The sequence below is a fragment of the Carboxydocella sporoproducens DSM 16521 genome, from assembly GCF_900167165.1.
GTDB lineage: Bacteria > Bacillota.
The window spans coordinates 1-56,915 of record NZ_FUXM01000011.1; the positions used below are offsets into that span (position 1 = coordinate 1).

The 56,915-nt window shown below is 48.0% G+C and carries 63 protein-coding genes (1 of these 63 running past the window's edge); 4 read left to right on the forward strand and 59 right to left on the reverse strand.

Annotated elements, in window-relative coordinates; translation table 11 throughout:
- Positions 1–158 precede the first annotated feature (158 nt).
- From B5D20_RS05885 to B5D20_RS05905, 5 genes are read right to left on the reverse strand one after another with little or no spacing between them, the layout of a single operon-like run.
- Entirely contained in the window at positions 159–776 is a 618-nt protein-coding gene (locus B5D20_RS05885) for a DUF3786 domain-containing protein (RefSeq protein WP_078665304.1), read from the reverse strand.
- A gap of 23 nt (positions 777–799) precedes the next feature.
- Positions 800–1,975, reverse strand: a complete 1,176-nt coding sequence (locus B5D20_RS05890) for an MFS transporter (RefSeq protein WP_078665305.1) — start codon at positions 1,973–1,975, stop codon at positions 800–802.
- A 27-nt stretch (positions 1,976–2,002) separates the two neighbouring features.
- Positions 2,003–3,133 (reverse strand): amidohydrolase, encoded by a 1,131-nt coding sequence (locus B5D20_RS05895; protein ID WP_375804186.1) that lies wholly within the window; start codon positions 3,131–3,133, stop codon positions 2,003–2,005.
- Complete coding sequence (locus B5D20_RS05900) at positions 3,133–3,960, reverse strand: hypothetical protein (protein ID WP_242946599.1); 828 nt, start codon at positions 3,958–3,960, stop codon at positions 3,133–3,135. The genes B5D20_RS05895 and B5D20_RS05900 overlap by 1 nt, the downstream gene beginning before the upstream one ends.
- A gap of 13 nt (positions 3,961–3,973) precedes the next feature.
- Positions 3,974–6,133 (reverse strand): Tex family protein, encoded by a 2,160-nt coding sequence (locus tag B5D20_RS05905; RefSeq protein ID WP_078665306.1) that lies wholly within the window; start codon positions 6,131–6,133, stop codon positions 3,974–3,976.
- A gap of 114 nt (positions 6,134–6,247) precedes the next feature.
- Here B5D20_RS05905 and B5D20_RS05910 point away from each other — a divergent pair, with 114 nt between their 5' ends.
- The gene (locus tag B5D20_RS05910; protein ID WP_107754028.1) at positions 6,248–7,954 is read left to right on the forward strand and encodes a sigma-54 interaction domain-containing protein; all 1,707 of its coding nucleotides are present in this window, start codon (positions 6,248–6,250) and stop codon (positions 7,952–7,954) included.
- Positions 7,955–7,976: 22 nt separating this feature from the next.
- Here the strand turns inward: B5D20_RS05910 and B5D20_RS05915 are convergent, their stop codons facing one another.
- From B5D20_RS05915 to lpdA, 8 genes are all read right to left on the reverse strand, one after another.
- Entirely contained in the window at positions 7,977–8,678 is a 702-nt protein-coding gene (locus B5D20_RS05915) for a gamma-glutamyl-gamma-aminobutyrate hydrolase family protein (protein ID WP_078665308.1), read from the reverse strand.
- Between the two features lie 13 nt (positions 8,679–8,691).
- Positions 8,692–9,627, reverse strand: a complete 936-nt coding sequence (locus tag B5D20_RS05920; protein ID WP_078665309.1) for a hypothetical protein — start codon at positions 9,625–9,627, stop codon at positions 8,692–8,694.
- A 122-nt stretch (positions 9,628–9,749) separates the two neighbouring features.
- Positions 9,750–11,078 carry a type I glutamate--ammonia ligase gene (glnA, locus tag B5D20_RS05925; protein ID WP_078665310.1) on the reverse strand — a complete coding sequence of 443 codons (1,329 nt, stop codon included), beginning with the start codon at positions 11,076–11,078 and terminating at the stop codon, positions 9,750–9,752.
- Between the two features lie 205 nt (positions 11,079–11,283).
- Complete coding sequence (locus B5D20_RS05930; protein ID WP_078665311.1) at positions 11,284–11,859, reverse strand: ANTAR domain-containing response regulator; 576 nt, start codon at positions 11,857–11,859, stop codon at positions 11,284–11,286.
- A 74-nt stretch (positions 11,860–11,933) separates the two neighbouring features.
- Positions 11,934–12,284: a type II toxin-antitoxin system PemK/MazF family toxin gene (locus tag B5D20_RS05935; protein WP_078665312.1), complete on the reverse strand. Its 351-nt coding sequence runs from the start codon at positions 12,282–12,284 to the stop codon at positions 11,934–11,936.
- Between the two features lie 2 nt (positions 12,285–12,286).
- Complete coding sequence (locus tag B5D20_RS05940) at positions 12,287–12,559, reverse strand: CopG family ribbon-helix-helix protein (protein ID WP_278307548.1); 273 nt, start codon at positions 12,557–12,559, stop codon at positions 12,287–12,289.
- A 133-nt stretch (positions 12,560–12,692) separates the two neighbouring features.
- Positions 12,693–13,925: an RNA-guided endonuclease InsQ/TnpB family protein gene (locus B5D20_RS05945; protein WP_078665314.1), complete on the reverse strand. Its 1,233-nt coding sequence runs from the start codon at positions 13,923–13,925 to the stop codon at positions 12,693–12,695.
- A 139-nt stretch (positions 13,926–14,064) separates the two neighbouring features.
- Positions 14,065–15,444 carry a dihydrolipoyl dehydrogenase gene (gene lpdA, locus B5D20_RS05950; protein ID WP_078665315.1) on the reverse strand — a complete coding sequence of 460 codons (1,380 nt, stop codon included), beginning with the start codon at positions 15,442–15,444 and terminating at the stop codon, positions 14,065–14,067.
- Positions 15,445–15,653: 209 nt separating this feature from the next.
- On the opposite strand from lpdA, the gene B5D20_RS05955 reads away from it, so the two are divergent.
- A complete protein-coding gene (locus B5D20_RS05955) occupies positions 15,654–16,028 on the forward strand; it encodes a hypothetical protein (RefSeq protein ID WP_078665316.1) in 375 nt (124 codons plus the stop codon).
- A 44-nt stretch (positions 16,029–16,072) separates the two neighbouring features.
- Here the strand turns inward: B5D20_RS05955 and B5D20_RS05960 are convergent, their stop codons facing one another.
- The 30 genes from B5D20_RS05960 to B5D20_RS06105 all read right to left on the reverse strand — a co-directional run bounded on the left by B5D20_RS05960 (position 16,073) and on the right by B5D20_RS06105 (position 39,842).
- The gene (locus tag B5D20_RS05960; RefSeq protein WP_078665317.1) at positions 16,073–16,810 is read right to left on the reverse strand and encodes a GltB/FmdC/FwdC-like GXGXG domain-containing protein; all 738 of its coding nucleotides are present in this window, start codon (positions 16,808–16,810) and stop codon (positions 16,073–16,075) included.
- A 13-nt stretch (positions 16,811–16,823) separates the two neighbouring features.
- The gene (locus tag B5D20_RS05965) at positions 16,824–18,323 is read right to left on the reverse strand and encodes a glutamate synthase-related protein (RefSeq protein WP_078665318.1); all 1,500 of its coding nucleotides are present in this window, start codon (positions 18,321–18,323) and stop codon (positions 16,824–16,826) included.
- Positions 18,323–19,420 carry a class II glutamine amidotransferase gene (locus tag B5D20_RS05970; RefSeq protein ID WP_078665319.1) on the reverse strand — a complete coding sequence of 366 codons (1,098 nt, stop codon included), beginning with the start codon at positions 19,418–19,420 and terminating at the stop codon, positions 18,323–18,325. The genes B5D20_RS05965 and B5D20_RS05970 overlap by 1 nt, the downstream gene beginning before the upstream one ends.
- A gap of 106 nt (positions 19,421–19,526) precedes the next feature.
- On the reverse strand, positions 19,527–20,342 hold the full coding sequence (locus tag B5D20_RS05975; protein WP_078665320.1) for a beta/alpha barrel domain-containing protein: 816 nt from the start codon (positions 20,340–20,342) through the stop codon (positions 19,527–19,529).
- The gene (locus B5D20_RS05980) at positions 20,339–20,983 is read right to left on the reverse strand and encodes an ATP-binding cassette domain-containing protein (RefSeq protein WP_078665321.1); all 645 of its coding nucleotides are present in this window, start codon (positions 20,981–20,983) and stop codon (positions 20,339–20,341) included. Before B5D20_RS05980 ends, B5D20_RS05975 begins: the two co-directional genes overlap by 4 nt.
- On the reverse strand, positions 20,931–21,650 hold the full coding sequence (gene modB / locus B5D20_RS05985) for a molybdate ABC transporter permease subunit (RefSeq protein ID WP_078665322.1): 720 nt from the start codon (positions 21,648–21,650) through the stop codon (positions 20,931–20,933). The genes B5D20_RS05980 and modB overlap by 53 nt, the downstream gene beginning before the upstream one ends.
- A gap of 1 nt (position 21,651) precedes the next feature.
- Positions 21,652–22,425: a molybdate ABC transporter substrate-binding protein gene (gene modA / locus B5D20_RS05990; RefSeq protein WP_159071946.1), complete on the reverse strand. Its 774-nt coding sequence runs from the start codon at positions 22,423–22,425 to the stop codon at positions 21,652–21,654.
- A 2-nt stretch (positions 22,426–22,427) separates the two neighbouring features.
- Complete coding sequence (locus B5D20_RS05995; protein ID WP_159071947.1) at positions 22,428–22,769, reverse strand: NifB/NifX family molybdenum-iron cluster-binding protein; 342 nt, start codon at positions 22,767–22,769, stop codon at positions 22,428–22,430.
- Positions 22,738–23,589 carry a radical SAM protein gene (locus B5D20_RS06000; protein WP_078665325.1) on the reverse strand — a complete coding sequence of 284 codons (852 nt, stop codon included), beginning with the start codon at positions 23,587–23,589 and terminating at the stop codon, positions 22,738–22,740. Before B5D20_RS06000 ends, B5D20_RS05995 begins: the two co-directional genes overlap by 32 nt.
- Positions 23,590–23,663: 74 nt before the next feature.
- Positions 23,664–24,038: a P-II family nitrogen regulator gene (locus B5D20_RS06005; protein ID WP_078665326.1), complete on the reverse strand. Its 375-nt coding sequence runs from the start codon at positions 24,036–24,038 to the stop codon at positions 23,664–23,666.
- 16 nt (positions 24,039–24,054) lie between these two features.
- Positions 24,055–24,372: a P-II family nitrogen regulator gene (locus B5D20_RS06010; RefSeq protein WP_078665327.1), complete on the reverse strand. Its 318-nt coding sequence runs from the start codon at positions 24,370–24,372 to the stop codon at positions 24,055–24,057.
- The gene (locus B5D20_RS06015; RefSeq protein ID WP_159071948.1) at positions 24,366–25,721 is read right to left on the reverse strand and encodes a nitrogenase component 1; all 1,356 of its coding nucleotides are present in this window, start codon (positions 25,719–25,721) and stop codon (positions 24,366–24,368) included. Before B5D20_RS06015 ends, B5D20_RS06010 begins: the two co-directional genes overlap by 7 nt.
- Positions 25,714–27,105 (reverse strand): nitrogenase iron-molybdenum cofactor biosynthesis protein NifE, encoded by a 1,392-nt coding sequence (gene nifE / locus B5D20_RS06020; protein WP_078665329.1) that lies wholly within the window; start codon positions 27,103–27,105, stop codon positions 25,714–25,716. Before nifE ends, B5D20_RS06015 begins: the two co-directional genes overlap by 8 nt.
- 30 nt (positions 27,106–27,135) lie before the next feature.
- Positions 27,136–28,488, reverse strand: a complete 1,353-nt coding sequence (gene nifK / locus B5D20_RS06025; RefSeq protein ID WP_078665330.1) for a nitrogenase molybdenum-iron protein subunit beta — start codon at positions 28,486–28,488, stop codon at positions 27,136–27,138.
- A gap of 17 nt (positions 28,489–28,505) precedes the next feature.
- Positions 28,506–30,092 carry a nitrogenase molybdenum-iron protein alpha chain gene (nifD, locus tag B5D20_RS06030; RefSeq protein ID WP_078665331.1) on the reverse strand — a complete coding sequence of 529 codons (1,587 nt, stop codon included), beginning with the start codon at positions 30,090–30,092 and terminating at the stop codon, positions 28,506–28,508.
- Between the two features lie 22 nt (positions 30,093–30,114).
- Complete coding sequence (gene nifH / locus B5D20_RS06035; RefSeq protein ID WP_078665332.1) at positions 30,115–30,936, reverse strand: nitrogenase iron protein; 822 nt, start codon at positions 30,934–30,936, stop codon at positions 30,115–30,117.
- A 261-nt stretch (positions 30,937–31,197) separates the two neighbouring features.
- Positions 31,198–32,220: a uroporphyrinogen decarboxylase/cobalamine-independent methonine synthase family protein gene (locus tag B5D20_RS06040; protein ID WP_242952047.1), complete on the reverse strand. Its 1,023-nt coding sequence runs from the start codon at positions 32,218–32,220 to the stop codon at positions 31,198–31,200.
- A gap of 62 nt (positions 32,221–32,282) precedes the next feature.
- Positions 32,283–32,393: an RCKP-type rubredoxin-like domain-containing protein gene (locus B5D20_RS14250; RefSeq protein ID WP_078665333.1), complete on the reverse strand. Its 111-nt coding sequence runs from the start codon at positions 32,391–32,393 to the stop codon at positions 32,283–32,285.
- A 17-nt stretch (positions 32,394–32,410) separates the two neighbouring features.
- Positions 32,411–33,028: an MBL fold metallo-hydrolase gene (locus B5D20_RS06050; RefSeq protein ID WP_078665334.1), complete on the reverse strand. Its 618-nt coding sequence runs from the start codon at positions 33,026–33,028 to the stop codon at positions 32,411–32,413.
- A gap of 77 nt (positions 33,029–33,105) precedes the next feature.
- Positions 33,106–33,723, reverse strand: coding sequence for a zinc ribbon domain-containing protein (locus B5D20_RS06055; protein WP_078665335.1), 618 nt, complete (start codon positions 33,721–33,723; stop codon positions 33,106–33,108).
- A 34-nt stretch (positions 33,724–33,757) separates the two neighbouring features.
- Positions 33,758–34,153, reverse strand: coding sequence for a hypothetical protein (locus tag B5D20_RS06060; RefSeq protein WP_078665336.1), 396 nt, complete (start codon positions 34,151–34,153; stop codon positions 33,758–33,760).
- 175 nt (positions 34,154–34,328) lie between these two features.
- Positions 34,329–34,838, reverse strand: a complete 510-nt coding sequence (locus B5D20_RS06065; RefSeq protein ID WP_078665337.1) for a zinc ribbon domain-containing protein — start codon at positions 34,836–34,838, stop codon at positions 34,329–34,331.
- Between the two features lie 200 nt (positions 34,839–35,038).
- Positions 35,039–35,452, reverse strand: coding sequence for a hypothetical protein (locus B5D20_RS06070; RefSeq protein ID WP_078665338.1), 414 nt, complete (start codon positions 35,450–35,452; stop codon positions 35,039–35,041).
- A 13-nt stretch (positions 35,453–35,465) separates the two neighbouring features.
- Positions 35,466–35,798, reverse strand: coding sequence for a hypothetical protein (locus tag B5D20_RS06075; protein WP_078665339.1), 333 nt, complete (start codon positions 35,796–35,798; stop codon positions 35,466–35,468).
- On the reverse strand, positions 35,791–36,090 hold the full coding sequence (locus B5D20_RS06080) for a hypothetical protein (RefSeq protein ID WP_078665340.1): 300 nt from the start codon (positions 36,088–36,090) through the stop codon (positions 35,791–35,793). Before B5D20_RS06080 ends, B5D20_RS06075 begins: the two co-directional genes overlap by 8 nt.
- Before the next feature lies 1 nt (position 36,091).
- Positions 36,092–36,553 (reverse strand): hypothetical protein, encoded by a 462-nt coding sequence (locus B5D20_RS06085; RefSeq protein WP_078665341.1) that lies wholly within the window; start codon positions 36,551–36,553, stop codon positions 36,092–36,094.
- Entirely contained in the window at positions 36,540–36,887 is a 348-nt protein-coding gene (locus tag B5D20_RS06090; protein ID WP_078665342.1) for a hypothetical protein, read from the reverse strand. The genes B5D20_RS06085 and B5D20_RS06090 overlap by 14 nt, the downstream gene beginning before the upstream one ends.
- The gene (locus B5D20_RS06095) at positions 36,887–37,729 is read right to left on the reverse strand and encodes a hypothetical protein (protein WP_078665343.1); all 843 of its coding nucleotides are present in this window, start codon (positions 37,727–37,729) and stop codon (positions 36,887–36,889) included. The genes B5D20_RS06090 and B5D20_RS06095 overlap by 1 nt, the downstream gene beginning before the upstream one ends.
- A 20-nt stretch (positions 37,730–37,749) precedes the next feature.
- Complete coding sequence (locus B5D20_RS06100; protein WP_143311826.1) at positions 37,750–39,129, reverse strand: sensor histidine kinase; 1,380 nt, start codon at positions 39,127–39,129, stop codon at positions 37,750–37,752.
- 11 nt (positions 39,130–39,140) lie between these two features.
- Positions 39,141–39,842 carry a response regulator transcription factor gene (locus B5D20_RS06105; RefSeq protein WP_174183001.1) on the reverse strand — a complete coding sequence of 234 codons (702 nt, stop codon included), beginning with the start codon at positions 39,840–39,842 and terminating at the stop codon, positions 39,141–39,143.
- A gap of 185 nt (positions 39,843–40,027) precedes the next feature.
- On the opposite strand from B5D20_RS06105, the gene B5D20_RS06110 reads away from it, so the two are divergent.
- Positions 40,028–41,620 carry a multicopper oxidase family protein gene (locus B5D20_RS06110; RefSeq protein ID WP_159071949.1) on the forward strand — a complete coding sequence of 531 codons (1,593 nt, stop codon included), beginning with the start codon at positions 40,028–40,030 and terminating at the stop codon, positions 41,618–41,620.
- 58 nt (positions 41,621–41,678) lie between these two features.
- Here B5D20_RS06110 and B5D20_RS06115 read toward each other — a convergent pair whose 3' ends face one another.
- On the reverse strand, positions 41,679–42,830 hold the full coding sequence (locus B5D20_RS06115; RefSeq protein ID WP_078665346.1) for a ParM/StbA family protein: 1,152 nt from the start codon (positions 42,828–42,830) through the stop codon (positions 41,679–41,681).
- Between the two features lie 189 nt (positions 42,831–43,019).
- On the opposite strand from B5D20_RS06115, the gene B5D20_RS14285 reads away from it, so the two are divergent.
- Positions 43,020–43,271 (forward strand): double zinc ribbon domain-containing protein, encoded by a 252-nt coding sequence (locus B5D20_RS14285; protein ID WP_159071950.1) that lies wholly within the window; start codon positions 43,020–43,022, stop codon positions 43,269–43,271.
- Between the two features lie 39 nt (positions 43,272–43,310).
- Here the strand turns inward: B5D20_RS14285 and dtd are convergent, their stop codons facing one another.
- The 15 genes from dtd to queA all read right to left on the reverse strand — a co-directional run.
- A complete protein-coding gene (dtd, locus tag B5D20_RS06125; protein WP_078665348.1) occupies positions 43,311–43,760 on the reverse strand; it encodes a D-aminoacyl-tRNA deacylase in 450 nt (149 codons plus the stop codon).
- Between the two features lie 11 nt (positions 43,761–43,771).
- Complete coding sequence (locus B5D20_RS06130; RefSeq protein WP_078665349.1) at positions 43,772–45,970, reverse strand: RelA/SpoT family protein; 2,199 nt, start codon at positions 45,968–45,970, stop codon at positions 43,772–43,774.
- A 36-nt stretch (positions 45,971–46,006) separates the two neighbouring features.
- Positions 46,007–46,519 carry an adenine phosphoribosyltransferase gene (locus B5D20_RS06135; RefSeq protein WP_078665350.1) on the reverse strand — a complete coding sequence of 171 codons (513 nt, stop codon included), beginning with the start codon at positions 46,517–46,519 and terminating at the stop codon, positions 46,007–46,009.
- Positions 46,516–48,927: a single-stranded-DNA-specific exonuclease RecJ gene (recJ, locus tag B5D20_RS06140; RefSeq protein WP_078665351.1), complete on the reverse strand. Its 2,412-nt coding sequence runs from the start codon at positions 48,925–48,927 to the stop codon at positions 46,516–46,518. The genes B5D20_RS06135 and recJ overlap by 4 nt, the downstream gene beginning before the upstream one ends.
- 18 nt (positions 48,928–48,945) lie before the next feature.
- Positions 48,946–49,875, reverse strand: a complete 930-nt coding sequence (locus B5D20_RS06145) for a cation diffusion facilitator family transporter (protein ID WP_078665352.1) — start codon at positions 49,873–49,875, stop codon at positions 48,946–48,948.
- 109 nt (positions 49,876–49,984) lie between these two features.
- Positions 49,985–50,839: a protein translocase subunit SecF gene (secF, locus tag B5D20_RS06150; RefSeq protein WP_242946679.1), complete on the reverse strand. Its 855-nt coding sequence runs from the start codon at positions 50,837–50,839 to the stop codon at positions 49,985–49,987.
- Positions 50,840–50,858: 19 nt separating this feature from the next.
- Complete coding sequence (gene secD / locus B5D20_RS06155; protein ID WP_078665354.1) at positions 50,859–52,064, reverse strand: protein translocase subunit SecD; 1,206 nt, start codon at positions 52,062–52,064, stop codon at positions 50,859–50,861.
- Between the two features lie 73 nt (positions 52,065–52,137).
- Positions 52,138–52,800, reverse strand: a complete 663-nt coding sequence (locus B5D20_RS06160) for an HD domain-containing protein (protein ID WP_078665355.1) — start codon at positions 52,798–52,800, stop codon at positions 52,138–52,140.
- Positions 52,790–53,152, reverse strand: a complete 363-nt coding sequence (locus B5D20_RS06165; protein WP_078665356.1) for a hypothetical protein — start codon at positions 53,150–53,152, stop codon at positions 52,790–52,792. Before B5D20_RS06165 ends, B5D20_RS06160 begins: the two co-directional genes overlap by 11 nt.
- 22 nt (positions 53,153–53,174) lie before the next feature.
- Positions 53,175–53,882 (reverse strand): PP2C family protein-serine/threonine phosphatase, encoded by a 708-nt coding sequence (locus B5D20_RS06170; protein ID WP_200803475.1) that lies wholly within the window; start codon positions 53,880–53,882, stop codon positions 53,175–53,177.
- A gap of 112 nt (positions 53,883–53,994) precedes the next feature.
- The gene (locus B5D20_RS06175; RefSeq protein WP_078665357.1) at positions 53,995–54,423 is read right to left on the reverse strand and encodes a type II toxin-antitoxin system PemK/MazF family toxin; all 429 of its coding nucleotides are present in this window, start codon (positions 54,421–54,423) and stop codon (positions 53,995–53,997) included.
- Positions 54,383–54,715, reverse strand: coding sequence for a hypothetical protein (locus B5D20_RS06180; RefSeq protein WP_078665358.1), 333 nt, complete (start codon positions 54,713–54,715; stop codon positions 54,383–54,385). Before B5D20_RS06180 ends, B5D20_RS06175 begins: the two co-directional genes overlap by 41 nt.
- 182 nt (positions 54,716–54,897) lie before the next feature.
- The gene (gene yajC / locus B5D20_RS06185) at positions 54,898–55,173 is read right to left on the reverse strand and encodes a preprotein translocase subunit YajC (protein ID WP_242946678.1); all 276 of its coding nucleotides are present in this window, start codon (positions 55,171–55,173) and stop codon (positions 54,898–54,900) included.
- Between the two features lie 53 nt (positions 55,174–55,226).
- Positions 55,227–56,348 carry a tRNA guanosine(34) transglycosylase Tgt gene (tgt, locus tag B5D20_RS06190; protein WP_078665359.1) on the reverse strand — a complete coding sequence of 374 codons (1,122 nt, stop codon included), beginning with the start codon at positions 56,346–56,348 and terminating at the stop codon, positions 55,227–55,229.
- A 13-nt stretch (positions 56,349–56,361) separates the two neighbouring features.
- On the reverse strand, positions 56,362–56,915 hold the 3' portion of the coding sequence (gene queA, locus B5D20_RS06195) for a tRNA preQ1(34) S-adenosylmethionine ribosyltransferase-isomerase QueA (protein ID WP_078665360.1). Its footprint extends 472 nt past the window's final position; only the last 554 of its 1,026 coding nucleotides appear in the window; its start codon lies off the right edge, out of view; the stop codon is at positions 56,362–56,364.

A 56,915-nucleotide genomic window follows, 5' to 3' on the forward strand; every position in this document is an offset into this window, starting at 1 on the left:
CTGTTCGTCGGGCCGGAGGTTTGCCGCCGACTTCCTTCAGATTCCACCTCACGGTGGACACCCTTGTCTTAAGCTACGGCTACTGCTACCTTCGCCGTTCGGGACTTTCACCCTATAGACAACGCCCATGCCGGGCGCACGAAAAAAGGAGTCTGCCATCAGACTCCTTTTATTATTAAGTCTTTAATTACATAACACAAAGCAGCCAGATCCTCAATATGCATCTGTGCTCCGGCAGACCGGTCAAAGAGAATCTGACAGGCTGGCGCAATCTCTTCATCACCTTCCCAGAACAGAACCCGCACCGGTACCCGCGGGGCAAACCAGCCCTCCAGGGTCAAATCGGCCCGGCCAGGGATAACGGCAAAGCCGGTACAATTCCCGGCCTCACGCCAAATTGTCCAGTTCACCTGTAAAAAGGCAGCCAGCTTATCCAGCACATCGCGTTTCAAAGCAGGGAAAAAAACATTCCCTTGAGGAAGATCCCGGTAGGACGCCCATTCTCCGCTTAAGGGCAAGGGCCGGGCAGAAGAAAGATAGTTAAGCAGAATCAATGACCACCACAGGGGGGGAGTCCCGGTGTCATCTGCAAAAACCATTTCCCCGCCCGGATAGGATACACGAAAACCGACCCCGAAACTGACCAGCTCAAAATAACCCTGATCCGTATTATACCGGTAACCGCTATTGGCCGCAATCGTATCTGGAGCTAACGCCTTTAATTTGGCCCGACTCCGGGCAAAAGCCGGACTATAGGCTCCTTCTCTGGACTTCATCCCCCTTACCCCCTACCTTTCGTTTAACCTATTTCCGCTACCCGCTCCAGTGCTGTAATCCTGTCGCTGCTAAAGATAATTACAGCAAAAATCAAAAGCGCCCCACTCCAGTAAGGCAGGTGCCGATGGATTCCATAAAGGGCACCGCCACTTAAAGGACCCAGTATCCGGCCCAGACTGGCAAAGGACTGCAATAAACCCATAGCTGCTCCCTGACTGCCCCGATTAGCTTTACTGGCCAGACTGGATGTGGTCGGACCCTGCAAAGATCCACCCACCATATTAACTGCCGTTCCCAAATACATCAGATATTTGCTGGCTGAAGCGATAATCAGCAATAAACCAGCACCCGATAGCCAGGTGCCAGCTTTAATCAGCCGGGCATCCCCCAGGCGCCGGGACAATCGCCCCAGCAGGCCTCCCTGGATTACTACCCCTATTAACCCGAGAAAGGTAAACATGGTCCCCATCTGTTTCGGCCCAAAACCGATTTTTTCCGCTGCCAGCAAAGCAAAGGTGGCTTCAAACATGGCCATGGTGAAATTCATAACAAATGCCAGTAGAAAGAGAACGAATAAGGGATGGCGTACCACCGCCCAGGACAGGCGGGTTTTGTCTTTTTCCACCTGCTTGGCTCCCGCTGGTAAGGATTCCGGCAAAAAAGTCCAGGCAAAGGGTATAAGCAATGTAGCCAATCCCCCTGCCACAAAAAAGGGCATACTGTAACTGTAATGGCCCAGCCAGCCTCCCAGGGCTGGTCCGAAAACCATCCCCAGCCCCATGGCTGCTCCTACAATTCCCATGCTTTTCGAACGTTCACTGCCTTCCGTTACATCCGCCAGATAGGCCATGGCTGTAGGCAATGTGGCGGAAGAAATCATTCCTGAAAGGGCCCGCACTGCGATCATCAACCAGAGGCTGTTGAGCAAACCGAAAAGAATAAAGGTCAGGGCATAACCACTTAAACCTATTAACAGAACAGGGCGCCGGCCAATCCGGTCGGATAAACGCCCCCAGAAGGGGGCAAAAAAGAATTGCATCACCGAATAGACAGACATAAACAGCCCAATGGCCGTAGAGCCACCACCAAGTTTTTTGATATAAAAAGGCATAATGGGAATAATTATCCCAAACCCTACCATCACCAGAAAAAGGATAGTGAACAAGATGGCTATTGAGTATACTGCCTTTTTTTGCATTACATATCTACTGCCTTTCTATACAATTTAAGTAACTCGTCCCTCGATAAATATCTTTAATGGCCTGGCCTCCAGCTCCAGCGGGAAGCGGTCCCAGATCACCATATCCGCATCCTTGCCTGCTTCCAGCGTCCCTACTCGATCGGCAATTCCCACTATCTCCGCCGCCCGACTGGTAATAGCCGCCAGAGCCTGCATGGGTTCCAGCCCCTCGCGGGCCACCAGAGCCGCTGAAAGATTGAGGTAATTGGCAGGAATTACCGGAGCATCAGTCATTAGCGCCACTGGTACTCCAGCATTATGAAGGATTTTGGCGGTTTCCGGCGTCTTATCCTTCAGTTCTACCTTGGCCCGGCTGGTAATAACTGGTCCTACAATAGCTGCTACCTGTTGCCGGGCCAACCAATCCGCAATTTTATGTCCTTCCGTGCAATGCTCAATTACAATCTTAACCCCGAACTCCCGGGCAATCCGAATGGCCGTTGCAATATCATCAGCCCGGTGAGCATGGGCCCGTAAAGGCATTTCTCCCTTGAGCACCCGGGCCAGGGCCTCCAGTTTTAAGTCCCGTTCCTTATCCTCCTTAGCCAGGTAGTTGGCTGCCTTTACCAGATTTTCCCGCAAGATTGCTGCTGTTCCCATCCGGGTAGACGGGGTGCGCTTTTGGGCCCCATAAACCTTTTTCGGGTTTTCCCCAAAAGCCACTTTTAGGCCAACCGGGCGAATAAGCATCTCATCCACCACCTGACCCCAGGTCTTTAAGGCTACCATTTCCCCGCCGATAACATTCCCGCTGCCCGGCCCTACCACTACAGTGGTTACACCGCCAGCCAGACAATCCTTGAATCCTACATCCTCGGGATTGATGGCATCAAGAGCGCGCAAATGAGGGGTCGCCGGGTCGGTCATTTCATTGACATCATCCCCCTCCACCTGGTAAATCTCCTCATAGATGCCAACATGACAATGAGCATCAATAAACCCGGGGAAAACATAGGCCCCAGCAGCATCGATAATCTCAGCTGATGGAGGAATGGCCACAGCTTCAGCTGCCCCTACTGCTGCTATTTTATCTCCCTCGATGAGAACTACTCCTGGTTTATATACCGGTCCGGCCATGGTAAAGACCTGACCGTTGACTATCGCTTTTATAGACATTAGTAAATCACTCCTGCCAAACGCACAATTTCCAGGCCCCTGGCTTCCAGTGCCGCACAGAGGCGGTTAATCCCGATGGAGTCACTGGCCATATGGCCGGCAACAATAACATTGCCGATATTTTGCTCCCTTACTGCTTTCAGGGCATCCTCCGGGCAATGCATGACTATCAGGGTGCCTACTCCTGCTTCAAAATAGGCCTTGAAAACATCGGGTCCTCCGGAAGTGCCTCCGGCCATTGCTACCCAGACCTTGCCGGCATAGGTTTGTTCTGAACCCACTCGAATCTGGGGCCGGGTAGCAGCCTTCTGGTATTCCGGCAATTCCAGCAAAGCGTCCACTACATCCTTGCAAGTAGCTTTAGGGTTACCGTTCAACTGCTCATCCAGATGCTTCTGTACCACCCGCTCTGTTACCAGATCGGCCGGCCAGTGAATATTGAGAAAGGGCATATTCAAAGCCTTTGCTGCTGAAGTTACCCGGTCATAATTGGTAACATGAGTACCGCGCTCTACTTCCTCTTTGCGTTTTTGCAAGGCCTTTTGTGCTTTATTGATAGGCACTCCTGCTGCTACCATGCGGTCGATCTGGCTATTCATCACCTGATGGAGCTCCAGCTTGGGGCTACCCGCCACGGGGTGGTGGCTTAATACTCCATCACACTTGAGCTCCCGGGCCAGCAGCAGCTCCGCCGTCTCCATATCAATCCCGACGGCCAGTTTGGTGATTTTTTCTCCAGGTACAATCACGCCCGAATCAGGCGGGACTTCCGTTAATCCAGCCAGTTCCAGTGCAACCTGCATAATCTCCTGGGTAGACAAAGCCATAGTTTTTTCCTCCTTACTGTTCCACATCTCGCAAACTGAGACCGATACGGCCTCTTTCCCGGTCAATGCTGATCACTTTAACTTTTAGAATATCTCCCACTTTGACCACTTCCAGCGGGTGTTTGATATAGCGGCTGGTGAGCCGGGAAATATGAATCAGGCCATCCTGCTTCACACCGATATCTACAAAAACGCCAAAATCAACGATATTGCGTACAGTTCCGGTGAGAATCATACCTTCTTGCAGATTGTCCAGGCTGGTCACATCCTGGCGGAAAATGGGCTTAGGTAAATCCTCCCGCGGGTCGCGCCCGGGTTTTTGCAAGGCCTCAAAAATATCCCGCACTGTCGGCACCCCCGCTCCCAGTTCCGCTGCTACCTGCTGCGGGTCCAGCTGAGCCAGAGCCTGGCTTAACGCCTTTAACCTTTCGGGTTGCCTCAAATCAGCAGGTTGAAAGCCGATTCGGGCCAGAATTTGCTCCGCCAGCCCGTAGGACTCCGGATGGACAGGAGTATTTTCCAGAGGGTTGTCCCCATCAGGAAGCCGTAAAAAACCGGCACATTGCACGAAAGTCGCTTGACCCAAACGGGGCACCTTCAACAGCTCGGCCCGGGTACGAAATTTGCCGTGCTGTTCCCGGTAGGCTACAATGTTTTTGGCTACATTGGTCTTGATGCCGGCTACATATTGCAGTAAAGCAAAAGAGGCTGTATTCAAATCTACCCCTACACTGTTTACAGCCGATTCCACTACCTGGCCCAGTACTTCCTCCAGCCGTTTGGGATTGACATCATGCTGGTATTGCCCGACGCCAATGGATTTGGGCTCGATTTTCACCAGCTCGGCCAGGGGATCCTGCAACCGGCGGGCAATAGAAACGGCGCTTCTCTGGGTCAGGTCAAAATCCGGGAACTCCTCCGCCGCCAGTTTGGAAGCAGAATAGACAGAAGCCCCGGCCTCTGAAACAATGCAGTATTGTACTGGCAGGGAATATTCCCGAATGGCTGCTGCTACCACCTGTTCAGTTTCCCGGGAAGCAGTGCCATTGCCAATGGCAATCAGGTCTACCCCGTGGTCCTGTACCAGCCTGGCCAGTTCAGCCCGGGCTTCGGCCTCCTGGCTCTGGGGCGGATGGGGATAGATCACTCCTATGGCCACTACTTTTCCCGTTTCATCCACCACCGCCAGTTTGCAGCCAGTGCGATAACCCGGGTCAATCCCCAGCACTTTTACATTGCGGACTGGTGGTTGTAAAAGGAGTTGTTTCAGGTTAGCACCAAAGACCTTGATCGCCTGTTCCTCCGCTTTTTCCGTCAGTTCCTGGCGCAGCTCCCGTTCAATAGATGGTGCCAGCAGGCGTTTATAGCTATCATTTAACATCTCGGTCAGCACTTCGGCAAAGGGTGAAGCTGAATCTTTGATAATTTGGCCCCTTAACCAGGCCAGAATAGGTCCTTCTTCCACCGCAATGCCCACCTTCAGCACTTCCTCCTTTTCTCCCCGGTTGATGGCCAGCACCCGGTGGGGCGGAATGGATTTCAGGGGTTCCTGATAATCAGCATACATATCAAAGGGGGTGATCCCTTCTTTTACTTTTTTGGCCTTAATATAGCCGTGGCGCCGGGTATATTCCCTTAAATACTGCCGGTATTCCGCCTGGTCGGAAACTTCTTCCGCCAGGATATCCAGGGCTCCGGCCAGGGCTGCTTCAGCGCTCTCCACTCCCAGGTCCGGGTTGACAAAAGCCTGAGCTGCTACTATTGGCGACCCCGCTGCCGGATCCTGGGCCCAGAGAATACGGGCCAGAGGCTCCAGCCCTTTCTCCCTGGCTACCGTCGCCCGCGTCCGCCGTTTGGGCCGGTAGGGGCGGTAAAGGTCCTCCACCTCCGACAGGCGGGTCGCCTGGCGAATGGCCGCTTCCAGCTCAGGAGTCAGTTGTTCCAGTTCCGCAATGTGGCGGATAACATCCTCTTTGCGTTTTTCCAGATTGCGCAGGTAATTAACCCGTTCCGCAATCATGCGGATCTGGTTTTCATCCAGTTCTCCTGTGGCTTCCTTGCGATAACGGGCAATAAAGGGCACTGTATTTTCCTCATCCAGTAATTTGATGGTATTCTCCACCTGCCAGGGTTTTAGCCCTAATTCAGCAGCAATTAGATTGGCAAACACCAACCAGCCCTCCTTTTTTCTTTCTGCCTCAGGTTAATTATAACAGAAAAGGCCGGCAGGGAAAAACCGGCCAGCAGCGAATATTAACACTAATGGGAGCAGATGGAGGGAGAAAAAATGAGCAAAATCGCCGAAAACATCATCCTTAACTCCATTCACAATCAAGTGCTGGGTATAGACCGGGAAGGCCGGGTGATTGTCTATAATAAATCCTGTGAACGGGTTTTTGGCTGGCCGATGGAAGAAGCCCTTGGCCGCCACATTTCCGAGGTAGTACCTAAAAGCGGTTTAATTAAGTGCATGGAAACCGGCAAACCCCATATCGGCCGTAAATTTTACTCTAATGGCGCTTTGTTTGTGGCCAATCGCACCCCCATTATTGACCAGAATGGGGAAATTGTCGGCGCCATCGGGGTGGCCCAGGAAATCACGGAATTACAGACCATCGCCGATGAACTGGAAAGCGTCAAGGAATTGAAAGGCATCCTGGAGACAATCCTGGAAGCCGGATACGAGGGGTTTATTGTTATCAATGAAAAAGGCCAGGTCATCATGATCAATAACGCCTTTGCTGAACTGGTCGGTATCAACCCTAATGAAGCCATTGGGTTGCACATTTCCCAGGTGGTAGAGAATACTAAGATGGATACCGTCCTGGAAACTGGCACCCCTCAGATAGGGGAAGTAATCAAGCTAAAAGGTCGGGAAATGGTGGTCACCCGCCACCCTATTATCCGCGATGGCAAAATTATCGGTGCGGTGGGTAAGGTAATTTTTAAAGATGTCAATCAATTAATTGCCCTGGCCGATAAAGTTCAATCTCTGCGGCGGGAGCTGGATTTTTACAAGGAGGAATTAAAGCGTTACCGAAGCATTCGTTACAGCCTGGATGACATCTGTGCCCAGAGTCCAAAAATGCACCAACTTAAAGAAACTATCCGCCGAGTAGCTCGCGGTCCTTCCACTGTCCTTATCCGTGGGGAAAGCGGGACAGGCAAGGAATTGATCGCCCATGCCATCCACCAGGAATCCCCTCGCCGCTCTGGACCTTTTATCAAAGTTAACTGTGCTGCTGTACCGGAAACCTTACTGGAATCAGAACTGTTTGGCTATGTAGATGGAGCCTTTACTGGCGCCCGCAAAGGCGGTCAGGCTGGTAAATTCGAATTAGCCAACGGGGGTACTATTTTCCTGGATGAAATCGGGGATATGCCTTTTGCCATGCAGGCCAAGCTGTTACGGGTATTACAGGAAAAGGAAATTGAGCGCCTGGGTGACAGCCGCCCCCGTAAAGTGGATATCCGCATCATTGCCGCCACTAACCGTAACCTGGAAGAGCTGATCGAACAGGGACAATTTCGTCAGGACCTCTACTATCGCCTGAATGTGGTTACCCTGAACGTACCGCCTTTACGGGAACGGAAAGAGGATATTCGCCTGCTGGTAGAACGATTTATTGAGAAATATAATAAACAGTTCGGCTTAAAAGTTACCCGCCTCTCTCCCCAGGTCTGGGATTTGTTCTTGACCTATCACTGGCCTGGAAATGTCAGGGAACTGGAAAATGTAATGGAACGAGCCTTCAATGTGGTAGAAGGACAGCAAATCGAGCTCAACCACCTGCCCCCCTATCTGCACCAGGGATCAGAAAAATCCGGCCTGGTAGATGGCACCCCATTACCGGAGTTACTGGCAAAAATCGAGGAAAAAGCCATCCGGGAAGCTCTGGAAATGTCAGGCGGCAATCGGGCCCAGGCTGCCAAACTGCTGGGAATCACCAGGGCCTGGCTCTATAACCGCCTGAAATACTATGGCATAGAATAAGGGGGTCCGGCAGGACACCCCCTTACTTTTTCGCCGCTTCCACCAGCGCGGTAAACAACTTTAATTGCAGGGGGTCTTTGGCCCACATGGCTTCCGGATGCCACTGGACCCCCAGCACAAACTTGTGGTTTTCACTTTCTACCCCTTCGATAACCCCATCAGCGGCCTGGGCAGTCACTTTCAAGCCATAGCCCACCTTATTCACCGCCTGATGGTGCATGCTGTTAACCCGCACTTCCCGGCTTTGTAAAATCCGACTCAATAAACTACCATTCTTGATACTAACTTTATGACTGGCATACCAGCGCGGTGCTTCCTGGCGGTGTTTCAACACCCTGTCCAGCTGGCTATTGATATCCTGATACAGGGTCCCGCCCATGGCTACATTTAATACTTGCATACCCCTGCAGATAGCCAGAATGGCCAGATCTGCCTTCAAGGCCTGTTTGGTCAGTTCCAGTTCAAACAAATCCCGCTCTGGAGTAATCTCCCCCAGCCCCGGTACGGGTTCCTCATCAAAGAAAGCCGGATCCAGGTCACCTCCGCCACTTAAAATCAGGCCGTCCAGCATGTGTAAAATCTGTCCCGCGCATTCAGTACAGGCTGCCGGCAAAATTACCGGCATGCCGCCAGCCGCTTCCACCGCCCGAGCATAATCCACGTTCAGGGAATGGACTGTGCCATTATTAATCAAGTTACAGGTAATGCCAATAATCGGGCGCATCGCGGCCCCCTCCTTAAAATTCCAGTTTCTCATTCACTTCCAGACCGCCTTTGTTGATTACCAGTTCCAGTTTAATACTGCGGGCATTATCAGTAAAAACAGTACGGCCTAAGGGCAATATGAGCTGCCCTTCCTCCAGCTTCGGGGTCAGGGTCATAGTCTCACCCCGATCATTGGTGGCCGTTGCCGCAACTACCTCCAGCTCTGCTCCTTCTGTTTTCGCCGCCAGAATCACCGTGCCAGTGGCATAGTCAATGGTTTTCAGTTGCCAGACCTGGCCATCGATGGTCTGGGGCTGAGCCTGCTGGTCACTCAATTCGATATTGCCATTATCATCCTTGCTGTTAGTCATCCAGCCCAGCCATTCCACCTGCCAGGAAAATTTCTGCTGTTCAGTAGGTACTTCCATTCGCTTTAACATTAGAGCCGTGGGCAAGGTCTTCCCATCAGCAGCTACTGCCCAGAGAAACTGGTACTGACCTGGCCCGGTCTTATTCAGCTGGCTCACCTGGGAATGGCCGGTTACCTCTTCTTGCCCTTTCAAGAAGACAAACTCCATACCCTTTAATTCAGTATATTCCGGCTTTAATGTGATTGTTCCCTTGACTACATGCCCGAATTTTTCACCATAGATGGGATTGTCAGTGCTATTAAGGGAAACTTCAGAGATAGTAATATTTCCCACAGGGGTCGTGATAGTTTTCTCTAATTTCAGTACTTTGCTATCCATTTTTTCCTTATCTTCTTTTACTACCGGCTGTGTCTGAACCACCTGGGCCGGTTTGGTCCAAACGGGAGTCTTCACACCCTCCACTTTAGGAACTGGACTGGTACTATAAAAAATTGCGTGTCCGGCCAGACTTAATAAGGCCAGCAAAACTAACCCCGGAACCAGCCCTCCCTCTGCTTTTTGTTTTAATTGCAGTTCCTCCCCTTGACACTGGGCCATAGGCTCCATCCCCCCTAAAACCTTTACTATTTACTAAATATTCGCTCTTCTTCAATTAATTCCTGCCGTAACAATCAAAAAAGCCTTTGCCGGACTGGCAAAGGCCTTTCTGTTTTTAGTTTTTAGTAACGAGCCAGATAGTTGTCCAGTTCCCACTGGGTAACCTTGGTGCGGTAGTCATCCCATTCAGCAGTTTTGGCTTCCACATACTTGCTGAAAATGTGTTCACCCAGAGCTTCCCGGACCAGCTCGCTCTTTTTCATTTCTTCCAGCGCTTCTTGCAAGGAGCCGGGCAGGCTGGCAATACCTTCAGCAATTCTTTCTTCCTCGGTCATATCGTAGATATTGCGATTAGTAGGAGCCGGAGGCTCAATCTTGTTGAGAATACCATCCAGACCAGCAGCCAGAATCACAGTCAGAGCCAGGTAGGGGTTGCAGGCCGGGTCTGGGTTTCTCAGCTCAATCCGGGTGGACATGCCCCGTTTGGCCGGAATCCGAATGAGCGGACTGCGGTTTTTGGGAGACCAGGCTACATAGACAGGGGCCTCATAGCCCGGCACCAGCCGCTTGTAGGAGTTGACCAGCGGGTTGGTGATGGCCGCAATGGAACGGGCATGCTTAACAATACCACCGATAAAGTACATAGCATCCTTGCTCAGCTGGTACTCCCCATTGGGATCGAAGAAAGCATTCTGCCCGTTTTTGAACAGGGAGACATTGGTATGCATACCGGAACCGTTAATGCCAAAAACAGGTTTCGGCATAAAGGTGGCATGCAGATTGTGCATTTGAGCGATTGTGCGCACTACAGTCTTGAAAGTTACAATATTGTCTGCAGTCCGCAAAGCATCAGCGTATTTGAAGTCAATTTCATGCTGGCCTTCAGCCACTTCGTGGTGAGAAGCTTCGATTTCAAAGCCCATTTTTTCCAGGGTCAGAACCATATCCCGGCGGGCATTTTCACCCATGTCAACAGGAGCCAGGTCAAAATAACCGCCTTCATCATGAGTAATAGTAGTAGGTTTGCCCTTTTCATCCTTATGGAAAAGGAAAAATTCACATTCGGGACCCACATTCATGGTATAACCCAGTTCAGCGGCTTTAGCCAGCATCCGCTTCAGGGTACCGCGAGGACAACCGTCAAAGGGCTTGCCTTCAGGAGTATATACATCGCAGATCAAGCGGGCCACTGCACCATCCTGAGGCCGCCAGGGCAGAACCAGGAAAGTATCATAGTCAGGCTTTAAATACATGTCGGATTCTTCAATCCGCACAAACCCTTCGATGGAAGAGCCATCAAACATCATTTCCCCATCCAGGGCCTTTTCCAGCTGTTCAACAGTGATAGCCACATTTTTGACAGTGCCCAGAATGTCCACAAATTGCAGGCGGACAAACTTCACATTGTTTTCCTGGGCCAAACGCAGTACATCTTCTTTGGTTAATGCCATTTTTCCACACACCTTCCTTTACTATAATAAATATACAAAAAATACAAAACGCCTTCAGGACACACCAACATAATATTGCCGGTGAACCCAAAGGCGCCATTGCCCTAACCAAGATACCCCTTTGTATCTTGCCCAGTATTTAATTACATTATCAGTATAACATGCAGGGTAAATGTTGACAAGAGGTTTAAAAATGTATACAGGATTATTCAGCAAAAGCCAGAATTATAGCTCTGGCTACTTCTGCCTTGGTTTGACGTTTGTCCATAGCCAGTTTTTGAATATAGCGATAAGCCTGTTCCTCTGTCATCTGACGGTACTTAATCAGCATGGCCTTAGCCTGATCCAGCAATTTACGGGTTTCCAGGTCGTCTTTTAAAGACTGAATCTCCCGGATCAGCTCCTGACTCTGACGAAAGCGGGCCAGAGCCAGGTCCACTGCCGGCAGCAAATTCAGTTCATTTACCGGCTTCAATAAATAGGAGACAGCCCAGCTGGTCTGTACTATTGTTCGCAGCTCCTCTGCTTGAGAATAATTGGCCAGTACCAGTACAGGGGCCAGCCGTTCCTGGTCCAGAATGCGCACCAGTTCCAAATAAGGCAAGCCAGGCAAATTGGTAGCCAGTACCACCAGATCTGGCTGAGTAGCCCGGGCCAGGGTCAAAGCCGTGGCACTGTCACTGGCCTCCCCAATAACAATAAAGCCAGCCCGGCTTAAAATTTCCTTGATTTTATTTCTGGTTCTGCCATCTTTTTCAGCTACCACTGTGCGCAACTGCACCGTTCTTTCCTCCTCTCCACTCCTTTATTTTAGCAGAAAAGCCTGCCCCTGAACAGGGCAGGCTTTCTCTCCTGCTATATTTCTTCCAACCCCAGGCTGATAGCAATAGCCCGGTTAACTTTTTCCATGATCTCCTCATCCAGAGTACTAACTTTCTCCCTCAGCCGGCTTTTATCGATGGTGCGAATCTGTTCCAGCAATATCACAGAATCCTTTTCCAGACCGCTGATTTTAGCTTTAATCTCCACATGGGTGGGGAGTTTGGCTTTACTGATCTGGGAAGTAATGGCCGCCACTATGGTGGTGGGACTATGCTGGTTGCCAATATCATTTTGCAGGACCAGAACTGGTCGAGTTCCGCCCTGTTCTGAGCCCACCACCGGGCTAAGCTCTGCGTAAAAGATATCACCGCGGCGAATCCGCATACTTATTCCCCCTCTGCCGCTTGCCACAGGGGAAGGGTTCCATCGACCTCCAGGCCCATATACTCGTTAGCCAGAGACAGGTTAATCGGGGCCATTTCCATATAGCCGCGGATCATTTGCTCCCTGATCTGCCGTTTTTTTCGTTCTGCTATATAGTGCTGGACAGCTTCACGAAATAACTGGCTGCGGTTCAGTTTTTCCGCTGAAGCCAGACCATCCACCTCAGCCAGCAATTGATCGGGCAGGCTGATCATCACCCTTCTGGATTCAGCCAAGCTCCACACCCCCTGTTAGGTTCATACCGTATATCAAGAGACCATGCTTTATTATATACGCCTACCATAGTATTGTCAATATTGGCAGACCCTATACAGTGACGTCCTCCCCTCAATAAATTGAGGGGCATCCTTAAGCGGATGCACGCAGGTTTTTATCCCCGCGCTTTGGTTCGTGGACTCCGTGCCATCCCAAACGGAACGACAGGACCACGAGCCGCGCCACACGGCCACTACTCCCCTTTATGGGAGATACCTTGTACTTCTTCTCGAAAATGTTCAAGGCCCCGTTCACGTCCGCCTGCGCCCTCCAGCCGCAGGAACACTCGTATAACCCCCGGCTTTTCCGGTTGGAGGACAAGACGCGCCCGCAGACGTGGCAAGTGACTGACGTACCTCTCTCATTCACGTCGTCCCGGACCACAATCCCCGCCAAAGCACCCTTGTACTTGAGCATGTTGATGAGCTTCCGGTACGGCCAGGCGTGCAGACGTTGGTTCAGCTGGTCCCCATAGTCGGTGCTTTCACGGATACCGTTGATGTCACCTATGGCTATCTCCTTCACGCCCCGCCGCACACACTCTGCAATGAAGTGGGACGTGGCTACGTGCAGTAACTGTTCTACCTGCTTCTTCTCCCGGTGCGCTACCTGTCCCCATCTCCGGGAATTCCGTTGAAGGCTGGCCCGTACCTTCTGCCAGTACCGCCTTATGGCCTTGACTAGCCTGCCGGAGTAAAGCGTTACCGTGCCATCGCCAAAGGCGCAGGCCATAAGGACCGTCTCCCCGAGGTCCACCGCTACTCTCTCCGTCCCGCTATTTTCACGGGCCTTAACCTCCACCACCAGACGGGCCTCTATCTGCCCGGAAATCTTGTCGTAGGTGATGGAAAGCTCCCGCACCCGGTCGTACTCAATACCAGGACGGTGAGATATGCGGAAAGAAACCTGTTTTACACCATCTTCCCGGCTGGTGCCCAGACTCAGAGTGACTCTGTTTTTATCTACCCTGAACCCGCTTTGGACATATTTGAGCGGAGAAAGATAATTTTTATGGCGGAAGCCGGGAGCCTTGTGTTGTGTGAGACCCTTTTTCTTGAGAGCAAAGAAAGACCTATATGCTTCCCGTACCTCATCACGGGTGAGCTGGACTGACATCGAGTAATACCCTTTGACCCTGGGTAGCTCCTTTAAGATGCGGTTGAGGTTCTTTCGAGAAATATTTACTTTCCCGTTTTCTTTGTACTCTTCCCGCAGGTGCCACAGGAGGCCGTTGTAGACCTTGGTGGCACAGAACATGGCGTCTTTTAGAACAGCTTCGGTCTGAGAATCTGCGTGGACCTGCGCCTTGAGAGTGATTAAAGGCATCCAATTACCTCCTGGTTTTCGTCTTTATACCATTATGATAACATAACATGAAATTTCTGTAAATATCAGAGTGAGGGGGTCCGTGTATCCCCTCAATGAATTGAGGGGGATTACTGCCCCCTCGCGCTCCCCCATTACTCTAAATATGGATGGCCAGGTCATGGGCTACCTCTGCTGCCTCCAGCATAGCTTCCGCCAGGGTGGGGTGAGCATGAACTGTGCGGGTAATCCCCGCAAGTCCCAAACGGTTGACCAGGGCCAGAGTTCCCTCAGCGATCAGGTCGCTGGCGTGGGGCCCTATAATATGCCAGCCCAGAATTTCCCCGCTTTCCGCCTCAATAACGATTTTGACAAATCCCTCAGTTTCCCCCATGGCCTGGGCTTTACCAATAGCCATAAAGGGAAATTTGGCAGTTTTAACTTTATATCCTCTGGCTTCTGCTTCCAGGGCAGTCAAACCCACCGTGGCAATTTCCGGTCGGGTAAAAATACAGGCTGGAACCTCTTCCACTTTGAGGGGCGGCAGTTCCTTGCCCAGGATATGGGCTACTGCTACCAGGCCCTGATAACTGGCTACATGGGCCAGCTGCAGTTTGCCGGTAATATCCCCGATAGCATATATACCCGGCACGCTGGTACATCCATATTCGTCTACCAGCACCTCTCCTCTTTCTCCCAAAGCTACTCCTAAATTCTCCAGGCCAATACCTCTGGTATTGAGCTGACGACCAATCGAAATCAAAACCAGGTCAGCCGCTACTTTTTCCCCGTTGGACAAAGTAAGAGTAATTTCCTCCCCCTTTTCCACCTGTTCCACTTTAACCCCGGCTTTGACACTGATGCCAGCTTTACGGAAGATAACTCCCAGTTGACGGCTGATTTCCGGATCCACTGTGGGCAGAATGGATTTCATAGCTTCGATTACCGTAACTTCACTGCCCATTTCCCGGAAAATCGAGGCAAATTCACAGCCGATAACACCGCCACCGATAATCGCCAGGCGCCTGGGAATCTCCATCAGATTCAAAGCCTCATTACTGGTGATTACCCGCTGGCCATCATAACCCAGGTCTGTAATCAGTGCCGGTTCGGAACCTGTAGCCAGTATGATGTTTTGTCCTGTCAGTACCAGCTCTTCTCCTTCTGGTGTATTTACCGTGACCTGGTTAGTTCCCGTTAAACGTCCAGTTCCTTTTACCAGGGTAATTTTATTCTTTTTGAACAGGAAGTGAATTCCCTTTACCAGCCGTGCTACCACCTGATTTTTACGATTTAAAATCTTTTCCCATTGGATCTGAACCGGCCCGGTCTCGAGTCCCCAATCAGCTGCTTCCTTTAACTGGGCCATCCTCCCTGCCGCCGCAGTAAACACTTTGGTGGGAATACAGCCCCGGTTCAAACAGGTACCTCCCAGTTCTTCTTTTTCCACCACTGCTACCCTGGCTCCCCACTGAGCCGCCCGGATAGCAGCTACATACCCACCAGGACCACCGCCTAAAATGACAATGTCGTAATGCATACTGTTACCTCCCTGTCTTGTCTTCCTATGGTGGACCACCTCTATTATTGTACCTGAAAATACTGACAAATGCTATCCTCATATTGTTTATTGCTATGGCCCAAGTGCCACCAAATAGGTAAAAATTAGACAAATTAACCAGCCCACTTGTTCTGACAACAACATAAATTAATACAGGTATAAAGGGAAAACAAGGAGGAATAAGGAAAATGACTAATGAAGGACATAATTACCTCACCTTATCAACCGGGGTAGTTAGAAAAGATGCCTCCACTACTCAGGTCCGCATCAATTCCGTGAACCTGGACCCTGATGATCAGCGACAAATAACTATCCAGGTTTTTGACTGGACCACAGGCAGTCCCACCCAAATCGGCACAGATATTAATGTAACCCTCGATCCCAATAAATCGGACAGCTCGACTGTAGCTTTGTTAGTCACCGTTACCGATTATGAAATCAGAGTTAAAGTTCCCAATGATGAAGATGTCATTGTCAATACCTTTGGCGAAACTGCCTTAGGGGCTATGATTGGTGCTAACACTGTTTTGTTTAAAGATCTGGTTAAACTAAGCCTGGTATAATGTAAAAAGGAGGGCACTTTAGCGCCCTCCTTGTTGATTTTCCTTTATCCCACATATAATTGCCCGTAAGGCCGGGTAGAAACCGGGCGAAGTTTAAAGAACTGCTCTGCCATAATTGTATCCAGTTCCAGGCTGAAGTCCTGACAGTACTCAGCTAGAATTGCCCGCAATAATTGTAGGTCTTCAGTATCAGCTGGAAAAATGCTGCACTCTCTGCCCAGTTGAGCAGGATCCACTTCTCCCCGCAGATAGATGATTCCACCGTGCATGCCTGTACCAACCAGTTCCCCTACCAGAGGCTGGTTAGGCTGTCGGTCCAGTCCCAGCACAACCAGGATGCCTCCAGCCATATATTCCCCCAGAAAATCACCTGCTGTGCCTCCGATCACCATTACCGGCCGCTGCTGCTGGTATTCCTTCATGTGGATACCTACCCGGTAGCCCACACTGCCGCGGATGAAAAGTTTGCCTCCCCGCATGGCATAGCCGAGAACATCCCCGGCCTGACCATGGATGATAATTTTACCCGCATTCATGGTGTTGCCGATGGCATCCTGGCCATTGCCGTGGACGATGATGGTAGGACCATCCAGAAAGGCCCCCAGATCAGACCCCGGGGTTCCCTGGACGGTGATGGTTAAATCAGCACTGATACCGGTCCCAAGATAGCGCTGACCATTGATATTTTCCAGCAAAAATTCCCGTTCTCCTGCCGCCACCTGGGCTTTTAGCCACTGGTTCAAGTCTTTATAGTGCATTCCTTTTCCATTCAGTTTCTGCATTCCCTGTCCCCCCTTAGCGGCCGGCATGTTTGATGCCCAGAATTTCCATTTCTTCCGCAGTCAAACCCACAGCCCGCAGCCGTTCCCGACTGCCCCGCAGGCTTTCTACGGCATTGACGCCCATCGCCCCTAGAATTTCCTTGATTTCCAGGGACCAGCCGCGAATCAGATTGGTCAGCTGTTCCGCTCCCCACTCCGGATCCAGCCGTCTGGTCAGGTTGGGGTCCTGGGTAGCAATACCCCAGGCACAACGACCGGAATAGCATTTCTGGCACATGGTACAGCCCAGAGCAATCAAGGCAGCAGTACCGATCATGACGGCATCAGCCCCTAAGGCCAGGGCCTTGACCACATCGGCACTGTGGCGAATCCCCCCCCCGGCGATAATGCTGACCCGGTTGCGGATTCCTTCCTGGCGCAAACGATCATCAACAGCAGCCAGAGCCAGTTCAATAGGGATGCCGACATGGTCCCGAATCATGGCCGGCGTGGCCCCGGTACCGCCCCGAAAGCCATCGATAGTGATAACATCGGCTCCAGCCCGGGCTATGCCGCTGGCGATAGCAGCCACATTGTGAACAGCGGCGATTTTAACCGCTACCGGTTTGCTGTAATTGGTAGCCTCTTTGATGGCAGTAATCAGCTGGGCCAGGTCCTCAATGGAGTAGATATCATGGTGAGGGGCCGGTGAGATGGCATCTGAACCCACAGGTATCATGCGGGTGCGAGAGACTTCCCCATCCACTTTCTCCCCGGGTAAATGGCCGCCAATACCGGGCTTGGCCCCCTGACCCACCTTGATTTCCACCATGGCAGCCTGGTTGAGATATTCCGGGGTAACGCCAAAACGCCCGGAAGCCACCTGCACAATAGTATTCTGCCCATACTGATACAACTCAGGATGCAATCCGCCCTCTCCGGTATTATAAAGGATCCCGGCTACCGCTGCTGCTTTGGCCAGGGCCCGGTGAGCATTCAGGCTAATGGCACCAAAGGACATAGCTGCAAATACCAGAGGTGTTTCCAGCTTGATCTGCGGCGGCAGCGGCTCTGCCAGCCGGTAACCACCAGGCCCTTCCACCACCTTGATGCCATCGGGGCGAGAACCCAGATAAGTGCGCAATTCCATGGGTTCCCGCAAGGGGTCCAGGGAAGGATTGGTTACCTGACAGGCATCTAAGGCAATGTGATCAAAATAGTTTTTCCAGGGCTTGTCATTGCCTGTGGCAGTCAGCAGCTTGGCGCCCGTAGCCGCCTGTTTTTTCACATTATTGATTACCCGGGGTTGCCAGTGGGCATTCTCCTTGAAAACCGCCGGGTTTTGTGTAATATAAATACAATCCTCCGGACAGACGAACATACAACGGCGACAGGCCACGCAGTCCCGGTGTTTGGCTACCACCCGGTCCTGCCAGGACAGGGCCCCGAAGGAACATTCCCTGACACAGCGCTGACAGCGGCGGCAGCGGTCATGTTCGATAACTACCCGAAATTCTGCTGCAATGCTTTTCATCAGACCTCTACCCCCTCTTCCAGTTCTACCAGTACCGGTTCGCCACCTCTGGGGGCCCAGACCCGATCGGGAGCCGGGCAAATTTCCCGAATAGCACTTTCCTCACTGGCCAGGAAGAACAGATCATCCTTTTCTGCCGCTACCATGGGCCGGAGTTTAATGCGGTCAGACAGTCCCAGCATGCCCCGGCTGTGGCCCAGAATAATGCTGAAGGGGCCGTTAAGAAGAGCCGAACCATAGACCTGACGGATAGCTGTAATCAGCTCTTTTTCATCCGCTGGCAAGCGGTCAATTTTATGCCAGAATTCAGGTGCCACCGCTTTGGCCGCAATGGCAAATGGCAGTTTCTGTCTTCTCACCATCAGGTCGAAGATATATGTTACTACTTCTGTATCGGTTTGTAAATTGCATTTATAGCCAAACATCTCCAGATAGCGTTTATTAATGCCATAGCTGGTGATTTCCCCATTATGAACTACCGACCAGTCCAGCAGGCAAAAGGGATGGGCCCCACCCCACCAGCCGGGAGTATTGGTGGGGAAACGGCCATGGGCAGTCCAGAGATAGGCTTCATATTCTTCCAGCCGGTAGAAGCGGCCGATATCTTCCGGGTAGCCGACCCCCTTGAATGCTCCCATGTTTTTGCCGGAAGAAGCCACAAAGGCACCGTCGATCTGGTTATTGATATACATAACCACATCTACTACAAAATCCCTCTCATCTTTCAGGAAGCCGTTAACATTCAGCGCCTCTGGCCGCACCCGCAGAAAATAACGCCACAAAATCGGGCTTTCCCCGATTTGGGGCAAAGGCCGGGTGGGAAGAGGTTCCGAACCATCAATGAAAAAATATTCCCGAATATACATTTCGGTATTGATTTTCGCTGTTTCTGAGTGATACATCATATGGAAAGCATAATGGTCCTTATATTGCGGATAAATGCCGTAGGCTGCAAAGCCGCCGCCCAGTCCGTTGGAGCGATCATGCATCAGGGCAATGGATTGGATTATTGCCTCTCCGTTCATGCGCCGGCCTTTCCGGCTCATGATCCCACTGATAGCACAGCCTGATGGAATGCGTGGTCTAATTCCCAGCATGCTTCTCACCTACCTATTGTACAAATTATAAAAATGATAGGTTTTATTATAACATTGAAGGAAAGTTTATGTCTATGAACGCAATGTATGAATACAGTATATATTTCTAACAGGCTGCCAGACATTTTTTGGCTTTTTCTATAACATAGTTTTCTAGATGGTCGACTGTCTGCCAGTCAATTTCCAAATGTTCCTTATTAATTTCAACCAGTACCCGTAGAAATTGGCCCAGACTTGTATTCCCAGCCCTTTCTCCTAAACCGCCAGCCGTTGTGTTAATCCATAATGCGCCGGCTTTGTATGCGGCTAAAGCGTTGGCTGTTGCCAGACCAAAATCATTGTGGCCGTGAAACTCAATGGGTATAGAAACTTTTCCTCTTAAAAAATGGATCATTTCAAAAGTTCGAAAAGGGTCTAAGATGCCTACAGTATCGGCCACTCTTAACCTGGTAGCCCCAAGTTTTTCTGCTTCCTGGGCTAATTGGGTTAAAAAAAACAGGTCGGCGCGTGAAGCATCTTCAGCACCGACACTAAACTGGCATCCCTGTTGTCTGGCAAAAGACAATACTTCCCGCAACTGACCTAATACCCAGTGGCGATCTTTTTGTAATTTATAACGAATCTGAATATCCGAGGCAGGGACAGAAATGTGTATCAATTTAAAACCACATTGTATAGATTGCAAAATATCACATTTTCTGGCCCGGTTCCAGGTAATGAGTTTGGCCTTTAAATTTATTTCTGCTAATTTTTTCAATGAGCGCTGTTCAATTTCCCCCATTGCCGGAATCCCTGCCTCAATAAAATCTACACCTATCGCATCCAGCCATCTGGCTATCAATATTTTATCTTCAATCCCAAAAACTACACCTGCTGCCTGTTCCCCATCTCTCAAGGTAGTATCAATAATCTTCAGTGTCATGCTAACCGCCCCCAGATTTGTTGGCCTTTTTCCAGCAGAAGCATTTTATCAGCCAGATATTCCCCTTCCTGCAGGTCGTGAGTAACTACAATCATAGGAATCTGCCAGCGTTTTTGCATTTGTTTCAATTCCCGTTGTATAGTTTTTCTTAAATCCCAATCCAGTGCTGACATTGGTTCATCCATTAACAATAAATCAGGAGCCGAGACTAAAGCCCGTGCCAGTGCCACTCTTTGCTTTTCTCCCCCTGATATGCTGCCCGGGTAACTAGTTAACAAAGGTCTGATTCTTAAGATATCAATTATTTCATCGAAATCCACCGTGGTTTTTCCTTTCCGCCTCATACCGTACAGGATATTTTCTTTCACCGATAGATGAGGAAAAAGGGCAAACTCTTGAAAAACAAACCCGATCCCCCGTTTTCTCACCGGTAACTGCAACCCTTGTTTATGAGAATAAAAAATCTTTTCTCCAAACTTAATTAAACCTTTCTCCGGAGTGACCATACCAGCGATACAGTGCAAAATCGTACTCTTACCTGCACCAGAAGGACCATAAATGACCAAAACCTCATTAGTGATTTGAAAGTTAACGTTCAAATCGTACATAGGCATTTTTTTGTAAAAATTGGCCTGCAACATCCTTATCCTCCATCCTGTATTGTTTTTTAATCAATGGAATCCATGAATTTAAACTATAAATTAAACAGAAACAAATTAATACTAAAATGCTAACCAGCATACCAGCTTTCTGCCAGTTCCCTTCCTCCACTGCATAATATACTGCTGTAGCAAGGGTTTGGGTTTGTCCGGGAATATTGCCAGCAATCATTAATGTGGCTCCAAACTCCCCCAGTGCTCTGGCTAAACCCATAATCAGTCCCGAAACAATCCCTGGCCAGGCAAGGGGTAAAGTAATAGTCCAAAAAACTCGCCATTCCCCTGCCCCCAAACTCCTGGCTGCCATTTCCAGCTGTTCATCAATAGCGTCAAAACTATAGCGCATACTCTGATAAATAATGGGAAAAGCAACTATCGTCGCTGCCAGGAATGCACCTAACCAGGTAAATACTATCTGGATATTCAGCACTTCTTTTAGCCAATGTCCCAGCAACAACAGCCCAAAACCTACTACGGAAGGAGGTAAAACCAGCGGTAAAATAAAGATGCTTTCCCAGATTTGTTTTAAATAAATTTTTCTTTTACTCATTATCCAGGCCAATGGTATTGTCAGCAACAAATTTATTCCTACTGCCAGAAGGGCAATTTTTAAAGATAATAACAACGGACTCCAATCAATAGTATTCATCTTAGTCCATCCCTTTCTTAAAACCATATTTCGTAAAAATTGCTTGACTTTCCCCTTGTAACAGAAATCGAGCAAATTCTCGCGTCTCTCGTAGATTTGTTGCTTCATTTAATATAGCCATTTGGTAAACGATTGGACTGTGTAGTTTCTTGTCGGCAATAGCAGTAACCTTTAGGTTGTTAAATTTATACACATCCGTTCGATATACTAAACCTGCGTCAGCATTACCTGTTGCCACAAACAAAGCAACCTGGCTGGCGTCTTTTGCAAAAACTATTTTTTCATCAACCTTTTCCCACAGCCCTAGAGCTTCTAGTACCTCCAAACCATATTTCCCCACAGGCGCTGAAGAAGGTAAAGCTATACTGATCAGTTTTACCTCTGATTGTTTCAAATCATTAAAATCTTTAATCATGTTATTATCTTTAGTTGTAACTAAAACCAGTTCATTCCTTAAAAAATTAAAAATTTCAGCAACCTTTTTTTGGCTATACAAATCCTGAACAGGTTCTATCCCGGCTGAAAGAAAAAGGTCTATTTGCGCTCCATGCAATATTTGCTCTTTTAAGGTCTCTGAACCGCCATAGACAATTTTTATCTTAATGTTTTTGTTTTTTTGTTCATATTTTGTTGCCACTTCATCCAGGGGTTCTCTTAAACTGCTGGCAGCCGCTACCACTATAACTGGCGATTCAACAGCATCAGGTTTGACTAACCTGCTCCAACCGCCTATTGTGATAAGTAGGAAAAGGAAAATAATAATCCAGCTTCTCATAACTACCCATCCTTTTCGCATTGGCCAAGATAATGATCAAAAGTTTCAGCAACCATAGGTCCCAGCGCCCAGATCCCCTTAATTCCCTTTTGTTTCAATTTGGTTAAAGCTCCTAATCCAATGCGAACTGCCAGAACCAGCTGGCAGTCGGAAATTAGCTCAATAGTTTGATCCATCAGAGATTCATCCCCTGTTGATACGGGACAGGGTGGCCGATTGGCTCGTATATCCACTAATTTATACCCCTCATCCACAACCTCAAAAATATAAAACTTTCCCGCTCTGCCAAAGTGTTGATTGATAACTTTTCCATCACTGCTGGCCACAGCAAATTTTTTGATCATAATTGGACTCCTCCTCTCCCAGTAAACCGATAGCATCAGCCCGACACTGGCGACAATGATCCATTTGTGGTATAAATACCCTGTTTTGCTGGCGGATTCTTAATAATTCTTCCGGAGAAGGAGGGGTTAAATGAGCAAAATCCGCCTGAGGTATTAATGGCATAATATTCATCACATATACCCCTAAGTCTCGCATTACCCGGGCTATTTCGCTCACGTGATGATCATTTATACCCGGGATTAAAACTGTGTTAACTTTAACAACTATCCCATGTTTTACTGCTGCTTCAATTCCCATCAGCTGGTTGGATAATAACTTGCTGGCACCAGATAGGCCCCGCAAAATTTGCCCTTTATATAAAACCCAGTCATAGATTTGATTCCCTATGGTAGGATCCACAGCATTAACAGTTACTGTTAAACTATCGATTCTCAAAACTTTTATTTCCTCAATATAATCGGGTAGCAGTAAACCATTGGTACTTAAACACTTGAGCAGCCCCGGGGCATGTTCATTAACCAGGCGAAAAGTTTCAAAGGTTTCTTTATTTGCCAAAGGATCTCCAGGGCCAGCTATGCCTACAACGCTAATGCGTTCGTCTTTCTCCAGAATTTCTTTAAGCCTGTATATGGCCTGCCAGGGTTTTAACAAAGTACTGGCCACCCCGGGCCGATTTTCATTGGCACAATCATATTTCTGCGAACAATAACGGCATTTAATATTGCAACGGGGAGCAACCGGCAAATGCACGCGCCCTTTTTTTCCGGCTACTTCTTTATTTAAGCAAGGATGTTCAGTTATTTTTTGTTCACACCACATCTTTACTCCCACCTTTATAAAAAATCAGGAGCCTCAAAACCGAGGCTCCTTTGCCTTCCAGTATCACCGTTTTACTATTTAAGTGCTTCCTTTCCTTTTTCTGAAGTCCTAATCCGTACTACTTCCTTGATAGGACAGACAAAGATTTTGCCATCCCCGTAATAACCAGTTTGATTGACTCTGATAATGGTATCTACAACCTGCTGGACATCTTCGTCAGCAACTATAATGTGCAATAATCGTTTGGGAATAAAGGAGTAGGTCGCCTCCTCGGAATACCTTTCACTAATTATTTCTCCCATTGGCGGATCAATTTCACTTAAAATACCTTTTTGTTTACCTCGACCACTGACACTGTATAAATGAAAAGCATTAAACCCCAAACCATCCAGAGCTGCCTTGGTTTCCTGAATTTTAGAGCGGCGGAGAATAGCCATCACTTCTTTCATAATTTCTCCCTCCCCGCTATAAGCCTTTGCTGCCGGTTCTGATAGTATAAACTTCCTCTACGGGCGAAACAAAAATTTTACCATCACCGATATTGCCGGTTCGAGCCGTATTTTCAATAATCTTAACTGCTTTATCTGCTTCTTCATCCTGAACAACCAGCATTAATTGAACTTTAGGAAGCTCGTCATAAACAATTGGTCCCACTTGAATTCCTTTTTGCCTGCCCCGCCCAAAAACATACATTTTGGTCAAGGAAATAAAACCGGCATTTGCCAGTGCTTCCACTGTTTGTTTTTCTCTTTCCGGCCGGATAATCGCCCTGATCATTAACATTTTGTTTCCCTCCTTAACTTTTTTTGTTCAAGTTCCAGATAAGCGTTGGCCCACAAATCCAGTAACCGCATTGCTCCTTCATAACCTACAATCAACTGACGCTGACTGCCAAATCGGTCATCCACCGGGAAACCAGTCCGAACCAGGGGTATTCCCTCTGTCCGTTCGATATATTCCCCATCCGAGCCTCCAATCAATAAATCAGCTTTACTTTGTCTAACTGCCTGTCTGATTTCGGTAAAATCAGCCCGGTTTAAAATTACAGGTCGTCTGGTTAAATTTCGGGTAAGTTGTTCTAAGCGCTGGACAGTTTCAGGATTATCACCGCCAATACTTAAAACAGCCGGCTGCATTCCCAGTTCCAGGGCAAAGCCAGTTAGGGCCTCAACCAGATCAGCATCTCCATAAATAGCCGGGCGTTTGCCGAAGAGAACTTTGTGGGCATCCACCATGGCATCCAGCAGGCGATTTCTTTCTTTTTCGATTTCCGCCGGCAAGGATTGCAGGCCTTTCAATCTCAGCAGTTGACCCACAAGACGATCGGTTCCTTTGAGCCCGACAGGCAAGGGTATTCGTTCCAAAGGAACAGCAAATTCCTTTAATAAATAATCTCCCACAGTTTCCAGTTTTGAAGAGCTTAATCCCATTTGCATAGTATAACGGGCCTGGGCCAATCTTCGGATTTGAGTTAAAGGGGTACCTCCCTCTGGAATAAGAGGATAAGAGATAGTAGCTCCCCCATCCAGAGTCTCAGAGTAATCAGGAAAGAAAACAGCTTCTACTTCAATGGTTGCCAGCAAGCGCTTGAGATAGCGGATATCGGCCGGTGAAATTATGCCCGGGATCAAGTTAAGATCATAACAGTTTTTTTGTTGCGGGGGCTTAACTAAATGTTTGGCTATCTGGTAGATCGCTGTATAATAACCTTCCAGATGAGTACCAGCATAACTGGGGGTAGAAACAGGTACTACCTCCACGCTGGCTGTCTTTCCTTCCTTTTTCAGCTTCTCAACCATTAGTTCTACATCATCACCGATAGTTTCCGCCAGACAGGTAGTAGGAATGCCAATCATCTGTACCGATTGATATTGACGCAGAATATTGGCAAAAGCTCTCTCCAAATTGCTTCCTCCGCCATAAATGGCGTCTTTTTCTGTTAACGCCGTGGAAGCTATATCTACCGGTTCATTAAAATGTCCGCCTAAAAAGCGTCTCATATAAGTAGCACAGCCCTGGGAGCCATGCAGGAGGATAACAGTAGCTTCCACCCCTTTTAACGCCAGTACCGCTCCCAAAGGCATACACAGTTTGCAAGGATTGACTACAGCTTTGTACTCATGCTCAGCCATAGACATCACTCCTTGTCATCCGGGCAGCAGTTACCAGCTGGGACCAGACCGGGCTGAGCACAGTTGCTGCAACTTCACGGGCAAAATTGAGCATACCCTCATAGCCGGCAAAACTTTTCTTCCGTTCATGGTTAAAATCCACAAACCCCTTACCCGCCTTATAGGCCAGAGGTCGTTCTTTAACACCTCCAACAAGAACATCAGGCTGAAATTCAGCTAAAAAAGCGGATAACTCCAGGGCTCCAGCATCATCAATTATTACTCCTGTGTCTCCAAGCTCACGCTGAATTTGCTTGTATTCCTCAGCTTTCCCCGTCTGAGAACCAGCGATAACAACTTCCATTCCCAGATCCCGGAACATTTTAATTAAAGAGATGGTTTTAAATGCTCCTCCCATATAAACTGCTGCTTTTTTGCCTTTAAGCATCTGCTTGTATTGTTGTAATTCCCAGGTGATTAAATCTCTTTGTTTTATACAAAAACGACGGGCACGATATACGATTTCCTCATCCTGGCTGGCGAAAAACTGAGCAATATCCATCAACGCTTGTTCTGTATCCTGCAACCCGGCAAAACTTACTTGAAGATAAGGAATACCGTATTTTTCTTTCATTTTCCTGGCAAGGTAGGTCATTGATCCGGCACACTGAACAACATTTAATTTCGCCGTATGAGCGCGGGCAATCTCATCTACCCGGCCATCTCCAGTGAGTGTGCTAACCACCTCTATTCCCAGAGCCTCAAGATAGTTTTTGATCACCCAGAGTTCTCCGGCGAGATTAAACTCTCCTAAAATGTTGATACTTAAGGGTGAAACAGGGGGAGGAGCAGGGTGGGTGCCGATCAGTTTCAATAAGGCGTCACAGGCTGCCCGGTACCCTGCTGATTTGTTGCCCATAAATCCTTCTGACTGCACCGGAATAACACGAATTCCTGTTTCAGCTTGAATTTGCTTGCAGACGGCCTGCAAATCATCGCCAATGATTCCGGCAATACAAGTAGCATAAACAAATACTGCCTGTGGCCGGTAATCGCGAATTATTCCGCGCAAAGCCCCCGCCAATTTGGCTTCCCCGCCGAAAATCACATCTTTTTCCTGCATATCGGTGGAAAAACTGTTACGATACAAATCCGGTCCGGAGGTTAGACTGCCACGAATATCCCAGGTGTAAGCAGCACAGCCTATTGGCCCGTGAACCAGATGAGCCGCATCAGTTATTGGGTTTAATACCACTCTGGCGCCACAATAGACACACCCTCTCTGACTTAAAGCCCCTGCCAGGGAATTTACATCACAAACAACATCTGCTTCCTTATCCTTACGCTGGTAGCAGATTTGTTTTTCCCGGTCAGGCAGCAGGATATTTTTACAGTTTAATGCCATAATCTTTCCCTCCTTTCCGGAATAGAAACCTTACTGAACCAGCTCCAATCTGTGTTTTTCAATAAACATATCTTTCCAATCAAGCAGGGTATTGCCAATACGCTCGGCCAGCCAGGCCATTCCCCGGTAACCAACTAGAGGAAAATGCTGCAAATTAGCCCGATCCAGGACAGGAAAACCAACGCGAACCAGAGGTATTTTTTCTTCCCGGGCGATAAATTTTCCGTAGGTATTGCCCAGCAGTAAATCTACCTTTTCTTCCTTAATCCAGCCATGCAAAGTAAATAAATCCGCTCCATTTGCAACCCTGGCTTCAGGAGTCAGGGCCTCAACCTGCCGTTGCCAGCTGTCACTCCTGGTTCCGGTTACTACATAGGCTGGAATCAGGCCCAGGGTTTTGGCCATACCCACCAGCGCCAGGGTAAGGTCGGGATCTCCATAGATAGCCACCCGTTTACCATACCAGTGAGCATGGGCATCCAGTAACATATCCATCAACCGCCCTCTTTCCTCTTCCAATTCAGGCGGAATTGGTTTTCCTGTATATTTGGCCAGGGTCATCAAGAATAGGTCTGTATTTTCAACCCCAATCGGCACAGGTAGCACTTCTAAGGGCACTTTAAATTTTTCTTCCAGATACTCTCCAGCTAAGAGATTGGCTTCTTCTCCCAGGGCAATGGTAACCTGAGCATTGGCCATATCTTTAATGTCTTCGGTCCGGGTGCCACCGTCCTGATAAAGCTTTAATTCTCCAGTCATGGGCGCATCCAGCACACCGGACACATCCGGCAAGACAATAGCATCAATATCCATCAAGCTCAAGATGCGCTTTATTTCCCGCACATCACCAGGATTAACAAAACCCGGAAGCAAATTGATCCTGGTATTTTTTTCTCCTGGTGTGGCCAGGGCTTCTACCGCTGCTTTGATCATATTGGCAAAACCAGTGATATGACTGCCTACATAACTGGGCGTACTGGCACTGAAGATAATCAAATCTTCCGGTACTTCCCCTGTTTTCTTCAGCTCGGCAATAATTCCAGGAACATCATCCCCAATGGTTTCCGCTGAACAGGTAGTGTGCACAGCCACTACCTGCGGTCGATATATCTTAACCAGGTTTTTAATACCCTGCTTTAAGTTGGCACTTCCCCCAAAGACCACCTGGCCTTCAGAAAAGGAGCTGGTTGTACAGAGGGCCGGTTCCCGAAAATGCCTGGATAAATGCATGCGCAGATAAGAGGCACAACCCTGGGATCCGTGGCTGTGAGGCATACAGCCATGAATCCCCAGAGCCGCATAAACGGCTCCAATGGGTTGACAGGTTTTAACGGGATTAACGACTAATGCTTCCCGCTCAACAGCGTAATTGACTGCCTTCATCTTTTTTCCCCTCCTGTTTACATACTTGCCCAGGGTGGAGTAATTTGTTTCCACAGGGGATTGTTAATAGCCATATCCATATCCCGGGCAAATTGGATTGCTCCTTGAAAGCCAGTATAGGGCCCGCTATAGTCGTAAGAATGGAGCTGGCGGGAAGGTATGCCCATTTTCTGGGTCACATACCGGTCCTTAATCCCGGACAAAAACAGATCAGGTTTAATTTCTTTAATTAGAAACTCAGTTTCATAGTGGTTAAGATCATCTATTACAAAGGCCCCTTCTTTCATGTGCACCATCATGCCTTCGTAATTCATCAGGTGGTCAGGTAGTTCATGTTTTTTGCGCTCAATAAACTGTTCATCAAAAGGGGGTTTATGGCCTGGTTGCAGCTTAAAGGTATAATCATCAATGGTTTTATGATAGGGATGGGGTTTGATTTCAGGAATGATTTTTCTACCCTCATAATCATCCCGGTGGGCAAACTGGTAGCCCGCCATAATAACTTCCATCCCTAAATCAGCGCAAAGCTCCTGATAATGATGAGAACGGGAACCACCGGTAAAAATCATAACCTTTTTGCCTTTTAGCCGTTGCCGGTAGTATTCCAGTTGCGGCTGAATGACCGCCAGTTCCTCGGCTATCACTTTTTCCGTATTAGCGGTTAATTGTGGATCATCAAAAAACCTGGCCATTTCCCTTAAAGATCTAATGGTTGCTTCAATACCGATGTAGTTAACTTTCAACCAGGGCACTCCATATTTTTGCTCCATCATCTGGTTGGAATAATTGATGGAACGGTGACACATCAGGATAGATAGTTTAGCCTGATGAGCTCTGGCCAGGTCCTCGTATTTGGCATCACCGGTAAACACGCTGACTACCCGGTAGCCGATTCGCTCCAGCAAGGGCTTAATGACCCAGACATCACCCCCGATGTTATATTCACCGAAGATATTAATATCAAAAGGAGTTGGATTTTCCAGTTCCTGAGTCCCTACAACCCTGGTAATCACTCCGTTATTGGCAATATGGTGGCCTGCTGACTGGCTTACGCCTTTGTACCCTTCACAGCTGAAAGCCAGCACTTTAACCCCCAGTTCCTCTTCGGCCTTTTTTGCTACGGAATGAATATCATCTCCGATTAAGCCCACAGGGCAAGTAGCATAAATCCCGATGTATTTAGGTTTAAAGATTTCATAAGCTTCCTTTATCGCCTGATAGAGCTTCTTTTCTCCACCGAAAACAATGTCCTTTTCCTGCATATCAGTGGAGAGGCAATAGTGATTGAAATAATCATAACCTTCTTCGGGAGTGGCAAAATTTCTTCTCGTGTTCCAGGTATAGAAACCGCAACCAATCGGGCCATGGGTTATATGCAAAACGTTTTTGATCGGTCCCATCACCACTCCTTTACAGCCGGCATAAGTACAGCCCCGGTTGGTCATAATGCCAGGAATAGTGGAAACATCCGCCAGAATGTGCTGGTCAGGAGCAGCCGGGTCAATTACCACCATATGTTGTTTTCTTTCCTTGGCAATTTTAGACGGATAATGTTCTAACATCTTTTCAAGGATCTGCTTGTGCCTTGCTTTTTCTATAGCCATAGTTCCACCCCTTCTCAGTTTGTTAATCCAGTAACCCGTATTCAATCAGCAATTTCTCCAGCTCATCCTGATGTAGAGGAGTAGGAATAACAAACATGTCATTTTCATCGATATTTTTTGCCAGACTGCGATACACATCAGCCTGAGGGGCTGTTGGGTCATAATCAATCACAGTCTTTTTATTGATCTCAGCCCGTTGCACTATATTGTCCCTGGGTATAAACTGAATCAGCTGTGTTCCCAGTTTTTTGCAAAAAGCTCTGATCATTTCCTCTTCGTTTTCAACTTTTCTACTGTTGCAGATAATACCACCGAGACGCACCCCGCCCTGGTGAGCATATTTACGGATACCCTTGCAAATGTTGTTGGCCGCATACATTGCCATCATTTCCCCACTGGTAACAATATAGATTTCCTTGGCCTTGCCTTCCCGAATCGGCATGGCGAAACCTCCGCAAACCACATCCCCCAGAACATCGTAGAAAACGTAGTCCAGCTCCTGTTCATAGGCATCCAGGTTCTCCAGCATATTAATGGCAGTAATAATACCCCGACCGGCACATCCCACCCCGGGTTCTGGTCCACCGGATTCCACGCACTTAATACCACCAAAACCCAGTTTCATAATATCTTCCAGCTCTACCATGCCCTCGCCTTCTTCCCGCAACACATCCAGTACCGTTCTCTGGGCCAGCCCATGTAGAATCAAACGGGTGGAATCAGCTTTGGGGTCACAGCCCACAATCATTACCTTTTTCCCTGCTTCCGCCAGAGCTGCCGTCAAATTCTGGGTGGTTGTAGACTTGCCTATCCCGCCTTTTCCATAAATAGCTATTTGTCGCATTAATATCGCCTCCTGAATTGTTAAAGTATAATTCTTCGCTCCTCTCCAACAAAAAACGGAGTCATTCGCAATTGCTTCGCGAATGACTCCGTTGCCACAGTAGGCACTTCCCTGCACCCTATTTTCATTTGTTAATGCAAAAAAGGCTTTTCAGAATCCCACCTTCTGAAAAGCCCCATCGCCTTGGAGTACTTCGTCGTACTGAATTTTACAATGCTATAATACAACAGGTTGTTATTGTTGACAACAGTTTAAACAAATTTATACTGTATACTTTTCCTTCAATTTCTTGGCCAGTTCCTTTAACAACCGAAAGGCCCTGGTCACGGTGGCATCCCCATCAGCATTGATCAAACAACAGCGAGCCGGAGCCAGCCAGGCCTGTTTTACTAGCAGCTCCCGGTCTACACCGTGCTGGGCCAGATAATCCCAGTATTCCTCCAGTTTGCCGAGCAAATAAGGCAGGGCATATTGCTCCTGTTCAGCAGTCAGGGTAGGAATAATTCCCCAGGCAATAATTCCGCCCCGTTCCAGAAAGGCCTTGATTTCCCCGGTATAGCGGGAGAAAATGCGGCCACAGCCCAGGGCATCCAGGGATAAAATATCCAGCTCAATCTCCCGCAGCAGAAAGGCCCAGTCCGGGTTGCCGCAGAGATGCACTCCTTTCGGCCCCTCCAGCATGGTGAGAAAACGGGCGTAATCCTCCCTCGCCCTCTCACTGGTATAGCCGGAAAAGGAACCGAAGATTATCTCCAACCCCGGCTCGTCCAGCCAGACAAAAGCATTGGGATTTTTGGCCGTCAGTTCCCGGTACTGGACATTCACTTTTCGGGCCACGAAATCGAATAAGAGCTCCCGCACTTCTGGATGATAGATGATGGGCTTACGCTCCTCATCAGTGATTTTCAAGCCCATGCTGACCGGGCCAATAGCCTGGCCCCGAATAGCCTGGTAAGACTTTAAATCCCGGGCCAGAAAACGGCGGTAAACCACAGAATATTTTTCTGTCAAAGTAAAGTTATTTTCATCTTCTGTCAACAAAAGATAATTCTCCAGTTCATTATAAAAAGCTGGCAGACTGAAATTTACCCTCTGGTTCTGCTCGTCAATGCTGATGCCGGGAAAATGCTCGGTAATCTGTACATACATATCCTCATAGTAACTCACTTTAGGCAATTGCGGCCAGAACGGAATATCCAGGGACAAAGCCAGATCCAGAGCTTGTTCAATGTCGGTGTGGGGCATAATGCCCATTGCCGTTGTCGCTAAATCTCCCTTCAACACAAAAACCACCCCCACCATCATTATAACAGATAGCAGGGAGTGGTCCTGTGTTTTACATCACATTACTGTTCCTTTTTGACAAAGGTGTCTTTGCCCTCGCACTGGGGACACTTTTTCGGCTTACAGCGCCCTTCCTTTTCATAACCGCACTGGGTGCACTGGAATACGGCCATCTTCGCTCACCTCCTTCTTAGAGAAAAGGATTGCTGACCTTTTCTTCCCCAATGGTAGTCTGAGGCCCATGCCCGCAATATACCTCTGTCTCATCGGGCAGGGTCAGTAAACGGTTGCGGATGGACTGCAGCAGCTGGGTATAACTGCCGCCGGGAAAATCGGTGCGGCCGATACTGCCGGCAAATAAGGTATCACCGGCAATAACAAACCCATCTCCTAGCAGGCAAATCCCACCGGGTGTATGGCCCGGCGTATGCAGAACTTTCAACTCAATTTGCCCCAGGCGAAGGATATCCCCCTCTGCCAGGGTCCGGTCGGCTGGTTTGAGGGCCAGATTAAACCCCATCAGCAAGGATAGATTCCCGCGGCTGCTGGTCAGCATTTCCGCATCCAGGCTGTGGATTAGCACCTCGGCTCCTGTAGCTTCCCTTAACTGGTCATTGCCAGCCACATGGTCGTAATGCCCATGGGTATTAACGATATATTTCAGCTTCAACCCCTGTTTGTTCAGTTCCTGCAGAATCCGGGGGACATCCCCACCTGGATCCACAACCAGCGCTTCCCGGCTTTCCTTATCGCCGAGCAGATAAAAGTTGGCTCCCAACATACCCACGGGAAACCAGGTAAAAATCATTTCCTTTTCACCCTCCTTCTTTATTAATCATAACAAAAAACAAGGCCGCTTTCAAAATTCAGCGGCCTTGTCCATTATTACACAGTTTGTGGTTCAGCATTAGGGGTATTTGGGGCTTCATTTACAGTTTGTACCCTGTTTACAGTAGTTCCGCAGGCAGGACAGTGCTGCCAGTCAGCATTCAAGCCCTTTCCGCATTTTACACAATAAGCCCGGGCCTGATTGTTTTTAAAGAATACACTCTTGTTATCTCCCTCGGTGAGATACTTTTTCAAAAAGACTACCAGTCCCACTACTAATCCAACAATCAATAAAATGGCAAATAGGTATATGGCAAAATTGAAAATCCCTGTCAGCAATCCGGTAAAATCCCCGTTTTGCAAACCAAAACCTGATGCGTTGGTCTGCATGTGATTGGCCATGCCAGTCATAACACTTGGGTCATAAGGCATATGTCCCACACTGCCGGAAATGTTGAACTGCCCGTATACCGGCATGTGCCCCATGGGCATTTGTCCCGTCGCCATTTGATCCATTGGCATTGGCCCCATTGGCATTTGAGCCATCGGCATTGGCCCCATTGCCATTTGGTCCATTGGCATTTGTCCTTGGGACATAGAACCCATCATATCCATATCCATTCCCATGTTGTTCATAGAGCCACCAGAACCGCCCATTCCGCCCATCATCATCATCGTCCATTCCTCCTTTTACTTACTTCTATTTGACTTACATCATAGGCATGTTGGACATACCACTATTCATATTGGCTTTCATTTGCTCGTGTAATTGATGTAGCGTCTGCCGCATTTGCTGCATCTGCATTCTCATCATTTGCATGTTGTAGTACATAGCAGGTAACATATTATTGTAATATTCTGCTTGCCCCTGGTTCATCTGGAAGTGCTGTGGCATATTCCCCATATAATTGTGATTGGGATAACCTTCAAATGCCTGACCCTGGTACTGAACAACCGCAGCTCCCTGTTGCCCGTGTACCATTGCCAAACCGCCATGGGCGCTACTGTCACCACCTGATATGGCCTGGATTAGATTTAAGCCCAGAATACTGAAAACCAGACCTGCCAGGGAGACTACCGCCAATCTAAGCCACCTGTTATCCATATTCTCCAACACCTCCTTTCTCTAGTGCATTGGCATCTGGTAATAGTTATGCATTGGTCGACCATACGGCATATAATTCATATGCCCGCCTTGATTAATGAAACCCCAAGGGCCAAAAAACAGATCAAGGATAAGGTTTAAGATGATTATCGCAATGAAGGAAAACAAGGCTAATTTAAACCACTTGTTCATTGTTCTTCCCCCCCTCTTTGTTGTTTTCTATTGCCTGGCCGCAGCTGGGACAATATTCCCATTCGGCCAATAATTCCTTACCACACTGGAAACAGTCTTTTTTCAAACTTTCTTTACACCGGGGGCAAAAACGAAATTCTTCCGTTAAGCGTTCTCCGCATTTGGGGCATACCAATTGATTCCCCTTCATTTTGTCCACAAGCAGACTGAAATCGACAGTATTAAACTCGGCCAAATACTGTTTACCCCATTCGTACAATCCTGCCAGGACCCCTACCAGAACCAGTATCCATAAAATTTTGATTGTTAAATTGATCAAACCAAATAATAATCCTCCTATAGCTACACCTGTAGCCGCTGTTCCTGGTAAATATTCCCTATACGTTCCTGGAGTTGAAGATATCTGGGAAAAAATCAACCATAATAAAAGTACCCCACCCAACACAATTACTACATTTTTCCAGTTGGTGTTGTTTTCTTGTGGCTTACCCATCCCTGTCACCTGCCTTTCTGTAGAAAAGTCAGCAGTTCTTTACATTTGTCCTGTAGTCAAATGATGAATGAAATATCCAATTGCGCCTATGATCGCCAGGGAAACGACTACAATTGCAGCAATCATTCCCTTGTTGTTCATACCATTACCTCCTTTCTTCTCTTGCTCTAGTTTAATCCTAAAACAACGTTATGGAGTTTTTATGGAGAATGGGAAAAATCTGCGAAAAAAATTTTTTCCATCTGATTAAGCTGATTCTCCATAACTTCCAACTGCCAATCCATATTCGCAATAATAGCGCCATAATTAACCGGTTGCATTACGGGCGAAAAATTACTACTGTTGCCATGATTATGATTCTCCTGTCCTGCTCCAAGAGTTTGTAATACTCCTAACGAAAATACGCTCAAAAACAAAAACGCAGCTGAAATATAGGCAAGCCGTAACCATTGTGGCTGTTGCCCTTTAGAACGACCTGTTCTTTTTCCAGTTTCTGGTTCAGCCCAGACCAGCGTCCGGTCAATTGCCTTCAATGCCAGCAACCCCAGACCAATTACCATTACCACTATCATTAAATAAACATATAGATTTCCCACCTGAGCCAGGTTATACATATCCTTCACCCCGCTAAAACCAAAGTACTAACAACAAGACCACTCCACCGGCTAAAATAGGTACAAGCAAAAATATTGCCACAGTAGTCAAAAAAGCCATCCCTTCCAGCAATGATGTTAATAGATGGTGTCCGGATAAATTCCCCATACCGTGGTCTTCTGCTCCCTGCCTTAGTAAAATAGCTGGCGTGATTTGCCCGGCATGATGGACTTTCATCATCCCTCCCATACTCAGTCCCATACCGGTCATCTGTTCCGACAGGTTTTGCCGGTTAGCAAACAAACCGGCCAAAGTTAGAAAGCCAAATAAAATCACCAGAATCCAAAAACTCGATTTTTTATCCATTCTTTCGCACCCTCCTCATCTTGAGGATGGCCCCAATAAAGGCTCCGGCAAAAATCGCCGGGAATACCAGAGCTCCGGTTTTGGTCAACAAGGCACTGACAAAACCATGATTTTCTAAAGCCCAGCCCATGAGAGAGTTATGCATGGCACTCATCATGCCATGCATCCACCTCATCGTTTGTTCCTCCGTCGGTCCTGGACTAAAAAGGGATATAATCACTCCGGTCATGACAAAAAAATAAAAAGTAGCACTAAACCAAGCTAATAATTTATACCAGCTTTTTTTTAACATTTTATCCTTCCCCCAGTTCCAGCGGTAAACCGTGGGCCTTATCGTATATGTGCCAAATTATTACCGGCACTGAAATAAGGGTTAAAAGATCATGGATTACTACTGCAAAAGCAAGAGTAACATGAGAAAAACCTTCACAAACCCAAATCAAAATTCCGCTGAAGGCAAAAAGTAATGTTGATACCAGTACGAAAATACCCATCCCTGATTTTTTTACCACCAGCCAGGCAGTACTTCCCTGATAATGACCTGATAACTTGGTTACCTCAATGAAAACGGCGACTAGAGTCAGCAGTATAAATACTGCGGCCAGAGTCCGGTGTAAATAATCGGCCCAGGCCAGTTGATAATCCATCAACCAGCCAGTTTTAGCCCCCATCAACACCAGGCCGCTAATCAGCAATAAACCGAAGACAACTGCATACAACCAGTGCAGGAGAAAATCAAGCTTAATTTCTTTCACTTGCCGCCTCACTCCCACAATAGGGACAACAATTCCAGTGGTTCCCCAATGTCTGCCCACAATTTAGACACACCCTCCTGCTGTCCACCTGCCTAACTAATTGTTGCCACAGCGGTCCAGCCTGTTCTTTCAGCAAACTGTAAAACCCGTAAATAAACATTCCTACCAGAACAAGCATTAATAACTGGATAACAACGTTAATTATCCCTGTATATTTGACCATCATCTGATTGGGACCGAAGAGCAGGGAAAAGAGTAAATCAAAAAAGATTAATCCTAGTACCAGTACCAGCAAGACCCTTATGAGCTCATTATTTTTCAGTTCACTTAGCATCAGACATCACTCTTTCCTGCCTGCGCCTGGGGTTTAAGCAGGCTGTTAATAAACCCGACCAGGGAAGCAAAAATACCGAACAGAGATAAGAACAAGATTCCATAAATTACGTATACTACTGAATTGACGTTGAGTAAGTTAGCTAAACCACCCAATCCTCCTGTATGGCTGGCGTTCTGATGTCCGCTGGCCATCTGATTGTTAGGTTGGGTATTGGGTTGGGTATTGGGCTGGATATTGGGCTGGGTACCGGGATATTGATATGGCACATAGTTCTGATAAGGTTGGACCGGATAAGGATATACTGGATAGTAATAGGATTGAGGCTGTTGCGGTTGAACCAGGTAGTAATTTACACCGGCTTGCCGGGTTTGGTTTATATCCTGAGCCATTGCTTTTTGCGCTATATCCAGCAAAGTTAACCCCTGGGCCATCTTGTAAATACCGGTATGGATTTTCTCCATATCAACCCCATCACTTTTTTTCGTCTGTCCCCCATTCTTCTCCCCGGGCAAATCTCCCGCCTGTGGCTGGCTATCATACATTTGCCCACCTAAAATCAACTCTGCTCCCTGTTTAATAATTGAATTTGCTTCCTCCATTTTTTTCAAAGTCTCTTCCGGAGCGGCGATTTCCTTAACAATAATCTTGGGGGTTTGTTCGCTGGCATCTTTTGGCTTTTCTTTCGGTATCTGTTCTTGCATCTGGTCCTGGTTCTGTTGCTGCGCTACATTATGCCCATTGGAATTACCGTGATTGAACCCTACTAAAGCTCCTCCCACTGCGACAATTACTACCAAAACAACAATTAACGACCCCAAAATCCACTTTAATACCCTCATTCTTTTTTCCTCCTTTGTTTTTATCTATTGGGTATGGTTACAATAACTTCTGTCCCCTTCCCCACCTCACTGGTAACCTGTATTTTCCCTTGATGAGCCTCTACAATAGCCTTGACAATAGCCAAACCGATACCGGCACCTCCGGTAGAACGAGCGCGGGAAGCATCTGCTCGATATAAACGGTCAAAAATATAGGGTAGATCCTTTTTAGCAATACCTATACCGTTGTCATTTACAACGATGTGGCTCAAGCCGCCCCGTTGAAACACATTAATAAAAACCTCACCACCTTCCGGAGTATATTTCAAACTATTGGTTAATAAGTTAACAACAACTTGCCCAATTTTTTCCCGGTCAGCAATGATTTCACACGGCTGCCCGCTGAAAGTCAGGGCAATCTTTTTTTTATAGAAATCCCGTTGAAAATTAGTTATAATGTTATTTACCAAACTTGACAAATCAAACTTAACTTTATTGAGTTCTATCTGTCCGGTATCGTATTTATTAAGTTTTTCCAGATCATTTACCAGACTGGTCATTCTTAAAATTTCCTCATGACAGCTGATTAACCGTTCTCTGGTTGGCTCCCAAATCCCCTCTATTAAAGCCTCTAGATGACTTTGCAAGGTTGCTAAAGGTGTTCGCAGCTCATGGGCTATATCTGCAGTTAATCGCTTATTGCTTTCCTCCTGTTCTCGCAAATCCTCTTCCAGTTGTTTTATTGCATAGGCCAATTCTTTTATTTCACTGATTTTAGTATCGATCAATTTATCGCGAAAACTTTGCCGTCTTGACGCTATCTCTTTAGCCGCTTCTACTATTGCCCCTAATTGACGGCCCATTGTTTCAGAAATTCGGGTACTGAACAATAAAACCATCAAAAAAGAAATTCCAGCTATTACTAGCAACGATTTATTCAATGAATTTAAGAAAAGGATGTCATGTTCATTTAAAAAATAAGTATCATAATAACTAATTGTTAATTTCCCAATGGACAAATTATCCGGGCTTTTAAGCGGATATTCTTTAGTAATCAACGAAGGCTTGACAGTTTTAAAATATACCCCTGCCCGTGCCTGGATCTGTTCCAGCGTCTGCCGGTATGTTTGTGGATCAATCTGTTGCGGTGACCACAGGGTCTGACCCTGGCTATCTGTTAGAGTTATTAAATAACCTTTCGCCAACATTTCCTGACCTGATTTGCTGATTTGCTCCCGATTCCATTTACCATCCCTGTAAAATTCGGTAAATTCTTTTACAATTTTAAGATGTTCCTCACTCTGCAGTTCATGGATATAATTTAAAAAATGCTCGTTGATCAGCATGTGCGTGGCAAGGGTAACCAGAAAAATTGTCACTACCGCCAATGCACCATGGGTTAACAGCATCAACCAGCGCAAACGCAGAATTATCAGCCTCCTCCTCCGAATTTATAACCAAAGCCATGCACTGTTAAAATAAACTGAGGGTGTTTGCTGTCCTTTTCAATTTTCTGTCGAAGATTTTTGATATGAGTATCAATAGCACGTTCATTACCGGTGTAATCATAACCGAAAACCCTGATTACCAATTCATCCCGGCTAAAAACCCGTTGCGGGTTTTTACACATGGTTATCAAAATCTTGTATTCACTGGGAGTTAAATTTATATGTTTCCCCTCCACTTTAACTTCATGGGTAATTGTATCAATTTCTAAATAGCCATTGGCAAAAGTCAATTTATCTGACTTTATCTGCTCAGAGTCATCTGTCCTTCTTAATATTGCTCTCACCCGGGCCATTAATTCCTGGGGGCTGAAAGGTTTGACAATATAATCGTCTGCCCCTAATTCCAAGCCATTGATTCTGGATTCTACCTGACTTTTAGCAGTTAGCATAATAATGGGAACCCCGGATTTCTTTCTTATCTCCATACAAACTTTTTCACCACTGATATCAGGCAACATTAAATCCAAAATAATCAAGTCGGGATTAAATAATTGAAACCTCTTCAACGCCTGGCTCCCATCAAAGGCACAATCTACCTTATAACCTCCTTTTTGCAGGTAAGAGGTAATAACCTCAACAATTTTTTTCTCGTCATCTACTACCAGGATTTTCTTGGGAAACGCCAAATTTATCACCTCCTGTCGTAGTTTCAATTATTTTAGTGTAGCTAATTTCTTTCTACGATAATATTCAACAACAAATTTGTGTAGATTTTATGTAAAAACCGTGAAAAATTTGCGAACTAAGTCACTTTCTCTACACAGAATCTCCACATTCGACATGTAAAATGATGTCAAAAGGAGGTAATGCTATGCACAGGATAAACAGGCGCGATTTTTTAAGATATTCCGGCTTTGCAGGATTTTCTTTGCTCACAGGAGGAATCGGAGCTATCCTTGAAGGCTGTACCATTCACTCAACCAAAACACCGAAAAGTTTTGTCACCCCTTTGATTGTTCCTGACACCGCTGGACCTCTAGCTCTTTATAAACCCGATTCTGAAAATTTTAAAATAGAAGCAGGTACAGCGAAATTAAAAATCGTCAATGAGAAAGAATCTTTATTAAATGTATATAAAATAAAACACCAGGAAAAAACTCTAATTAACCCAACAATATTGGTGCAAAAAGGCCAGGAACTCAGGGTCACCCTGGAGAACGGTCTATCCGAAGATACTATAATTCACTGGCATGGTTTAATGGTGGAAGATAAAATGGATGGTCATCCTGCTTATGCTATTAAACCTGGTGAAAGGTATGAGTATAAATTTAAAGTGAAAAATCGTGGTGGTACATACTGGTATCACCCTCATCCAGAAAACCTTACTGCAAAACAGGCATATAAAGGATTAGCGGGAATTCTACTGGTTGAAGATGATGAGGAACTGCAGCTGCGTCAATCTCTGGAATTGGAACTGGGAAAAAACGACATACCTCTGGTAATCCAGGATAAGCGTTTTGACCAAGCAGGTAACATACTATATAACCCTGATGATATGGAAAAAATAATGGGTTTTCATGGAAACAAGGTTCTGGTAAACTTAACTTTAAATCCGCTCCTCAAAGTAGCCAAAAAATTTTATCGTTTCAGGATATTAAATGGTTCTAATGCCAGAATCTATTGTTTATCGTTGCATAGTGAACAGCGAAGGGATTTTATCCCTATCTACTTAATAGGAACTGATGGTGGTCTTCTTGATAAACCATACAAAATTAATAAATTTTTTATCTCTCCAGGGGAAAGAGCTGACATACTGGTTGATTTCACCTCATTCAATACCGGTGAGGAATTGTTTTTTAAAAGCCTGGCCTTCGACCCTATGGACAATGAAGATGCAGAAAACATGGATAATATGGGTATGCAACATGATTCATTAAAAGCAGGAGAAGAAATTAATATACTCAAAATTGTCATCCACCGGGAAACAGAAAAAACGTTTAAAATTCCCCAAAACTTATCTAGCCTAAAACCAATTAATATTAAGGATTCATTGACCAGAAAATTCAGGTTATCATTTACAGGTAAACAGTGGCAAATTAATGGTCAAACTTTTAATATATCGCAGTTTCCTGTAATTGTTAAGAAACACAGCAAAGAAATATGGGAAATTGCTAATGATAAAAAAAGCATGCCTCATCCGATGCATTTGCATGGTTTTATGTTTCAAGTTCTGCAGCGTTTGAATAGCCCGAAACAAGTACAGGACCTTGCTATTGACCAAAGTGGTCGAACCGCTATGGACCTGGGTTGGAAAGATACGGTTTTAATTTGGCCAGGGGAAACAGTAAGGATAGCCATCGACTTCACCCATGATTTCACCGGAGATCAGGTTTACCTGTTTCATTGCCATAATCTCGAACATGAAGATCTCGGCATGATGCTCAATCTAAAAGTTAAAGAATAAAAAACAAAAGCCCTCAACCCCTTCTTTCGGTACAGGTTGAGGGCGTAATTATCTTTAATTACCTCAAAGACAGTAGACTAAATTCTTCTTTTTCTACACTATCGGAATTCTTAACAAAACGTTTACTCAGTATTCTGGCATTCTTCCAGGCACCTAAAGCATTAAGCATAATGGGGTTTTCGGCAAATAGCAAAGGCACGGGCTCCAATAATTCCTTGATAATATCTTTATATAACAGCGAACCACCACCATATAAAATTAGTCCGGAAATATCCGGCAACTGGATGCCTGCAGCTGTCGCCTTGGAAATAAACTCTTCTATCAATTGTCTACCTTCCTGTTCTATGTACTGCCGACATATCTGATTGAATTCAGGTATTTCTTTGCCATAACATAGTAAATTTCCGTCACCAATAATAACACTATCTACTTTATGCCTTGGTATACTCACTTTATATTCAGTTTTTATGTAGTCTAAAATTCGGTTTGCGGGATCAATGGTCCCACGGTCAATCCCAAAAAAAGTACGCGGTTCCAGATTGTCCAGCACAGTTACGTCAGAGGTTAATGAGCCGATATCTAGCCCCAAAATCATCTTTTCCCCAAAACGGCTTGCCACTTGCTGTATAATTTCTCCTTCTTCATCATACATCAGTGCATTTAAAGCACAGAGACCTTCGGGCTGAATATCCACTTCCAATATATCAAATTCCACTTCCACTCCATTAAATATCGGATTTAAGAATTTAACTTTATGAGTTCCAAGCAAGGAATTACGCAAAATATTAATATTATCCTGTTGATTAGCAAAATATTCCTCGGTTGGTAGCATTGTGCCGAGAATTATTTCTTCTTTTATCTGCTTACAGTTGGGTTTCAGCAGCGAAACTGCAATCGCAGTCAAGAGGACAATTCTAGTTTGCAAATCTTTGGCCTTGCCCTTATGCCGGTCAGCAACAGTCCTCTCTTTTATGATACCTCTGTTAAAATTATAGGCCATTTTTCCGACGAAATATCTGCCCAGATTTTGCCCGGAGCTCAAGATTTCTACTTCCAGGAGGTTTAACGGGTTACGAGTATCATCATTTACAACTCTTCTGGCATGCCAGGGAGCCGATATATTTAATATACAAAATTCCCTTTTTGTAGGCCCGATAATTTTAAATGCATCATTACCCAAATCTGCACCCACGGTTAAATAATCCTTCATCGCTTCCACCCCTCAAGTTTAGTTTAGCTAAGGTAATTATACCTAATCCAAGTAAACCTATCAACATATTCTGGTTTATTTCCCATTATTCGACATTTATTCTGATAAATCGATTGGTTTCGCTTTTGACATTTACTTGCTTTGTATTTTATGATAACATTAGAATATTTTTTTCAGAGGTGAATCGTTTTGGCTGGTTCAATTGATACATGTGAAAAATGCGGGAAGCCTGTCAGAGAAGAATGGAACTACTGCCCTTTTTGTAAACATCAGCCAGTACTTACCCGCTGTCCGCATTGTCTAAAAAAAGTAAAACTGCGCTGGCAGTATTGTCCTTTTTGTCGCGCCAATATCAAGGGAAACCGCACGACTGCCACAATAAACGCAGAAGCTAATGCCTGGCTCCGAGCAATATTGGAATCCACTGTAGCCACGAAATAATGCCGGCAAAAAATTTGCCGGCATTTCCTATCTGCTTTTTTAAAATATGCGTTTACTGTCCAGCAACATGGTCACCGGGCCGTCATTGGCCAGCTCTACCAGCATTTCGGCCTGGAATTGGCCAGTCGCCACTTTTATCCCATGTTCTTCCAGCAAGGCCCTTACCCGCTCATAAAGGGCCAGAGCCTGTTCCGGTGGCGCCGCTTCAGTAAAACTGGGCCGCCGTCCTTTGCGGCAGTCGCCATAAAGGGTGAACTGGGACACCAGCAATACCTCTCCACCGCTATCCTTTACCGACAGGTTGAGTTTACCCTCCTGGTCGGGAAAAATGCGGAGATGGGCAATTTTCTCTGCCAAATAGCGGGCATCTTCCTCCCTATCGTCCTGCCCTACTCCTAATAACACCACCAAACCAGGTCCGATTTCCCCTATAACTTGACCGGCTACTGTTACCCGACCGTAACGGGCCCGTTGCACTACTGCCCTCATCCCTCTTCCTCCTATGCCCCTGGTGCGGTCCGCCGAATCTCATAAACATCCCGCACCTTGCGAATGCGATTGATGATATAATTTAGCTGTTCCAGCCCCTTGACCTCCAGGACCAGCTCAATGGCTGCCTGGTTATTGCGCAGGCTGCGGGCTGAAACGGAATTGGCCGAAATCTTTAGATCAGACAGTACAGCCATCACATCAGACAACAGTCCGGCCCGATCCATGGCTGCTATTTCCAGCTTGACCTGGTAATTATCAGTATATCCCTGTTCCCAGGTAACTTCAATAATTCGTTCTTTTTCCGTCTCCTGAAAATTAACCACATTATGACAGTCAGCCCGATGAACCGATACCCCTTTACCCCGGGTCACATAGCCTACGATAGGGTCGCCGGGTACAGGGCTACAGCAGCGGGCCAGGCGCACCAGCAGGTTGTCCATTCCCCATACCATGATGCCCTGGTTGGCCCGGCCTCCCCCTTTCCAGGGCTTCACCACATCCTGGGCCTCCTGCAGTTCACTGGCCGCGGTTTTGGGGCGCTGGGCTTTTTCCCGCTCCTCCTTGAGTTCCTTGATTTTGTTCAAAACCTGGACAGCCGTAAAAGTGCCATCCCCAACCGCAGCCAGCAAATCCTCTGGCGAGCTGACGGTAAACTTGCGGCAAATCTCCTGTAATCTCTCCTGTTTAATATCCTCCAGTTCCAGCCCCGCTTTGCGGGCCTCTTTTTCCAGCAGCTCCCGGCCGCGCAGAATATTCTCTTCCCTTTTCTCCCGCTTAAACCATTGTTTGATCCGGTTTTTGGCCTGGGGAGTCTGCACCAGCTGCAACCAGTCCCGGCTGGGAGCTGCCTGCCTGCTGGTAATAATTTCCACAATATCCCCGTTTTTTAACTTATAATCCAGGGGAACAATCTTGCCATTGACCTTGGCCCCTACACAGCGATGCCCCACATCGGTATGAATGCGATAAGCAAAATCAATGGGTACCGAACCGGCGGGCAGTTCTATTACATCCCCTTTGGGAGTAAAAACAAAAACCGATTCATCAAAAAGGTCAATTTTAAGGTTTTCAATAAACTCCTTGGCATCCCCCAGCTCCCGTTGCCACTCCAGAATCTGCCGCAGCCAGGTCAGTTTCTCATCCAGTTCTCCCGGTTCCTTGATACCCTCCTTATAACGCCAGTGGGCCGCAATCCCGTATTCGGCAGTACGGTGCATTTCCCAGGTGCGAATTTGCACTTCCAGGGGTTCGCCATTGGGCCCAATCACTGTGGTATGCAAGGACTGGTACATATTCTGCTTGGGCATGGCAATATAGTCTTTGAAACGGCCCGGCACCGGCGTCCAGAGGGTATGGACAATCCCCAGGGTGCCATAACAGTCCTTGACATTATCCACAATTACCCGCACAGCAATCAGGTCATAGATTTCCGACAGATCCTTCTGTTGTTGCCACATTTTCTTGTAGATCGAATAAAAATGCTTGGGCCGCCCGGAAATTTCAGCCCCAATCCCCACTGCCGCCAGTCGTTCCGACAATTCCTTTATTACCTGATTGATCAGGGCTTCCCGTTCAGTCCGCTTTTTGGCTATCCGCTCCACCAGTTCGTAGTACATCTCCGGTTCCAGGTAGCGAAGAGAAAGGTCCTCCAGTTCCCATTTGATGCGGAAAATCCCCAGGCGGTTGGCCAGGGGAGCATAAATATCCAGGGTTTCGGCAGCGATTTCCTTTTGCTTGCGGGGTGATTGAAACTTGAGAGTGCGCATATTGTGAAGGCGGTCAGCCAGCTTAATCAGAATTACCCGAATGTCTCTGGCCATAGCCAGCAACATTTTGCGCCAGTTTTCCGCCTGTTGCTCTTCCTTGGAGCGGTACTCAATCCGGCTCAGCTTGGTCACTCCATCTACCAGCAAAGCCACTTCATCCCCGAATTCCTGCCGGATCTCCTCCAGGGTCACCTCGGTGTCTTCTACCACATCATGCAATAAAGCAGCCGCAATGGTTACCAGATCCAATTCAAGCTGGGCCAGGATATAGGCTACTGCCAGGGGATGGGAAATGTAGGGTTCCCCTGACTGTCGTACCTGGCCAGCATGGGCTGCCGCCGCTTTTTGATAAGCCTTTTCCACCAGACTCAAATCGGCCTGGGGGTTAAAATTGCGGATTTTCCGCACCAGGTCCTGCCAGCATTTGGTTTTATCCGCCATCTCCCATCCCCTCCTTTCCTGGCAGTTACTCTGCATTTAGTACTGGACCAGGGAAAAAACCTCTTTATCCCCCAGTTGTTTGCGCCCTTCCAGATAAGTAAGTTCAATCAGGAAGGCCAGCCCTACTACCTGCCCTCCCAGTTTTTCCACCAGTTCCACCGCTGCCCGGGTAGTACCACCGGTGGCCAGCAGGTCATCAACCAGTAAAATTCTTTGACCTGGCTGAATGGCATCCAGATGGATTTCCAGGGCATCTTTACCATATTCCAGCCCGTATTCCATTTTCGCAGTTTCAGCCGGCAATTTGCCGGGTTTACGTAAAGGAACGAATCCACAGCCCAGTTCATAGGCTACCGGGGTGCCGATAACAAAGCCGCGGGCCTCCGGGCCTACTACCAGATCGATTTTTTCATCCCGGAAACGGTTGGCGATTTCCTGAACCGCAGCCCTTAGGGCCTGTCCATCTCTGAGCAGAGTAGTAATGTCCTTAAAACGAATACCCGGTTTAGGGAAATCAGGAATGATGCGAATTTTATCTTTAAAATTCACTTTAGTGCCTCCTTCAGCCAGTTTTCAAAATCATTATAATGCCAGGACCTCAGTTTTTGCAACCAGCAATCCAGCTCCTGTCGCCGCTGTTGACACTCAAGATACAAAGGCGATGCAGTCAGATCTTTTTTGCGGGCAGGCAGGGGTTTTTTGCGCAGCTGCCAGTACAGGCCCTCGCGCCGTAACTCCACCAGGTCCAGTTCGGCAAAAATCCGCCAGGCCATTTGCCAGCCAGGTGCAGGAGCCAGATCAGAATAAAATTCCGGCGTCTCCCGGTAGTAATTGGCCAGTCGTTCCCGGTCAGGCCAGTGTTCCTCTGCCAGTCTGCTCAGTTCCTCCAGCTCCCTGGTGCCATAAAGGAGCCAGAGCGGCCGCCCCGGGACCAGACTGGCCAACCAGAGAGCCAATTCCGGCGTAGCAGGCGGATCATAAAAGAGTACACCAGCCCAATCCTTTCCCTGTAATCGCTGGTCCGGCCGGGACACAAAACCGATATCTTCCAGGGAGCGATTCCGAAGCAACTGCTGCAAAAACTCCCCTTTCGCCGGGTCAGTAACATACACCAGCCAGGGCCCCCTCCCCTCCGGCAAGTTAGCCAGAAAGGCTGGCCGATCGGCACACTGACGCTGGTCATTCACCTGCCAGTTCCCCTGTCCTCCTAATGAAGGAAGCACCGGCTGCCAGAAGGGGGAGCTTTGATAGGGGTTGTCTCCCCGCCAGCTATTTTTCAGATCCTTAACCTGGGCCTGGACCAGCCGCTGCCCATTCCATTCATTTATATCAGGCACAAAAGCAATGTCCAGGCAGCCACTGCCAGCGGCAATTTCCCTTACCATATGGCCCAGTTGCCAGGCTACTGCCTGTTGTCGCTTTGCGCCTGGCCCTTCTAACCACAAACGCAGATGACTGCCTTCTCGCCCGATGGCCCGGACCTCCAGTACTCGCCCTTTGCGCAAAGCCAGGACCGGGATAGGGTTACCATAGCCATAGGGTTCTAACTGAGCCAGTTCCTGTACCAGCTCCTCCGTCACCTGTCCCCAGGCCACTTCCCCTTCAACAAGCAAGTCAGGCACCAGGTCCATTTCCGTTAGCCAGGTATTGGCCAGTTCATTCAGCTGTTCCCGCAAGCGGGGGATCTGATTCCGGTTCAGGCTTAGACCAGCAGCCATCGGGTGTCCGCCAAATTTTGTCAGCAAATCCCGGCACTGGCTCAAAGCTGAAAACAGGTTAAATCCGGGAATGCTGCGCCCCGAGCCTTTGGCTTCATCTCCCTCTAATCCCAGTAACAGTGTGGGGCGATAATATCTTTCCACCAGCCGGGAGGCAGCTATTCCCAGTACTCCATGATGCCAGTCCGTTTGAGCCAGCACCAGTACCCTGTCCCTGGCCAGGCAACCCTCCTCTTCTACCAGGCGGCAGGCAGCCTGGACAATCTGGTTTTCAATCTGCTGCCGTTCCCGGTTGGTCCGGTCCAGCAGACTGGCCATTTCCAGCGCTTCACTTCCCTTTTCTGTTATCAATAAACGCACCGCCATCTCCGCCGAACTAAGGCGCCCGGCTGCATTGAGCCGCGGCCCAATCTGAAAGGCCAGCTGTTGAGCTGTAAGTCCCACTGGCTCAATCCCTGCCACCTGGCAGAGAGCCACCAACCCCGGCCGGGGCGAGTGACGCATGCGTTCCAGACCGGCTTTTACCAGCAACCGATTCTCTCCGTGCAAAGGAACCAGATCAGCTACAGTACCGATAGCGGCCAAATCCAGCAAGGCCAGAGCCTTTTCCCCCAGCAAGGCCTGTGCTAGTTTGAAAGCAATCCCCGCACCGCATAAATCCGGCCAGGGATAATGATTATCCGGTCGTTTGGGATTGACCACCGCTTCTGCTGGCGGTAGCTCCCCCTGTAATTCATGGTGATCGGTAACGATCACTTTCATTCCCAGTTCCCTGGCCCGTACTACCTCCTGGAAAGAGGCTATCCCGCAGTCCACTGTGATCAGCAGCCTGGTGCCCTTTTGCGCCAGCTGTTCCACCGCTGCCAGATTCAACCCATATCCTTCCGTAAACCGGTTGGGCAAATAGTAGTCTACCCTCTCCCCGGCCAGAGGCTTTAAGGCCAGATAGAGCAAAGCGGTTGCTGTTACACCGTCGGCATCATAGTCACCGTAAATGGTGATTTTCTCCTGTCTCTGTAAAGCCTGTTGCAAAATCTCCAGGGCCTTTTCCAGATCAGGTAATTCCAGCGGATTGCCCAGATCGGCAATACTCCCACGCAAGAACAGGTGAGCTGAGGTTAGATCAGTTATGCCCCGGTTCAGCAGGATTCCGGCCAGCAAAGGGGAGATCCCCAGCTGCTGAGCCAGAATTCGGGCCCGGTCAGGATCGGGCCGGGCAAGACGCCAGCGTTTATGCACACTCTCCCCACCTTTATCTCAATCTTGTCTCCCTTCCAGCTCACAGTCATCACAATCAAAACAGCGGGTAGAGCCGTGGGTACAGGGCTCCACATGGATAACGGCATGGGTATTGGGCAATACCTCCTGAATCCGCTGTTCCAGATGGTCGGTAATTTCATGCACCCGGCTAATAGACCAGCTCTGAGGCACTACCAGATGCAAATCCACAAACCGCTCTGAGCCAGCTTTGCGGCTGCGCAGCTGGTGGTACTCCAGGTAATAGTCCCGGTGTTTTTCCAGAATCTCAATGATTTTGTGCTCCTCCTCTTCCGGTAAGCGCGTATCAATAATATCCACAAAGGCTTCTTTAGTCAGATCCCAGGCCGCTTTCAAAATCAGCAGGGCGACGATAATCGCGACCACAGCATCCAGCCAGGCCCAACCCGTTACAGCCATCAGCCCCAGACCGAGCAACACCCCGGCGGAAGTATAAACATCAGTACGCAGATGCCAGGCATCCGCTGCCAGGGCAACGGAATCGGTCTCCCGCGCCACCTTGAATAAATGGGCTGATATCAGCCAGTTTACTCCTGCCGAAAAGGCCATAACCAGCGCTCCCAGCCCCAGCTTTTCCACCTCACCCCCCCGGAACAGCCGGAGTACAGCTTCATAGATTATATACAGAGCAGCGGCAAAAATCAGGACCGCTTCAATAGTCCCGGAGACATTTTCCAGCTTGCCATGTCCATAGGGATGCTGTTCATCCGGGGGTTTATTGGCTTTTTTAATGGAAAAGTAGGCGATCCCAGCTGCCGCCAGGTCCAAACCACTGTGAATGGCTTCTGAAATAACGGCTACCGATCCCATCCAAAGTCCAACTGCCAGTTTTGCCAGCACCAGCAAACTATTGGACAAAACCGAAAGTCGGGCAGCCTGTAATTTGGCTAATCCGGCTCCACCGGCCATAATATCCCCTCCGATATTGCAAAATAAAAGCCGCGGGTGCCCGCTGTACCAGACCCGCAGCCATATAGGCTCACTATTATTTTACATGCTTTCAACCCTCTTATGCAAGCTATGCTTTTTTAGCATAGCGGCGCAGATCAAACCAGAGGGGGCTGGCCGTACAGATGGAGGAGTATGTCCCACTTAAAACCCCAATCAACATGGCCAGAACGAAATTGTATATGGTTTCCCCGCCAAAGACCAGCAAAGCCACCAGCACGAATACCACAGTCAGAACGGTATTGATGGTCCGGCCAAAGGTCTGATAAATACTGGAATTGATTACATCCTCTACTTCCTGATCCTTGCGGCGTTTCAAAAGATTTTCCCGAATTCGGTCAAAAATGACAATAGTATCATTTATACTGTAACCGATGATAGTCAAAATCGCTGCTACAAAGGCACTATCCACTTCCAGCTGTAACAGGGAAAATACCCCAATTACCACCAGCACATCATGAAGCAGGGCAGCAATGGCACTGAGTCCAGACCAGAATTCAAAGCGCCAGCTGATATAAATGATCATCAATACAATCGCAATCCCCAGGGCCAGCAGGGCATTGCGCAGCAATTCCTTACCGATCACCGGCCCTACCTTGTCTTCCCGGCGCAGGTTAAAGTCACCGGTCTTTTCCCTGATAGCCTTTAGCACCTCATCTCGATCCTTTTCCGCTAAAGCTACTGTCCGAATCAGAATCCGATTCCCTTCGGCAGCCTGAATCCCGGCATTGCCCAGGCCTTTTTCCTTCAGAGCTGCCCTAACCTGTTCAATGGCCGGCACTTGCTTGTATTCCAGTTCCAGCAAAGTCCCGCCGGTAAAATCTATCCCCAGATTCAATCCCTGCCAGACCAGGGATACCAGACCTGGAACGATAATCAGCAATGAAATGATATACCAGACCAGGCGAGTTTTGACAAAATGCACGCGCACGCTACTGCACCTCCTAAGCCCCGAATAGTTTGCTGTTCTTAACTCCGGCATCGGCAATCAGCCGCAACATCCAGCGGGTGAAAGAAATAGCGGTAAACATACTGGCCACAATCCCCAGGGCCAGGGTGACCGCAAACCCGCGAATGGAAGCTGTGCCCAGGAAATAGAGGACAGCAGCAGCAATCAAAGTAGTAACATTGGCATCCAGAACGGTGGTAAAGGCCCGATTAAATCCGGCCTCAATGGCCGTCCGGACGGTTTTGCCCGCCCGCAGTTCCTCCTTAATGCGTTCATAAATGATAATATTGGTATCCACCGCCATACCCAGCGAAAGGAGGAAACCGGCAATACCCGGCAGAGTCAGGGTAGCATTGAGAGCTGCCAGCAATCCTAATACCAGGAAGGCATAGACCACCAGGGCAAAATCCGCCACCAGCCCCGGTAGACGATAGAACAGAATCATAAAGACCAGAATAGCCACCAGGCCAATTTCCCCGGCCAGTATGGATTTATTGAGAGAATCCGACCCCAGAGTGGGCCCTACTACCCGTTTTTCGACAAATTCCAGATCCAGTGGCAGCGCTCCGGCCCGCAGGAGTTTGGCAATATTCTCAGCTTCTTCCACAGTACGATTACCGGTAATGCGGGCCTGCCCATTGGTAATGGGCTCCTTTACGACCGGATTGGTCAGCAACTGCTCGTCCAGATAGATGGCAATGGGCTTGCCCACATTTTTGGTAGTAATCTCAGCAAATTTCCTGGCTCCCTCAGAAGTAAAGGTTAAGCTGATTTCGGGCTGGTTAGTATAGGGGTCAATCCCTGTTTGCGCAGTTTTCAGGTCTTCTCCGGTCAAAACTGTTTTCCCGTCAGCAGTTTTAAAGCGCAAAACAGCAGTTTTACCGATCAGGCGAATGGCTTCTTCCGGATCCTTTAAACCGGCCAATTCTACGATAATCCGGTCCCGACCTTCTGGCTGGATTACCGGTTCCCTGACCCCGGTTTCATTGACCCGCCGGTGTAAAACCTCAATCGTCCGGGCAATAGCATCCTGAGTCACAGCAGTTTCCTTGGTAGCCTTAGCCTGTAGCACCACATGGACGCCACCCTGCAAATCCAAACCCAGGTTGATGTACTTAGTAATCAGTCCAAAGCTGCCGGCCATGACCGCACTTAACAGCATGACTGTTACTACCAGTGTAATCAGGCTTTTCTTGCGCATGCTAGCTCATAATCCTCCTCATTCTAAGTTTCCCTGTCCATTATAGTCCTTGATGGCACAAAGTGTCAATTCTCTACAGCAATTTCACCCCATTGATAATCAACTCAAACTGGCATTTGAGAAAATCGGCGGCACGGCGACATAAAACCATGCGGGTGAGGAAAATCTCGAAATATTCCAGAACAGGACAGATTTCAGTATCAATGGTCAATTCCAGACTGATCGTCTTGTTTTCTGCATTTACTCGTAAAAAGGAGTGTTCTACCGCATAGTTTACCCGGTCATGGATATCAAAAGTGGCAAAATCCTGATTGCGTACCCGGCTGCGGTGCACATCGGATTTGTCCGCCAGGATAACAGCCGCTGCCACCGGATTAACCGGTATTCCTCGTTGTTCATCATGGTTCCCGATAGCGGCAATCACCAGAGCGATTTCCTCCGGTTCCATACCCAGTTCCCGCAAAATGGGCAGAGCCAGAGTAGCTGCCAGTTCAGCATGGTAATGGCGATTGACTACATTGCCAATATCATGAATATAGCCGGCGATAGCTGCCAGCTCACAAAGGCGCTCCTCATATCCCAAACGTTCCAGTATATTTCTGGCAATAGCCGAAACCAGATGGACATGCCGGTAGCCATGTTCAGTAAAACCCAGCACACCCAGGTGCTCATTGCCTTTACGAATAAAAGCATCGACAAGTGGATGTTTTTTTACATCTTCCAGCTTAACTGTCACGCTGTTGCCCCTCCTCCAAAAAGCTCAATGCTACTGCCAGAACCTGTTCCTCTGTCATAGCATCGGTATTTATGTACAGGTCACAGTTTTCCCGGGCATGTCTCAGCCGGTGCTTTTGCTCTTTCAGCCTTTCTTCACCCCAGGCTACCTGGCGTCGCTGTTTTATGACAGCCAGAGATGCATCAAGATAGATCAGCACATCCGGCTTGGTCAGTTGCCACATAGTGGGGCTAATAGAATGTTCCTGCGCTACGGTATGGGCATGATAGCCCCGGGCTTTCAGACCCTGTACCAGTGTGGACTTGCCTGCCCCACAGGGCCCGGCCACCACGATCAGCCGCTCTTTTCCCATACCTATCGCCTCCTTACTGGCACTATCGGACGGGGAAGGACAAATCCAGGGTGCGCCATTCTTTTTCAGGAACTTCCCCTACAGTCAATACCACTACTGACATATCATCGGCCGGCCGGCCCTGATCCAGTTCTTCCATCTGGGTAAGCAAATGTTCGGCAATTAAAGAAGCATCAACAGGCTCATAACCCCGTAAAAAATGAAGAAAATCCTCACCATCCCAGCCCTGGCCGGTACGCTTGCCTGCCTCCCACACCCCATCAGTGAAGGCCAGTACAATCAACCCGGCTACCAGCGGCAGCTCGGTTATTTCCGGTTTCATGGTCCGCTGTACTCCAATGGGAGCGACATCCCTGCCCAGAATCCGCCCTCCATCGGGGCCGCTGATCACTACCGGACAATGGCTGTTACGGGAAACCAGCAAAGAACGGGTTTGCAAATCTGCTGAAATTAAGGTCAGTTCCGCTGAAACCCGACCATGTTTAACCGCATATAAAAAGTCATGAACCGCCCGGGCCACCGCGCCATCTCGTACTCCTTCGGACAGGAGGGTAACGGCTTTGGTCACCACCAGATTGCTGGTACCTTTGGCTGCCCAGCCACTCCCCTGCCCATCAGCCATGATCACCGATAGCCCACCTTTGGCCCGTTCGACAACTTCCACACTATCCCCGCTTTCCCGGGACGCATATTTGGGCCGCTTGCGCACCGCTATGCGAACTTCCAGCACTAGCCTTCCCCTCCATTGTGAGTGATTGTCCCTTATGTTATTCGTGATTATAATAGAAAATCCTGTCTGCAATAAGCCCGAAAATACCAGAAAAAAAAGGGGGATATTATTTTTATCCCCCGAACTCCGCTGTTTTTTGCATTTTTTCCGTTTTTCCCTTTTGATTCAGCCCTAATGTAAAGGCGAGAATAGTATCAATTTTGGCCATATCCTCCTCACTGAGGCTGCCAATAAAATTAGCTGGTGTAAAATGTCGTCGACTGAGGGTGCGTATCTGCAAGCAAAGAGCAACACATTCTTTGTTGAGCCCATTTTGACCACCAGGGGTGATAGGAGCGGAAAAAAGTATATTTTTCAGGCGACTGTTAGCACTTAAAGGAATAACAGTGATGGTGGGACTGAACTTATTGGCGATTTCCCCTTGAATCACCACCACCCTATGACAACCCCGGGGTAATGTCTGTTCAACCCCTAGCGGTAACTGAAACACATCACCGCGTCTAGGTTGGAAAACTTCTTCCAGCCTTACCAATACTACCATTCCTCCTTTCCAGCCACAGATCCCAGGCTCTGCTAGCCTCCCGGTCCAGAGCTTCCCACAAGCCCAGTTTCTTCAACCACAGCCCAGTACCTGAACACCAGCTCTGCCAGATCAGCCAGGATTTTGAATGCCGAATATAATACCGCTTGGAAGGGGGGTGTTTTAAAACCAGTCTACGCCCGCGTTCTGCTGTCCAGTATTGGCCGCCAGGACCGGTAACCGGCTGAAACCAGGTCAACAGACGTCGAAACCCGCCTTTAAACCAGTTCATCACTTCGTCATATTTAGTCACTTCTCTCATCCCCCTTGAATTTTGTCGTTTAATGAAAATATCTACCGATTTCGTAATATTTCTTTGAAAATCTCTTGTTTTTATTATTAGACGCTTGACTGAATTTTCCTGCTAATTTTTTAAAATTTTTTGTTAGACCAAAAACAAAAACCCGGCTCCGAGTGAAACCGGGTTTCTCCATTTTATTCCTTTTCTTCCCCTTCTTTATAGGCAATGGCGCTTTTGAGAATTTCAATCTCCACTTTATCCGCCACTTTCAGCATGACGGTTTTTTCCTTGACCCGCATAATGGTACCACAAATACCACCAATGGTTACCACTTTATCCTTTGGTTGCAAACTTTCCAGCAGCTGTTTCTTCTGTTTGGCCTGTTTTTGCTGGGGACGGATTAAAAGAAAATAGAAAAGCACAAAAAACAGCACCAGGGAACCAATATTCATCAATTGAGCCTGATTCAATGACTTTACCTCCCTTTTTTCATGTTGTCCAATATAATTCGCTACACTTGCGGTTATTCCTCCTGGTCGCCTTCATATTTAGCCATAAACTGGCGTTTAAATTCCACAAACCTGTCTTCCAGAATGGCCTGCCGGATTCCCTCCATCAGCCGCAGGAGGAAATAGAGGTTATGAATGGTGGCCAGCCGCAAGGCCAGAACCTCTTCTGCCTTAAAGAGGTGGCGCAAATAGGCCCGGCTGTAATTGCGGCAAGTATAGCAATCACATTCAGGGTCCAGGGGTGAAAAATCCCGGGCATAGGCGGCATTGCGAATCACCACTTTGCCTCGACTGGTCAGGCAAGTACCATTTCTGGCAATTCGGGTGGGCAATACGCAATCAAACATGTCTACTCCCAGGGCCACCCCTTCCAGTAAGCAATCGGGTGAGCCTACTCCCATCAGATAGCGGGGCTTGTCCTTGGGCAACAGGGGTACTGTATAGTCCAGCACCTCATACATCAAGGGTTTAGGCTCTCCTACCGATAATCCGCCAATGGCATAGCCGGGAAAATCAATTTCCACAATCTCCGCCGCACTTTGTTCCCGCAAATCCCGATAGGTAACCCCCTGAACTATCCCAAACAGGGCCTGATCTTCTTTATGATGAGCGGCTTTACAGCGTTTGGCCCAGCGGGTAGTGCGCTCCATCGCTGCCCTGGCATATTCATAACTGCTGGGATAAGGAGCGCATTCATCAAAGGCCATGGCAATGGTGGAACCCAGGGCCATTTCAATTTCCATCACCTTTTCCGGGCTCAGAAAATGGCTACTGCCATCCAGATGGCTTTTAAAAGTCACCCCCTCTTCTGTTATATTACGCAAAGGTCCTAAACTGAAAACCTGAAAACCCCCGCTGTCGGTCAGAATCGGGCGGTCCCAGTGCATAAACCGGTGTAATCCCCCGGCTTCTTTAATTAACTCGTGGCCGGGGCGCAGATAGAGATGGTAGGTGTTGGCTAGAATGATCTGGGCCCCAATTTCCTTGAGCTCCTCGGGCGTCATGGTTTTGACAGTTGCCTGAGTGCCTACCGGCATGAAAACCGGGGTATCAATTACCCCATGGGGGGTGTGCAGGCGTCCGACCCGGGCTTTGGTCTCCTTGCATTCCTTGATCAGTTCATAACGTACCGGCATATGTTAATCCTCCTCAAATGATCAGCATGGCATCCCCAAAACTGAAAAAGCGATACCTTTCCCTTACAGCCTCCTCATAAGCTGCCAGAATCCGTTCCCTTCCTACCAGGGCAGCTACCAGCATTAATAAGGTGGATTTGGGCAAATGGAAATTGGTAATCAGGCCATCGATCATCTTAAACTGATAACCGGGATAGATAAAAATATCAGTCCAGCCTTCCCCGGCCTGGACCTGTCCCGGAGCCACTGCCGCTGTTTCCAGCACCCGGGTGGAGGTAGTGCCTACCGCAATTACCCGCCTCCCTTCGGCTTTGGCCCGGTTTAAAACCTGAGCCGCTTCTGCAGAAAGGCGGTAGTATTCAGCATGCATCTGATGTTCCTCAATCTTCTCCACCTTTACCGGACGGAAAGTACCCAGGCCTACATGGAGCAGGACTTTGACAATTTCTATTCCCCGCTCCTGCAATTCCGCCAGCAGGCGCGGCGTAAAATGCAAGCCGGCAGTAGGAGCCGCTGCTGAACCCTCTTCCCGGGCGTATACTGTTTGATAGCGCTCCCGGTCTGGCA

Excerpts from the sequence above, each read along its gene's own strand:
- nifD (WP_078665331.1), bottom strand. The coding sequence starts at position 30,092 with ATGGCTATAGAAAAAGCAAGGCACAAGCAGATCCTTGAAAAGATGTTA.
- B5D20_RS05920 (WP_078665309.1), bottom strand. The coding sequence starts at position 9,627 with ATGGCCCAGTGTCAAGGGGAGGAACTGCAATTAAAACAAAAAGCAGAG.
- tgt (WP_078665359.1), bottom strand. The coding sequence starts at position 56,348 with ATGCCGGTACGTTATGAACTGATCAAGGAATGCAAGGAGACCAAAGCC.
- B5D20_RS06115 (WP_078665346.1), bottom strand. The coding sequence starts at position 42,830 with ATGAAGGATTATTTAACCGTGGGTGCAGATTTGGGTAATGATGCATTT.
- B5D20_RS05910 (WP_107754028.1), top strand. The coding sequence starts at position 6,248 with ATGAGCAAAATCGCCGAAAACATCATCCTTAACTCCATTCACAATCAA.
- B5D20_RS06010 (WP_078665327.1), bottom strand. The coding sequence starts at position 24,372 with ATGTTAATGATCAGGGCGATTATCCGGCCGGAAAGAGAAAAACAAACA.
- secD (WP_078665354.1), bottom strand. The coding sequence starts at position 52,064 with ATGCGCAAGAAAAGCCTGATTACACTGGTAGTAACAGTCATGCTGTTA.
- B5D20_RS06075 (WP_078665339.1), bottom strand. The coding sequence starts at position 35,798 with ATGGATAAAAAATCGAGTTTTTGGATTCTGGTGATTTTATTTGGCTTT.
- B5D20_RS05975 (WP_078665320.1), bottom strand. The coding sequence starts at position 20,342 with ATGACACTGAAGATTATTGATACTACCTTGAGAGATGGGGAACAGGCA.
- B5D20_RS06050 (WP_078665334.1), bottom strand. The coding sequence starts at position 33,028 with ATGATTTTTACCTGGTTTCCCGTGGGTATGTTGGGAGCCAACTTTTAT.
- B5D20_RS05945 (WP_078665314.1), bottom strand. The coding sequence starts at position 13,925 with ATGCCTTTAATCACTCTCAAGGCGCAGGTCCACGCAGATTCTCAGACC.
- B5D20_RS06005 (WP_078665326.1), bottom strand. The coding sequence starts at position 24,038 with ATGAAAGAAGTGATGGCTATTCTCCGCCGCTCTAAAATTCAGGAAACC.
- nifK (WP_078665330.1), bottom strand. The coding sequence starts at position 28,488 with ATGAAGGCAGTCAATTACGCTGTTGAGCGGGAAGCATTAGTCGTTAAT.
- B5D20_RS06145 (WP_078665352.1), bottom strand. The coding sequence starts at position 49,875 with ATGGCCGGTGGAGCCGGATTAGCCAAATTACAGGCTGCCCGACTTTCG.
- B5D20_RS05970 (WP_078665319.1), bottom strand. The coding sequence starts at position 19,420 with ATGCTGGGAATTAGACCACGCATTCCATCAGGCTGTGCTATCAGTGGG.
- B5D20_RS05960 (WP_078665317.1), bottom strand. The coding sequence starts at position 16,810 with ATGCAGAAACTGAATGGAAAAGGAATGCACTATAAAGACTTGAACCAG.
- B5D20_RS05995 (WP_159071947.1), bottom strand. The coding sequence starts at position 22,769 with ATGATCAAAAAATTTGCTGTGGCCAGCAGTGATGGAAAAGTTATCAAT.
- B5D20_RS06065 (WP_078665337.1), bottom strand. The coding sequence starts at position 34,838 with ATGGGTAAGCCACAAGAAAACAACACCAACTGGAAAAATGTAGTAATT.
- B5D20_RS05955 (WP_078665316.1), top strand. The coding sequence starts at position 15,654 with ATGACTAATGAAGGACATAATTACCTCACCTTATCAACCGGGGTAGTT.
- B5D20_RS06000 (WP_078665325.1), bottom strand. The coding sequence starts at position 23,589 with ATGTGGTGTGAACAAAAAATAACTGAACATCCTTGCTTAAATAAAGAA.
- B5D20_RS06055 (WP_078665335.1), bottom strand. The coding sequence starts at position 33,723 with ATGATGATGATGGGCGGAATGGGCGGTTCTGGTGGCTCTATGAACAAC.
- lpdA (WP_078665315.1), bottom strand. The coding sequence starts at position 15,444 with ATGCATTACGACATTGTCATTTTAGGCGGTGGTCCTGGTGGGTATGTA.
- modB (WP_078665322.1), bottom strand. The coding sequence starts at position 21,650 with ATGAATACTATTGATTGGAGTCCGTTGTTATTATCTTTAAAAATTGCC.
- B5D20_RS05935 (WP_078665312.1), bottom strand. The coding sequence starts at position 12,284 with ATGCGGATTCGCCGCGGTGATATCTTTTACGCAGAGCTTAGCCCGGTG.
- B5D20_RS06060 (WP_078665336.1), bottom strand. The coding sequence starts at position 34,153 with ATGGATAACAGGTGGCTTAGATTGGCGGTAGTCTCCCTGGCAGGTCTG.
- B5D20_RS05890 (WP_078665305.1), bottom strand. The coding sequence starts at position 1,975 with ATGCAAAAAAAGGCAGTATACTCAATAGCCATCTTGTTCACTATCCTT.
- nifE (WP_078665329.1), bottom strand. The coding sequence starts at position 27,105 with ATGGCATTAAACTGTAAAAATATCCTGCTGCCTGACCGGGAAAAACAA.
- B5D20_RS05900 (WP_242946599.1), bottom strand. The coding sequence starts at position 3,960 with ATGGCTTTGTCTACCCAGGAGATTATGCAGGTTGCACTGGAACTGGCT.
- B5D20_RS06110 (WP_159071949.1), top strand. The coding sequence starts at position 40,028 with ATGCACAGGATAAACAGGCGCGATTTTTTAAGATATTCCGGCTTTGCA.
- nifH (WP_078665332.1), bottom strand. The coding sequence starts at position 30,936 with ATGCGACAAATAGCTATTTATGGAAAAGGCGGGATAGGCAAGTCTACA.
- B5D20_RS06165 (WP_078665356.1), bottom strand. The coding sequence starts at position 53,152 with ATGGGAAAAGAGCGGCTGATCGTGGTGGCCGGGCCCTGTGGGGCAGGC.
- B5D20_RS06015 (WP_159071948.1), bottom strand. The coding sequence starts at position 25,721 with ATGGCTGAGCATGAGTACAAAGCTGTAGTCAATCCTTGCAAACTGTGT.
- dtd (WP_078665348.1), bottom strand. The coding sequence starts at position 43,760 with ATGAGGGCAGTAGTGCAACGGGCCCGTTACGGTCGGGTAACAGTAGCC.
- modA (WP_159071946.1), bottom strand. The coding sequence starts at position 22,425 with ATGAGAAGCTGGATTATTATTTTCCTTTTCCTACTTATCACAATAGGC.
- B5D20_RS05895 (WP_375804186.1), bottom strand. The coding sequence starts at position 3,133 with ATGTCTATAAAAGCGATAGTCAACGGTCAGGTCTTTACCATGGCCGGA.
- B5D20_RS05915 (WP_078665308.1), bottom strand. The coding sequence starts at position 8,678 with ATGCGCCCGATTATTGGCATTACCTGTAACTTGATTAATAATGGCACA.
- B5D20_RS06175 (WP_078665357.1), bottom strand. The coding sequence starts at position 54,423 with ATGGTAGTATTGGTAAGGCTGGAAGAAGTTTTCCAACCTAGACGCGGT.
- B5D20_RS06095 (WP_078665343.1), bottom strand. The coding sequence starts at position 37,729 with ATGAGGGTATTAAAGTGGATTTTGGGGTCGTTAATTGTTGTTTTGGTA.
- glnA (WP_078665310.1), bottom strand. The coding sequence starts at position 11,078 with ATGGCATTAACCAAAGAAGATGTACTGCGTTTGGCCCAGGAAAACAAT.
- B5D20_RS05885 (WP_078665304.1), bottom strand. The coding sequence starts at position 776 with ATGAAGTCCAGAGAAGGAGCCTATAGTCCGGCTTTTGCCCGGAGTCGG.
- B5D20_RS06070 (WP_078665338.1), bottom strand. The coding sequence starts at position 35,452 with ATGTATAACCTGGCTCAGGTGGGAAATCTATATGTTTATTTAATGATA.
- B5D20_RS05980 (WP_078665321.1), bottom strand. The coding sequence starts at position 20,983 with ATGTTGCAGGCCAATTTTTACAAAAAAATGCCTATGTACGATTTGAAC.
- B5D20_RS06080 (WP_078665340.1), bottom strand. The coding sequence starts at position 36,090 with ATGTTAAAAAAAAGCTGGTATAAATTATTAGCTTGGTTTAGTGCTACT.
- B5D20_RS05965 (WP_078665318.1), bottom strand. The coding sequence starts at position 18,323 with ATGAAAAGCATTGCAGCAGAATTTCGGGTAGTTATCGAACATGACCGC.
- B5D20_RS14250 (WP_078665333.1), bottom strand. The coding sequence starts at position 32,393 with ATGGCCGTATTCCAGTGCACCCAGTGCGGTTATGAAAAGGAAGGGCGC.
- B5D20_RS06090 (WP_078665342.1), bottom strand. The coding sequence starts at position 36,887 with ATGCTAAGTGAACTGAAAAATAATGAGCTCATAAGGGTCTTGCTGGTA.
- B5D20_RS06130 (WP_078665349.1), bottom strand. The coding sequence starts at position 45,970 with ATGGCGGATAAAACCAAATGCTGGCAGGACCTGGTGCGGAAAATCCGC.